At 46.0% G+C, this 52535-nt stretch carries 52 protein-coding genes (1 of these 52 cut by a window edge); 27 read left to right on the plus strand and 25 right to left on the minus strand.

Annotation, left to right across the window (positions count from 1 at the left end; translation table 11 throughout):
- Positions 1-531, plus strand: partial view of a type II secretion system protein N gene (locus R2S67_RS16805; RefSeq protein WP_182019143.1) — the 3' portion only. It extends 231 nt beyond the left edge of the window; the window shows 531 of its 762 coding nt (coding positions 232-762); the start codon falls outside the window, past its left edge; it ends in the stop codon at positions 529-531.
- Positions 532-832: 301 nt separating this feature from the next.
- Here the strand turns inward: R2S67_RS16805 and cysQ are convergent, their stop codons facing one another.
- The 4 genes from cysQ to R2S67_RS16825 all read right to left on the minus strand — a co-directional run bounded on the left by cysQ (position 833) and on the right by R2S67_RS16825 (position 3858).
- The gene (cysQ, locus tag R2S67_RS16810; protein WP_054867792.1) at positions 833-1660 is read right to left on the minus strand and encodes a 3'(2'),5'-bisphosphate nucleotidase CysQ; all 828 of its coding nucleotides are present in this window, start codon (positions 1658-1660) and stop codon (positions 833-835) included.
- Positions 1661-1704: 44 nt separating this feature from the next.
- Complete coding sequence (gene nudE / locus R2S67_RS16815; RefSeq protein ID WP_005394971.1) at positions 1705-2274, minus strand: ADP compounds hydrolase NudE; 570 nt, start codon at positions 2272-2274, stop codon at positions 1705-1707.
- 176 nt (positions 2275-2450) lie between these two features.
- A complete protein-coding gene (gene nfuA, locus R2S67_RS16820) occupies positions 2451-3035 on the minus strand; it encodes a Fe-S biogenesis protein NfuA (RefSeq protein ID WP_005394968.1) in 585 nt (194 codons plus the stop codon).
- A gap of 97 nt (positions 3036-3132) precedes the next feature.
- Positions 3133-3858 (minus strand): ComF family protein, encoded by a 726-nt coding sequence (locus R2S67_RS16825; RefSeq protein WP_317345848.1) that lies wholly within the window; start codon positions 3856-3858, stop codon positions 3133-3135.
- An 84-nt stretch (positions 3859-3942) separates the two neighbouring features.
- On the opposite strand from R2S67_RS16825, the gene bioH reads away from it, so the two are divergent.
- Entirely contained in the window at positions 3943-4710 is a 768-nt protein-coding gene (bioH, locus tag R2S67_RS16830) for a pimeloyl-ACP methyl ester esterase BioH (RefSeq protein WP_006741796.1), read from the plus strand.
- 124 nt (positions 4711-4834) lie between these two features.
- Positions 4835-5299, plus strand: a complete 465-nt coding sequence (locus R2S67_RS16835) for a hypothetical protein (protein WP_005379316.1) — start codon at positions 4835-4837, stop codon at positions 5297-5299.
- 88 nt (positions 5300-5387) lie between these two features.
- On the opposite strand, the gene R2S67_RS16840 is transcribed toward R2S67_RS16835, so the two are convergent.
- Positions 5388-7709, minus strand: coding sequence for a Tex family protein (locus R2S67_RS16840; RefSeq protein ID WP_317345851.1), 2322 nt, complete (start codon positions 7707-7709; stop codon positions 5388-5390).
- 229 nt (positions 7710-7938) lie between these two features.
- On the opposite strand from R2S67_RS16840, the gene R2S67_RS16845 reads away from it, so the two are divergent.
- The 5 genes from R2S67_RS16845 to envZ all read left to right on the plus strand — a co-directional run bounded on the left by R2S67_RS16845 (position 7939) and on the right by envZ (position 13172).
- The gene (locus R2S67_RS16845; RefSeq protein WP_317345853.1) at positions 7939-9819 is read left to right on the plus strand and encodes an ATP-dependent zinc protease; all 1881 of its coding nucleotides are present in this window, start codon (positions 7939-7941) and stop codon (positions 9817-9819) included.
- A gap of 116 nt (positions 9820-9935) precedes the next feature.
- On the plus strand, positions 9936-10427 hold the full coding sequence (greB, locus tag R2S67_RS16850) for a transcription elongation factor GreB (RefSeq protein WP_005394962.1): 492 nt from the start codon (positions 9936-9938) through the stop codon (positions 10425-10427).
- A gap of 105 nt (positions 10428-10532) precedes the next feature.
- Positions 10533-10928 (plus strand): DUF1090 domain-containing protein, encoded by a 396-nt coding sequence (locus R2S67_RS16855; RefSeq protein ID WP_005394961.1) that lies wholly within the window; start codon positions 10533-10535, stop codon positions 10926-10928.
- Between the two features lie 129 nt (positions 10929-11057).
- Positions 11058-11777 (plus strand): two-component system response regulator OmpR, encoded by a 720-nt coding sequence (gene ompR / locus R2S67_RS16860; protein WP_005394960.1) that lies wholly within the window; start codon positions 11058-11060, stop codon positions 11775-11777.
- A 102-nt stretch (positions 11778-11879) separates the two neighbouring features.
- Positions 11880-13172, plus strand: coding sequence for a two-component system sensor histidine kinase EnvZ (envZ, locus tag R2S67_RS16865; protein WP_047009400.1), 1293 nt, complete (start codon positions 11880-11882; stop codon positions 13170-13172).
- A 73-nt stretch (positions 13173-13245) separates the two neighbouring features.
- On the opposite strand, the gene R2S67_RS16870 is transcribed toward envZ, so the two are convergent.
- The 13 genes from R2S67_RS16870 to R2S67_RS16930 form a co-directional block, all read right to left on the minus strand.
- The gene (locus R2S67_RS16870; RefSeq protein ID WP_317345859.1) at positions 13246-14634 is read right to left on the minus strand and encodes a uracil-xanthine permease family protein; all 1389 of its coding nucleotides are present in this window, start codon (positions 14632-14634) and stop codon (positions 13246-13248) included.
- A 233-nt stretch (positions 14635-14867) separates the two neighbouring features.
- Positions 14868-16949: an ATP-dependent DNA helicase RecG gene (recG, locus tag R2S67_RS16875; RefSeq protein ID WP_317345861.1), complete on the minus strand. Its 2082-nt coding sequence runs from the start codon at positions 16947-16949 to the stop codon at positions 14868-14870.
- A gap of 252 nt (positions 16950-17201) precedes the next feature.
- A complete protein-coding gene (gene trmH, locus R2S67_RS16880; protein WP_104971144.1) occupies positions 17202-17885 on the minus strand; it encodes a tRNA (guanosine(18)-2'-O)-methyltransferase TrmH in 684 nt (227 codons plus the stop codon).
- A 52-nt stretch (positions 17886-17937) separates the two neighbouring features.
- The gene (spoT, locus tag R2S67_RS16885) at positions 17938-20058 is read right to left on the minus strand and encodes a bifunctional GTP diphosphokinase/guanosine-3',5'-bis pyrophosphate 3'-pyrophosphohydrolase (protein ID WP_005394948.1); all 2121 of its coding nucleotides are present in this window, start codon (positions 20056-20058) and stop codon (positions 17938-17940) included.
- 39 nt (positions 20059-20097) lie between these two features.
- The gene (gene rpoZ / locus R2S67_RS16890; protein ID WP_005379346.1) at positions 20098-20370 is read right to left on the minus strand and encodes a DNA-directed RNA polymerase subunit omega; all 273 of its coding nucleotides are present in this window, start codon (positions 20368-20370) and stop codon (positions 20098-20100) included.
- 181 nt (positions 20371-20551) lie between these two features.
- A complete protein-coding gene (gene gmk / locus R2S67_RS16895) occupies positions 20552-21175 on the minus strand; it encodes a guanylate kinase (RefSeq protein WP_005394946.1) in 624 nt (207 codons plus the stop codon).
- A gap of 286 nt (positions 21176-21461) precedes the next feature.
- Positions 21462-22685 carry a tetratricopeptide repeat protein gene (locus R2S67_RS16900; protein WP_170892257.1) on the minus strand — a complete coding sequence of 408 codons (1224 nt, stop codon included), beginning with the start codon at positions 22683-22685 and terminating at the stop codon, positions 21462-21464.
- Between the two features lie 9 nt (positions 22686-22694).
- Positions 22695-23327: an energy transducer TonB gene (locus R2S67_RS16905; protein ID WP_006741809.1), complete on the minus strand. Its 633-nt coding sequence runs from the start codon at positions 23325-23327 to the stop codon at positions 22695-22697.
- A 4-nt stretch (positions 23328-23331) separates the two neighbouring features.
- On the minus strand, positions 23332-23739 hold the full coding sequence (locus R2S67_RS16910) for an ExbD/TolR family protein (RefSeq protein WP_005379359.1): 408 nt from the start codon (positions 23737-23739) through the stop codon (positions 23332-23334).
- 25 nt (positions 23740-23764) lie between these two features.
- Entirely contained in the window at positions 23765-24292 is a 528-nt protein-coding gene (locus R2S67_RS16915) for a MotA/TolQ/ExbB proton channel family protein (protein ID WP_005379363.1), read from the minus strand.
- A gap of 9 nt (positions 24293-24301) precedes the next feature.
- Positions 24302-25663 (minus strand): MotA/TolQ/ExbB proton channel family protein, encoded by a 1362-nt coding sequence (locus R2S67_RS16920; RefSeq protein WP_005394940.1) that lies wholly within the window; start codon positions 25661-25663, stop codon positions 24302-24304.
- A 3-nt stretch (positions 25664-25666) separates the two neighbouring features.
- On the minus strand, positions 25667-26431 hold the full coding sequence (locus R2S67_RS16925) for a DUF3450 domain-containing protein (RefSeq protein WP_104971145.1): 765 nt from the start codon (positions 26429-26431) through the stop codon (positions 25667-25669).
- Between the two features lie 65 nt (positions 26432-26496).
- Positions 26497-29097 (minus strand): TonB-dependent receptor plug domain-containing protein, encoded by a 2601-nt coding sequence (locus R2S67_RS16930; RefSeq protein WP_048624621.1) that lies wholly within the window; start codon positions 29095-29097, stop codon positions 26497-26499.
- An 820-nt stretch (positions 29098-29917) separates the two neighbouring features.
- On the opposite strand from R2S67_RS16930, the gene R2S67_RS16935 reads away from it, so the two are divergent.
- The 6 genes from R2S67_RS16935 to R2S67_RS16960 all read left to right on the plus strand — a co-directional run bounded on the left by R2S67_RS16935 (position 29918) and on the right by R2S67_RS16960 (position 36187).
- Positions 29918-30943: an ABC transporter permease subunit gene (locus R2S67_RS16935; RefSeq protein WP_005394935.1), complete on the plus strand. Its 1026-nt coding sequence runs from the start codon at positions 29918-29920 to the stop codon at positions 30941-30943.
- 1 nt (position 30944) lies between these two features.
- Positions 30945-31988 carry an ABC transporter permease gene (locus tag R2S67_RS16940; protein ID WP_006741815.1) on the plus strand — a complete coding sequence of 348 codons (1044 nt, stop codon included), beginning with the start codon at positions 30945-30947 and terminating at the stop codon, positions 31986-31988.
- A 38-nt stretch (positions 31989-32026) separates the two neighbouring features.
- The gene (locus tag R2S67_RS16945) at positions 32027-33853 is read left to right on the plus strand and encodes an extracellular solute-binding protein (RefSeq protein ID WP_317345879.1); all 1827 of its coding nucleotides are present in this window, start codon (positions 32027-32029) and stop codon (positions 33851-33853) included.
- A 9-nt stretch (positions 33854-33862) separates the two neighbouring features.
- The gene (locus tag R2S67_RS16950) at positions 33863-34720 is read left to right on the plus strand and encodes an ABC transporter ATP-binding protein (protein WP_005394932.1); all 858 of its coding nucleotides are present in this window, start codon (positions 33863-33865) and stop codon (positions 34718-34720) included.
- Positions 34721-34755: 35 nt separating this feature from the next.
- Positions 34756-35595, plus strand: a complete 840-nt coding sequence (locus R2S67_RS16955; RefSeq protein ID WP_005394930.1) for an ABC transporter ATP-binding protein — start codon at positions 34756-34758, stop codon at positions 35593-35595.
- A 166-nt stretch (positions 35596-35761) separates the two neighbouring features.
- Positions 35762-36187, plus strand: coding sequence for a phosphate-starvation-inducible protein PsiE (locus R2S67_RS16960; RefSeq protein ID WP_012841209.1), 426 nt, complete (start codon positions 35762-35764; stop codon positions 36185-36187).
- Positions 36188-36243: 56 nt separating this feature from the next.
- Here the strand turns inward: R2S67_RS16960 and R2S67_RS16965 are convergent, their stop codons facing one another.
- Complete coding sequence (locus R2S67_RS16965) at positions 36244-37110, minus strand: YicC/YloC family endoribonuclease (protein WP_005395766.1); 867 nt, start codon at positions 37108-37110, stop codon at positions 36244-36246.
- A 185-nt stretch (positions 37111-37295) separates the two neighbouring features.
- Between R2S67_RS16965 and rph the strand changes: the two genes are divergently transcribed.
- Together rph and pyrE are read left to right on the plus strand one after the other, a co-directional pair.
- On the plus strand, positions 37296-38012 hold the full coding sequence (gene rph / locus R2S67_RS16970; protein ID WP_005395768.1) for a ribonuclease PH: 717 nt from the start codon (positions 37296-37298) through the stop codon (positions 38010-38012).
- Positions 38013-38112: 100 nt separating this feature from the next.
- Complete coding sequence (pyrE, locus tag R2S67_RS16975; protein ID WP_124007343.1) at positions 38113-38754, plus strand: orotate phosphoribosyltransferase; 642 nt, start codon at positions 38113-38115, stop codon at positions 38752-38754.
- A gap of 85 nt (positions 38755-38839) precedes the next feature.
- On the opposite strand, the gene R2S67_RS16980 is transcribed toward pyrE, so the two are convergent.
- The 3 genes from R2S67_RS16980 to coaBC form a co-directional block, all read right to left on the minus strand.
- A complete protein-coding gene (locus tag R2S67_RS16980; protein ID WP_317345883.1) occupies positions 38840-39790 on the minus strand; it encodes a Kdo(2)-lipid IV(A) acyltransferase in 951 nt (316 codons plus the stop codon).
- A gap of 6 nt (positions 39791-39796) precedes the next feature.
- Positions 39797-40387 carry a nucleoid occlusion factor SlmA gene (slmA, locus tag R2S67_RS16985; protein ID WP_005395778.1) on the minus strand — a complete coding sequence of 197 codons (591 nt, stop codon included), beginning with the start codon at positions 40385-40387 and terminating at the stop codon, positions 39797-39799.
- A gap of 171 nt (positions 40388-40558) precedes the next feature.
- Positions 40559-41758 (minus strand): bifunctional phosphopantothenoylcysteine decarboxylase/phosphopantothenate--cysteine ligase CoaBC, encoded by a 1200-nt coding sequence (gene coaBC, locus R2S67_RS16990; protein WP_317345886.1) that lies wholly within the window; start codon positions 41756-41758, stop codon positions 40559-40561.
- A 193-nt stretch (positions 41759-41951) separates the two neighbouring features.
- Between coaBC and R2S67_RS16995 the strand changes: the two genes are divergently transcribed.
- From R2S67_RS16995 to R2S67_RS17030, 8 genes are all read left to right on the plus strand, one after another.
- Entirely contained in the window at positions 41952-43625 is a 1674-nt protein-coding gene (locus R2S67_RS16995; RefSeq protein ID WP_317345888.1) for a methyl-accepting chemotaxis protein, read from the plus strand.
- Between the two features lie 114 nt (positions 43626-43739).
- Complete coding sequence (radC, locus tag R2S67_RS17000) at positions 43740-44414, plus strand: RadC family protein (RefSeq protein ID WP_047009421.1); 675 nt, start codon at positions 43740-43742, stop codon at positions 44412-44414.
- A 303-nt stretch (positions 44415-44717) separates the two neighbouring features.
- The gene (rpmB, locus tag R2S67_RS17005; protein WP_005384783.1) at positions 44718-44954 is read left to right on the plus strand and encodes a 50S ribosomal protein L28; all 237 of its coding nucleotides are present in this window, start codon (positions 44718-44720) and stop codon (positions 44952-44954) included.
- 13 nt (positions 44955-44967) lie between these two features.
- On the plus strand, positions 44968-45138 hold the full coding sequence (gene rpmG, locus R2S67_RS17010; RefSeq protein WP_004410866.1) for a 50S ribosomal protein L33: 171 nt from the start codon (positions 44968-44970) through the stop codon (positions 45136-45138).
- A gap of 278 nt (positions 45139-45416) precedes the next feature.
- Positions 45417-45893, plus strand: coding sequence for a hypothetical protein (locus tag R2S67_RS17015; protein WP_031780495.1), 477 nt, complete (start codon positions 45417-45419; stop codon positions 45891-45893).
- Between the two features lie 102 nt (positions 45894-45995).
- A complete protein-coding gene (mutM, locus tag R2S67_RS17020; protein ID WP_047009422.1) occupies positions 45996-46805 on the plus strand; it encodes a bifunctional DNA-formamidopyrimidine glycosylase/DNA-(apurinic or apyrimidinic site) lyase in 810 nt (269 codons plus the stop codon).
- Between the two features lie 86 nt (positions 46806-46891).
- A complete protein-coding gene (gene coaD, locus R2S67_RS17025; protein ID WP_005395788.1) occupies positions 46892-47374 on the plus strand; it encodes a pantetheine-phosphate adenylyltransferase in 483 nt (160 codons plus the stop codon).
- The gene (locus R2S67_RS17030) at positions 47361-48296 is read left to right on the plus strand and encodes a glycosyl transferase family 90 (protein ID WP_317345895.1); all 936 of its coding nucleotides are present in this window, start codon (positions 47361-47363) and stop codon (positions 48294-48296) included. The genes coaD and R2S67_RS17030 overlap by 14 nt, the downstream gene beginning before the upstream one ends.
- A 31-nt stretch (positions 48297-48327) precedes the next feature.
- Here the strand turns inward: R2S67_RS17030 and R2S67_RS17035 are convergent, their stop codons facing one another.
- The 3 genes from R2S67_RS17035 to R2S67_RS17045 are packed head-to-tail and all read right to left on the minus strand — an operon-like array spanning position 48328 to position 50971.
- Positions 48328-49116, minus strand: a complete 789-nt coding sequence (locus tag R2S67_RS17035; protein WP_150916117.1) for a glycosyltransferase family 2 protein — start codon at positions 49114-49116, stop codon at positions 48328-48330.
- Complete coding sequence (locus tag R2S67_RS17040) at positions 49113-49880, minus strand: glycosyltransferase family 2 protein (RefSeq protein ID WP_054867810.1); 768 nt, start codon at positions 49878-49880, stop codon at positions 49113-49115. Before R2S67_RS17040 ends, R2S67_RS17035 begins: the two co-directional genes overlap by 4 nt.
- Before the next feature lie 35 nt (positions 49881-49915).
- A complete protein-coding gene (locus R2S67_RS17045; protein WP_170892263.1) occupies positions 49916-50971 on the minus strand; it encodes a glycosyltransferase family 9 protein in 1056 nt (351 codons plus the stop codon).
- Positions 50972-51078: 107 nt separating this feature from the next.
- Here R2S67_RS17045 and R2S67_RS17050 point away from each other — a divergent pair, with 107 nt between their 5' ends.
- From R2S67_RS17050 to R2S67_RS17060, 3 genes are all read left to right on the plus strand, one after another.
- Entirely contained in the window at positions 51079-51486 is a 408-nt protein-coding gene (locus R2S67_RS17050) for a diacylglycerol kinase (RefSeq protein ID WP_086046446.1), read from the plus strand.
- Between the two features lie 11 nt (positions 51487-51497).
- Positions 51498-52208, plus strand: coding sequence for a 3-deoxy-D-manno-octulosonic acid kinase (locus R2S67_RS17055; protein WP_317345896.1), 711 nt, complete (start codon positions 51498-51500; stop codon positions 52206-52208).
- A 144-nt stretch (positions 52209-52352) separates the two neighbouring features.
- Positions 52353-52535: NAD-dependent epimerase/dehydratase family protein (locus R2S67_RS17060; protein WP_317345898.1), on the plus strand; the 183-nt coding region annotated here is incomplete at its 3' end.

A 52535-nucleotide genomic window follows, 5' to 3' on the forward strand; every position in this document is an offset into this window, starting at 1 on the left:
AAAGCTGAGTTTGCCGTACGCTTTGGTCGTGGTAGTGAAATGGACGTTCGTGGTCGCGGTTTTGTTGGCTATAGCTTGAGTAATGGCCCTTATGCCAAAAACTTAGTTGCCTCGATCCCAGCAGTAAAAGTTGTTGAGCAAGCACGTCTCCCTGTGCCCGTCGGCGTTGATGGGCAACTTGAGTTAAATATTCGTCATGCGACTTATGCCGCGCCTTGGTGTAAGAATGGTGAAGGCACTTTGGTATGGAATGCCAGTGGTATTCAAAGCCCTGTTGGTAGCCTTGAACTCGGTCCTGTGATTGCCGATCTAAACTGTCAGGACAGTGTGTTGACAGCGACTGGTGAGCAAAGCAGCAAACAAGTCTCAGCGGCGTTTTCGGCAGAGCTGATGCCTAATCAGCGATACTCAACCAAAGCTTGGTTTAAGCCAGGAGCTGAGTTCCCATCCAGCATGAGTGAGCAACTGAAATGGTTGGGCAAGCCGAACCCTCAAGGTCAATACGAGTTTAATTACCAAGGTCGCTTCTAACCTATCATGACAAAAACCAAAACTCTCAAAGAGCTGCGATTGTGCAGCTCTTTTTGCTTTTGGATCATAGTAGGCGAAACCCTCTATTCGCTGTACAAAGATCGTGGTGATAATGAGATTTAATTATAAGGTTATGATTCTAAGGGGTTTGTTTTCTTGTGTTCAGCACTTTAAGCGATTGGAACATAGTAGGCCAAATGCTCCTAACGCTGTACAAACAGGTAAAAAAAGAAAAGGCCACGAACATATCCGTGGCCTTTCAATTGCTAGTACTTAGGCGCTAACTTTACGGATAGAGCGCTTAATCTTTGCGTTGTAAAATCTCATTCCAAGGTAAATCCGCGTCACCAAGCACAATAAAGTTTGGGTTCTCTAGCGTTTCCCGCTCGTTATATGACAGCGGCTCCAATTGCGTGCTGAGAATGCGACCGCCCGCTTCTTCAACAATGCACTGTGTCGCGGCGGTGTCCCACTCACCTGTTGGGCCTAGTCTGAGATAGCAATCCACAGCGCCTTCTGCAACAAGACACGCTTTTAATGCCGCAGAGCCGAGCGGAATTAAATCGTAATTCCAAGCACTGCTCATGCGGCTAGTGATGCGATTGATGTCTTGACGGCGGCTAATAGCAATCGCGATGCTTTGCCCTGGCTGCTCGTGTTTGTGCGTATGGATTTTTACGCTGTCCGACATGTCGGGAATTTTCCAAGCACCTTTGCCACTATAAGCGTAATAAGTCACGCCAGAGACAGGGCCATAAACGACCCCCATGGTTGGTTTGTTGTTGTCGACCAGTGCAATAATAGTCGCAAAGTCGCCGCTGCGAGCGATGAATTCTTGAGTACCATCGAGAGGGTCGACTAACCAATACCGTTCCCACTGAGCTCGTTGCTGGAGGCTGATGTCTGCGTCTTCTTCTGACAATACAGGAATGTCGGGTGTGAGTTCACTCAAGCGTTCTGTGATGAGCTTGTGAGCCGCGATATCTGCGCTCGTTACCGGAGTCTCGTCACTTTTTGTGTAGGCCTCGTACTGTTTTTTTTCATATATTTCGAGGATCATTTGCCCGGCACTACGGGCAATTTCGATGACTTGAGGAAGCAGGTGAGATAGATCTTTTGTCATTGGCATAAGTGATAGTCCTTACTCACAGTATTATTCGGTTCTCATGACCGTTATTGGTTATGTTTGTGAGTGGTGTTTGGTAAGTGTTTCAGTGCCAACATTAGCGCGGTGATGCTTCGTGCTTCACAGAAATCCATGTGAGTTAATAACTCTTCGGCTTGCGCAAGTGGCCAACGCACAATTTCCAGTGGCTCAGGCTCATCGCCTTCTTGCTTCTCTGGATAAAGCGCCTGTCCTAAAAATAGAGTCATTTTGCTCGAAAAGTAAGACGGCGCGAGGATAACTTGTTTCAACGGAGTCAGCTGATTGCAGCCAAAGCCGATTTCTTCTTTTAATTCTCGATCCGCAGCTTGGTGTGGGGTTTCACCTGGATCAATCAACCCCTTCGGGAAGCCCAACTCGTAGCGTTCAGTCCCAGCGGCGTATTCACGTACCAGTAATAAATCGCCTTGCTCAGTCACAGGAACCACCATCACCGCATCGCGCCCACTTGGCTTCATGCGTTCATAAGTACGGTGTTCACCATTGGAAAAACGAAGGTCGAGCGCTTCCACGGCAAACAGTTTGGATTTTGCGACCGTTTGGCATGAGAGTATCTCTGGTGGGGTCCGTTTCGACATGGCGCTGGCTCCTTGGTGTCGTTGGCGTTTACGAGATGCGTAAGATTCTTAATATATGAGAACTCCGCCTGAGTTTCTAGCGGATTTTACGGGCAGAACTAAGCATCTCAAGGTTACCTCAGTATCGATACAAAAATGGGAGACCGAAGCCTCCCATTTTCTGACCGTATTTACTCTTAGTAGTAAGAGTGATCACCACGGTCATGTTCTGTTGCATCACGAACAGCGGTGAGTTCACCAACGAATTGGTTTAGCAGTTCTTTCTCGATGCCTTCTTTTAGTGTTACGTCAACCATAGAACAGCCATTACAGCCGCCACCAAATGCAACAATAGCAATGCCGTCTTCAGTGATCTCAACCAAGTTTACGTGACCACCGTGGCCAGCAAGCTGTGGGTTGACTTGAGTTTGGATAACGTATTCAACGCGCTCAACCAGTGGCGCGTCGTCCGCAACTTTACGCATTTTAGCGTTCGGAGCTTTTAGCGTTAGCTGAGAGCCCATTTTATCGGTAACAAAATCGATTTCAGCGTCTTCAAGGAATGGCAGACTTAGCTCATCCACGTAAGCTGAAAAACCGCTGTAAGGGATTTCAGTGTCGGTCGCTTCTACTGCTTCTGGTGGGCAGTAAGACACGCCACACTCAGCGTTTTGTGTACCTGGGTTCACAACGAAAATACGAATGTTAGTCCCTTCAGGCTGTTGACCTAAAAGGTTAGCGAAATGCGTTTGCGCAGTTTCTGTAATAGTAATATTTGACACGACGAATACCCGAGTAAATTTGTAGGTTACTGCTGCTATTCTACTCTTGTTGACGTATGGGTCTAGTCTTTTTGATGCTAAGGCATGGCGAAGCGATCTAGAGAGAACGAGGAGCAGGTGTTCTGCAGATGCAGTAAATATCGATGCTTTCTACGCCAACTTCAAGTAGTAAATGACATAATTGTCGGACGGTACTGCCTGTGGTGACCACATCATCGACGATGGCAACGTGGGAAGATGGCGGTCGCTTATTGAGAACAAACGCGCCTTTTAAGTTTTGCTCACGGCTTGCTTTGGTATTACCACGCTGTGATTGGGCGAGTCTGACCCGGCGAAAGACCTTCGCATCAAAATTGGTCTGCAATTGCTGGGCTAAATGTCGGGCTAAAACATCACTTTGATTAAACCCCCGGCGTAGGTAGCGCTGCCAGTGCAGTGGCACACTGGTAATGATTGGGGCTGATGTTGTAATGCGCTGCGCCAGTTGCTGGGTTAGTGCTTTTACATGCCAAGACTCTCCATGATCTTTTAAGCGTTGTACTTCCCGTGAAAGGGGAAAGTCGTAATCGCCTAACGTATATAGTCTTTGCCATGGCGGTGGTTCTGAAAGGCATTCACCACAAATACTATCCGTACTCATCTCCTCTTTCTGTAACGTTAAACCGCAACGTTGGCATCGCTTGATTGGAGTTAGGTGCTGTAAACAGTGCTCACACCAACGCAGAGCATGCGTTTGGTTTGGTGTTTGAATAGGGAACCGACACAGACCGCATTGACTGCTCAACACGCGATGCATGATGTTTTGCCAGTGATGAGATAACATAGCGCTTATTCATGGTGATATTTTACTCAGCCTAACGCTTGGCTGATGGCGTAGGGAATAAAATAAGTGGGAGAGATTGAGAGCATGAGCACGAAATTACATTGGCAGTCGTTTGGTGAAGGACCTGATCTGGTGTTGTTACATGGTTGGGGTATGAATGGCGCGGTTTGGCAGCAAACCGTCGAATCACTTCAAACCGATTTCCGTGTTCATGTTGTTGACCTTCCGGGCTATGGACACAGTGCCGAGCATCATGGTGAAGATTTAGACCATATTGCTAACTTGGTCGCGCAAAGTGCGCCAAAGAAAGCGATTTGGCTTGGCTGGTCCCTCGGAGGCTTAGTGGCGACGCATGTCGCATTAAACATGCCCGAGCGTGTGACTAAGTTGATCACCGTAGCCAGTTCACCAAAATTTGCCGCAGAGAAGCCTTGGCGCGGTATTCAACCGAATGTACTGAGCGCGTTCACCTCTCAGTTGTTAGAAGATTTTTCACTGACCATTGAGCGCTTTATGGCGTTGCAAGCGATGGGCAGTCCATCTGCACGCAAAGATGTGAAACAACTCAAGCAAGCGGTACTGTCGCGCCCTCAGCCAAACCCTGAGTCGCTGTTGGTTGGGCTAAACATCCTTGCTGATGTGGATCTGCGCGATGCATTGACGTCTCTTTCTGTACCAATGCTGCGTCTTTATGGTCGTTTGGATGGATTGGTGCCGATTAAAGTGGCGAATGATTTAAGTGAACAGTTACCTCATACTCAGCAGTTTGTTTTCAATCAGTCCTCTCATGCGCCCTTTATGACCGAACATGACGAGTTTTGTGCCCAAATTCGAGAGTTTGCTCACGATTAGTCAAATACAAGCGGAAAAAGCTCAAGCTGTTTAAAAAGTGGTCGATATAAAGGTTGGTGAGGTTTTATTAGCCAATAAAGCTAAGCCATATTGACGAGTTGGGCGACTCTGAGGAGGGTTCGCAATGATTGTGTCACCGACCAACGTAAGTGTGCCACTGATCGCCCCATCCGTGAATGTGCAGACGGAACAAGCAGCTCGCGACAATAAAGTCCGAGAGCCTGTGACGCCAACGGTCGCATTGGCCAAAACCAATGCAGAGCGAAAAGTAAAAGGCGATGACAAGCGCCGACGTCAGTCTTCTTGGGATCCTTCAGAGCATCCTGATTATGACATGGAAACAGAAGTCGACACGCGTTATCAAGAAGAGCCGGAAGATACACTAGAACGGCTTTTTAGTTTGCTTGCGCTCAAGTCGTACAGTGAAGACCAAGGTAAGGGCTACGCAATTCGTTTTCGCTTACCAAAGCGCATTTTGGATGCTGCGATCAATGAAGGATTAATGGAAAAGCGCAGGAAGGTGATCAAGTTTCATTATGGTCATGCAGTCGCTCCCCATACCCCGTCAGAAGTGATAGCAGTATTATGACGACTCAATATCCTACTCAAACAAAAACGCTCCAAGCAGATTGAACTGATTGGAGCGTTTTCTTTTTAGCAGTGAAACCTAGGTAAGGTTACTTTTTCGCTTTAGCAAACGCTGCCGCAAAAGCACCGCCCATTGCACTGTTCGATGAAGACTCATCGCGGCGAGGCTGACGACGTTGCGCTTGGTCATTACGACGTGGCGCTGCTGATGAGCGTTGGCTACGGTTATCTTGACCCGGCTCGTCGTTCAAACGCATCGATAGACCAATACGCTTACGCTGTACGTCCACTTCCATCACTTTTACCTTGACGATGTCACCTGCTTTCACGACTTCACGTGGATCAGAAACATAGCGGTCAGTCAGCGCAGAAATGTGGACCAGACCATCTTGGTGAACACCGATATCGACGAAGGCACCAAAGTTGGCTACGTTAGACACCACGCCTTCTAGGATCATGCCCGGTTCTAGATCAGAAACTGAGTTTACGCCTTCTGCAAACGTAGCGGTCTTGAATTCAGGACGTGGGTCACGACCCGGTTTATCCAGTTCTTTGATGATATCGGTAACCGTTGGGACACCAAAGTGTTCATCGGTATAGTCCACAGCGTGTAAGCCTTTGAGGAATGCTGAGTCACCAATCAGTGCCTTGATGTCTTTGCTGTTTTTCTCTGCAATTGCTTTGACTACTGGGTACGCTTCCGGGTGGACTGCTGAAGCATCAAGTGGGTTCTTGCCGTCCATAATACGTAGGAAGCCCGCACACTGTTCGAACGCTTTAGGACCCAAGCGAGGTACTTTCTTTAACGTCGTACGTGCTTCGAAGCGGCCATTTTCGTCGCGGAAGTCGACAATGTTCTGCGCGATGGTGCTTGATAAGCCTGCTACGCGCGTTAATAGTGCGGCAGAAGCCGTGTTCACATCAACGCCAACCGCGTTTACACAGTCTTCCACAATCGCATCTAGGCGTTTTGCCAACATAGATTGGCTTACATCGTGCTGGTATTGACCCACACCGATCGATTTCGGATCGATTTTCACGAGCTCAGCCAATGGATCTTGCAAACGACGCGCAATCGACACTGCACCACGCAGTGATACATCCATATTCGGGAACTCTTTCGCTGCGAGTTCAGAGGCCGAGTACACCGATGCGCCTGCTTCGCTGACGATGATTTTCTGAACTTTTAGGTTACCGCGTTTGATTACGTCTGCGACAAAGCTATCGGTTTCACGAGAAGCCGTGCCGTTACCAATCGCAATTAAATCCACGTTGTACTTACGCACTAACTGGTCAACGATTTGCGCTGATTTGTCGTATTGTTTTTGCGGAGGGTGAGGGTAGATGGTTTCTGTAGCCAGAACTTTACCCGTTGAATCGACAACCGCGATTTTTGAACCGGTACGCAGACCAGGATCGAGACCAAGTGTTGCACGAGGGCCTGCCGGCGCCGCCATCAACAAATCTTTTAGGTTGGTCGCAAATACTTCAATCGCTTCAATTTCAGCACGCTCTTTCATTGCGCCCATTAGCTCGGTTTCCATGTGCATCGATACTTTGATGCGCCATGCCCAGCTGATCACTTGTTTACGCCATGCATCTGCTGGTGCGCTACTTAACGTCACGCCATAATGGTCGGCAATGATGGTTTCACAGTAAGATTGGCGAACACCTTCTTCCTGCTCTGGGTCAGCGTTCATGGCTAAAGTCAGGAAGCCTTCATTGCGGCCGCGCAACATCGCAAGTGCACGGTGAGAAGGGACTTTGCTCAGCGGTTCGTTGTGATTGAAGTAATCTTTGAACTTCTCACCTTCTTGCTCTTTTCCTTCAACGACGCGTGAGACAAGTTCCGCATTACGATTTAAGTGGTTACGGATTTTTTCCAGTAAGTTTGCGTCTTCAGCAATGCGCTCCATGATGATTGCGCGAGCGCCATCCAGTGCCGCTTTGGTATCCGCGATGCCTTTGTCCGCATCAAGATATTTCGTCGCTTCGCTTTCTGGTTCTGTTTGTGGCTGGTTCCAAAGTGTATCCGCGAGAGGCTCTAAGCCAGCTTCAATGGCGATTTGGCCTTTAGTGCGGCGTTTAGGTTTGTAAGGTAAGTAAAGGTCTTCAAGACGAGTCTTGCTATCGGCTTGAATAATTTCTTGCTCAAGCTCAGGCGTCAGTTTGCCTTGCTCTTGGATCGATTTGAGAATGGTTTGACGGCGGTCATCCATTTCACGAAGGTAAGACAGACGGCTGTCCAGAGTACGCAGTTGGGTATCATCAAGGCCACCCGTCACCTCTTTGCGGTAACGTGCAATAAAAGGGACGGTGTTACCGTCATCAATTAGGGTGACAGCGGCGTTGACTTGCTCTGGGCGAACATTCAGTTCTTGAGCAATCATACGACAGATAGCTTGGCTCATCCGTGTTTTCTCTTTCAATTCGGTTTGGGTTGTATAGAACATTGGGGTCGTTCGAAGAATTTGCAATGTTTTAAATTAACGAGACAAAAATTTACCGGGCGCTGGTGGACATCAGTCAGATTTGTGTCAAAACTGTAATTAAATTGAGAACTTATATCCGCAACTATCGACTAACCTATATCCACGGTTATTGATATAACTAAATGTACCTCGGCTTATACGGATAATCATGATGAAAAAAATGTCTTTGGCGTTAGCGCTTACGAGTGCCTTACTTGTCGTCCCGCTTAGTTGGGCACAATCCATATCAGCAACCACACAAGACCCTGTATATCAGCTTGATGACAAGTTGGTGCTTGGACGAGTGGAGAGCGTTTACTACAGTGATATTCCAGAGCTAAAAGCGGTACCATTTATTGGCAAGATTGATACTGGTGCTGACACCACGTCTATGCATGCAGAGAACATCCATGTCAGTAGCTCTCATCCTGACTACCAGAACTTGAAAGACAACGAGTTGTTGTGGGCGATTGTCGATGATTTAGGTGGGACGAAGGCGAAGTGGGATGCCGATACTTTTAAACCATATCAAGTGAAGGTGAGCTTTACGGTTCCTCATCCTTACACAGGAAAAGAAATACAGATTACCGATGATCTGGAACGAGTGAGCGCTATTCGTAGTCGAACAAGCAAAAAGCCTATTTTACGCCCGACGATAAAAATGCCGATGACGATTGCAGGCCACACCGTTGATACAGAAGTGAACCTGACCAAGCGCACGCAATTCTCTTCTCCTATCTTGATTGGTAAAACCTATCTCGATAACAATGCGTGGGTATTCGCTGGCTACGACTATCTTCAAGAGCAACCAAGCGCAAAAATGATCGGCAAAAAAGAGACGGTTGAAGTCGAGGGTGTGCCATACAAGATCAGCATCTCAACCACCAGCCGCTACACCAACGTTCACGCACTGGATATCAAGGTTGATAAAAAGAACAATGAAGTTTCTTTCACGCTAGAAGGTGAAAACGGCAAGCGCCACCCAATGACGTTACCTTTGGTACGCATGCTGAAAACCACCAAGAGCGAGCGTCCGTTGGTCTACTTACCAGTGAAAATCGACGAAAACGAAACTCAACGTTGGTTAGTCTATTTGCGTGACCGCAGTAAGTTCAGTTCACAAATTCGCTTGGGTCAGGATGTCGCGAGCCAACACTTTGTGATTGATACCGACAGAGAAAACCTATTGGGCGGTGTTGAAAAAACGTTCAAGAGCGCACTCAAGTCAAAGCCCCTCGTGATTTCACCGGAAGAACAAGTCACCATTGATGGTTATACCGTTCCTGCTTACCCCACGTTTACGGTGAAAACGCCATTACTGCGTGTAAATGGCTTTGAAGTAACAGAAAAAGGTAAGGATGAATCCGTCACGTTTTATTTAATGAACGATGAGGGTAAAGAAGAAAAAATTACCAAGCCCGTGGTGAAAAAGCTCAAAGTGGGTAGCACTGTGCGTCCCGTTGTTGATGGCGATTTCCTTTTCGGTAGTAAAGAGACATCAATGGAATTTGCACTCGATGTGCTAGATGAAGACGAGACGCAACCATTTTTCGTCTTTGGTCATGATATCGCCAAAGGCGGTGTGCTGCTGAATACTCGCGCCGACCATTTACTAGATGCAAGGCCACTTTTCAAAGCCGGTCATATCGAAGTGGCTGAAGTGGAAGGGATGTCTTTCCCTGTCAAATTGGACACTGGTGCTGACGTGAGCTCGATTAATGCCAAGGACATCAAGCGCTTTCAAAAAGACGGTAAAGATATGGTGAGTTTTACTTATGAAAACGATCTAGGCATGACCAAGGCGTTTACCCGTGAGGTGGTGGATGTCATGCGTATAACGGCCAAAAAAGGAGAAAAGGCCAATGAACGGCCTGTAGTAGAAATGCACGTTAAGCTTGGCGAGTTAGAGAAGAAGATCCGAGTCAATTTGCAAGACCGAGGTCGCTTCCATTACAGCATGATTTTAGGTAAAAACTTCCTAAAACATGGCGCGGTTGTTTCGAGTGATACGAATTACATCGTGACGCAAAAACCAGATTACGAAAAGTAGCACTCTGGCCGCCTTATTATCTTGATACCCAAAGCCCGAACGAAGCCAGTGCTTTGAGTATATCATCTCCTTAATGCTGCTCAAGAGCGGCATTTTTAGTTGAGATAGGAGTTAACTTGAAAACTAAGCTGATTACCCGTGAAGGTTATAACAAACTCAAACAAGAGCATGATTACCTTTGGAATGAAAAGCGTCCTGAAATCACCAAAATTGTCACTTGGGCGGCGAGCCTGGGCGATCGCTCAGAAAATGCGGATTACACCTTCAATAAACGTCTGCTTCGTCAGATCGACCGTCGTGTTCGATTTCTTCGCAAGTTTCTGCCTGAAGTCACGATCGTTGACTATTCTCCGCAGCAAGAAGGCAAAGTCTTTTTTGGTGCTTGGGTTGAAATAGAAAATGAGGCAGGAGAGGTGAAGAAGTTCCGCATAGTTGGGCCTGAAGAGATTTATGGAGATGCGAAAGACTACATCTCTATCGATTCACCTATGGCGCGAGCGATGTTGAAAAAGCAAGTGGATGAAGAATTCACGGTGCGAACCCCAGAAGGTGAAAAAGAGTGGTTCATTAACTCGATTGAATACAACAAACCAGCCTTGGAAGACTGAGGCTTTATCACCGATTCAAGTCTCTTGAAGTTCACTGGAAGTGACTTGAGTCTCAACGTCAGCTTATTGAATACAAAGGCATGGTGCCTTTCTCGGAGAAGTAAAATGAACAAAGCAGTCATGTGTAGCGCTGCACTAACAATAGGATTCTCACTCTCAGTTTTTGCTCAAGATGAAGTGAAAGGCTGTGACGCCAAAGAGTTAGCGGTAGAACAGCAGCTTGAGTATGCGAAAGCACAAGGTAATGAACATCGAATTAAAGGCTTAGAACAGGCACTTACCGCTATCCAGAATGAATGTTCGGAAGGTGAACTGCGTCAAGAACTGCAAGCGGAAGTGGACGAAAAGGCGCGAGACGTTGAGGAGCGTGAGCAAGAATTAGCGGAAGCGCAGCGTTCAGGGAAAGCAGACAAAATCGAGAAAAAACGTCACAAATTGGCAGAAGCACAACAAGAGTTACTTGAGGCCAAACGTGAACTGGAATGGAATTATGGCCAATAGTAGGTGCTGAAAATACCTGCTAGAGAGAAAATAAAGCGCTTAAGATAAAAAGAGTAACAATTTGCTTGAGCACGTTAGGAAAAACAGTGATACATTTTCGACAATAGATGCTTCTGAAAGGATGTTTCAATGCAAGAAAATCATAAAATTTTAGTGGTTGATGACGATGCTCGTTTACGTGCTCTATTGGAGCGTTACCTTTCTGAGCAAGGTTTTCAGGTCCGAAGTGTCGCCAATGGCGAACAGATGGATCGCCTACTAACGCGCGAAAACTTTCACTTAATGGTGCTGGACCTAATGTTACCAGGTGAAGACGGTTTGTCGATTTGTCGTCGTCTACGCCACGCGAACAACATGCTGCCAATCTTAATGCTCACCGCGAAAGGTGATGAAGTGGACCGCATTGTGGGTCTGGAAGTGGGGGCGGATGATTATTTGCCAAAACCATTTAACCCACGTGAATTACTCGCTCGCATTAAAGCCGTACTACGCCGTCAAACCGTAGAGTTGCCGGGCGCGCCAAGCACCGAAGAAAAAGTAGTGGAGTTTGGTGAGTTCCGACTCAATCTAGGCACTCGCGAGATGTTCCGCGGTGACGAGGCAATGCCACTGACCTCAGGAGAGTTTGCTGTCCTGAAAGCGCTCGTGACGAATGCGCGAGAGCCGATGTCACGAGACAAATTGATGAACATGGCACGTGGCCGAGAATATTCTGCGATGGAACGTTCTATTGATGTGCAAATCTCACGTTTGCGTCGCATGTTAGAAGACGATCCAAGCAAGCCACGCTACATTCAAACCGTGTGGGGCTTAGGTTACGTTTTCGTCCCAGACGGCAAAGAGGTGTAATCTCCTCACTCCATAGCCAGCACTTGGCTATAGCAACTTCAGCCTTCAAACCCTTTCCTTCGAAGGCTGAAATTTCGCGATTAGGACCACTAGGAACGTTCCATGCGCATCCGAAGTTCACTGACACAATCTATTCTGCTGTTCATCTCTTTGCTCCTCGCTAGCCAAGTTTTCTCTTACTACGCCGTTTTTAACTACGCGTTGATGCCGAGTTTGCAGCAGTTCAATAAAATTCTCGCCCATGAGCTCAATTTGGTGCTTGATGATGAAGGACCATTAAAATCTGATGCACCGCTGAGACGTCAGTTATTAGAAAGGCTGGGGGTGACGGTTCACAGCCTCGACAGCGATAAAGCGGTTGAATTTCATCACGCGATGTCGATTGATTTGATGTCTGAAGAAATGAGCCAAGAGTTAGGTTCGCCCACCGAAGTGCGCTTATTGCTTGGCGATGAAAGCTACATCTTGTGGATGCACATCGAAAAGTTGCCGAACTCCATTATTCGTATTCCTTTATCTGAGCTGCAAGAAGAAGATTTTGCACCGCTATTTCGTAACAGCTTGATTATGGCGTTGCTGATCATTGCTGGTGGTTGGTTGTTTATTCGTTTACAAAATCGCCCACTTTTGGCTTTAGAGAGAGCCGCGAAAGACGTCGGTCGAGGTGAAATCCCGCCACCGTTGGCAGAAAAAGGCGCATCGGAGATTCGCTCTGTAACCCGAGCGTTTAATCAAATGTCCAAAGGCATTCAGGAGCTCGAAGAAGATCGCGCCCTATTAATGGCGGGGATTAGCCATGACTTACGAACACCGCTGACGCGCATTCGCTTAGCTACAGAAATGATGTCTCCCGAGGACAGCTACCTTGCTGAAGGGATCATTAGCGATACGGAAGAGTGTAATGAGATCATTAGTCAGTTTATGGACTACCTCAAACCGGTGAACAAAGAATCGTTTGAACCTGTGGATATCAGTACGATTGCCAGTGATGTCGCCAGTTCAGAAGGTGGCTATGAGGCTGAAATTGAAACGGATCTTAATCCTAACCTGCCACCAGCTAAAGGAAGCGCCATTGCGATTAAACGGGCGATCAGTAATTTAGTTGTCAATGCACTGCGTTACGGCAATGGCTGGGTCAAAATCAGTACCGGTGTGACAGCAGATAAGCAGCTAGTGTGGATATCGGTAGAAGACAACGGACCGGGTATCGAGCATTCTCAAATCGCAAAATTATTTGAACCCTTTACGCGTGGTGATACAGCTCGTGGCAGTGAAGGTACAGGGCTTGGGCTGGCGATAGTGAAGCGTATAATCAGCCAGCACTCAGGCTCTGTGGTGATGCGTAATCGCAGTGAAGGCGGTTTAATCGCTCAAATCAGCTTTCCTACCAAGTAAGTCGGTGACTGTACCATTTAAAACAAAGAGCCCAACCTAAACAGGTTGGGCTTTGCTTTTCTCTACAATCTTATTAAGACTCTTTCACTTCTTGAGGAAGTTCATCTTCGTCTTCCAGTTTCTCTGGCAGAAGTAGGTTTAAAATGATCGCTGTGATACCACCTGCAGCAACGCCAGTGGAGAAAATACTCTTAATAAATTCTGGCATGAATTGCAGAATCTCTGGTTTTTGCGCGATACCAAGCCCCATTGAAAAGGATAAGGCCATGATCAGAATTGCGCGGCGATCGAGCTCAACACGAGAGATAATACGCACACCAGCGGCAGCAATCGTACCAAACATGACAATCGTTGCGCCGCCAAGTACTGGCTCAGGAATCAGCTGAACAAAGCTAGCAACACCAGGAAACAAGCCAAGAATCACTAACATGGCAGAAATAAAGTAACCCACGTAACGGCTCGCGACCCCTGTTAGCATGATGATGCCGTTATTCTGGCTAAAGGTGGAGTTCGGGAAACTGTTAAACACGGCTGCGATTGCAGAGTTTAAGCCGTCTGCTAACACACCACCCTTAATGCGTTTCATGTACACAGGGCCTTTGACTGGCTCGCCAGACACTTCGGATGTGGCGGTAATATCGCCGATGGCTTCTAGTGCGGTAATAAAGAAAATCAGCACCAGCGGAATGAACAGAGACCAGTCAAACGATAAGCCATATTGCATTGGTACCGGTAGTGCTACAAGCTCGGTTGTGCCTAGCTGAGAAGTATCTACCATCCCCATAAAATACGCCATGATGTAGCCTACTAGCATCGCAATCACAATCGAAGCCACACGGATATATGGGTTTTTCGAGCGGTTTAATATCACAATCAAGCCAAGTACCGTTCCAGCGAGCGCCAGTTTGTCTAAGCTGCCGAATGTTCCTTCATTTAATGCCGCGTAGCCACCGCCCATTGATACTAAGCCGGCTTGAATCAGTGTGAGACCGATAAGAGTGACGACAATGCCTGAAACGAGCGGAGTGATAATGCGACGAGCATGCTCTAATACGCGAGATAGGAAAATCTCTGCAAATGATGCGACTAAAATCGTACCAAAAATGGCTGCCATCATGGTGCTGATGTCTGCACCACCAGCTTTTAGCGATAGGCCTGCACCAATAATAGGACCTAAAAAGTTAAAGCTGGTGCCTTGAACAGAGAGTAAACCAGAGCCAATTGGGCCAAAGGTGCGAATTTGAATAAACGAAGACACGCCTGACGCAAATAAAGACATGCTGATGATGGTATTCGTTTGGTCTGCTGGTACCCCCAAAGACTGACAGATGATCAGTGACGGAGTGATAACCGCGACAAACATCGCCAATAAGTGCTGAAGTGCGGCAAAAATGGTTTGAGGCAAAGGTGGTCGATCATTGAGTTGATAGACCAGTTCCGAAGATCGGTTTGAAGTTGTCATTGTTTGTCTCGCTAGTCGCAATATATTCCCAGATCTCGCTGAATGGGAGAGCAGGGTGGAGTTGACGTCGTTACCTGTGATTGCTGTTAATCAGAGTCAACTCAGGTTGGTGGAGTGTGATGCAACACACTTAAAAATTTGTGCGGGATTATAGAGAGATTTACCTAAAAAGCAAACGATTGCTTTGGTTTTTAGTGTATTAAAAAACGAGCCATTTGGCTCGCTTTTAATCACTATGCTTTGGAGTAAATATCCCGCTCACCCAACCAGCGATCAATAATTGCTGTTGCGTTATTCGGGTAATTGTCATGAATATGACGCGCAATGCGCTGAACTTCGGGAATCAGACGTTGATCTCGAACTAAGTCTGCGATTTTGAAATCAGCAAGACCAGTCTGTTTTGTACCCAATAGTTCGCCCGGGCCACGAATTTCTAGGTCTTTCTGTGCAATGACGAAGCCATCGTTACTTTCACGTAGTACTCCGAGACGTTTTTGCGCGGTTTTCGACAGTGGAGAGTGGTACAGCAGCACACAATGGCTAGCAACGGAACCTCGGCCCACGCGACCTCTTAGCTGGTGTAATTGTGCTAAACCGAGACGTTCGGGGTTTTCGATGATCATCAAGCTAGAGTTTGGCACGTCTACGCCCACTTCTATCACGGTCGTTGCGACCAGCAAATGTAGTTTATTGTCTTTGAAATCTTGCATCACCGCTTGTTTCTCTGCTGGCTTCATTCGGCCGTGTACTAGACCAATTTTTACGTCCGGTAGCTTACGTTGAAGCTCTTCAGCGGTATCAGCCGCGGCTTGTGCTTCTAATACTTCCGACTCATCAATCAGAGTACACACCCAATATGCCTGCTTACCTTCGTTTAAGCAGGCATTTTGGACACGCTCGACGATGTCGTCACGTTTTGTGTCAGGAATGGCGACGGTTTGAATCGGCGTTCGACCCGGAGGCAGTTCGTCAATCACGGAAGTTTCCAGATCGGCGTATGCGGTCATCGCTAACGTGCGAGGAATGGGCGTTGCCGTCATGATCAACTGATGAGGATAAGCGCCTTGCTTTGCACCTTTTTCACGCAATTCTAATCGCTGATGGACACCGAAGCGGTGCTGTTCATCAATGATGACCAAAGCAAGGTGATGAAATTCAACGTGCTCTTGGAATAGCGCGTGAGTACCCACTACCATTTGTGCTTCACCACTGGCAATACGAGCCAGCTCGGCTTCCTTTGCCTTACCTTTGAGTTTGCCCGCTAACCAACCGACTTGAATGCCCATTGTTTCAAACCAGTTGGCGAAGTTGATCGCGTGTTGCTCAGCCAATAGTTCGGTTGGTGCCATGAGTGCCACCTGATAGCCGTGCTCAATGGCACGAACGGCGGCCAAAGCGGCAACCAACGTTTTCCCCGATCCCACATCGCCTTGCACTAGGCGCATCATTGGGTGCGGTTTTTCTAGATCGGCTTCAATCTCTTGTACTACTCGGGTTTGAGCGTTTGTAGGAGAGAAAGGCAGTTGGGCTAAAAGCTGCGTTTTTAGTTTATTACAAGGACCGAGAGGTAGCGCTGAATCCTTCTGGCCTTTGCTACGCACCGCCAGCATGGATAAGTTTTGTGCGAGCAACTCTTCCATGATCAAGCGGATTTGAGCAGGATGTTTGCCTTCATCAAACTCATCTAAATTAATGGTTGGTGGTGGGCGATGAATGGTGTGCAGCGCTTGCGACATCGTGATTTGATGGTTATACAGCCCGGCTGGAAGTAATTCCTGCACTGCGGTTTTATCAAGCAGGGCTAAAGCTTGTTCGGTAAGGTTGCGCAATGTGATTTGGCGTAAACCATCTGTAGTGGGATAAACAGGGGTTAAGTTCTGTTCTACATCGGGCTTTTGATCGCTGACGTAAAACTTGTAGTCAGGATGAACAATTTCCAAGCCCATGCCACCGCGCTTAATTTCACCGTAAGCATGTACTAACTTACCTTGTGTGAAATTGTTCTTCATGGCCGCGGTAAAGTTGAAAAAGCGCAGCGTGATAGTGCCATTACCGTCGCTGATTTTTACCGTTAACATTTTGCGCTTACCGAAGATGGTATCGACTGCCATGACCTTGCCTTGCACGGCCGCCCAAAGGCCGGCATGCAGTTTAGCAATAGGATAAACACGGGTACGATCTTCGTAGCGCAGTGGAAGATGAAACAGCAAATCTTGAACGCTATGTAAGCCAACTTTGGCGAGTTTTTCTGCGACTTTCGCGCCAACCCCAGAAAGGGAGGTTAATGGGACGGCAGATAACATTTGGGCGGACATAGAGGGCTCAAGAAAATGGTTAACATAGCAGTATGTTAACCATGGAGCTGTGTTTTTGTACAGGAAAAAATAGTCATGCTTTAGTTAGTGTCATGATTTGACTGATAACCTGTCATTCCGAGGAGCCTAGCGACATCAGGAATCTATTTCCAACAAGTATGTCGTTGAAGTTAACACTATCAGCATCAGCACACTCGGGAATTAGATCCTGAATCACGCTCCTTCGTCGCTGTTCAGGATGACGAAAGCCTGTTACTTGCTTTGCATCTCTTGCCACCACGCATCATCGGCGATGATTTGGCCTTCGTCATCGAGTGGCGGGTAAGCGAGTCCTTTTCGTTTCGCGACTTTTGCCAGCACTGGGTGACCACGTTCAAATAGAATACGGTTGATTGCCTCTTTAGGTAGAGCGCTTTCTTCTCGGTTGTACATGCCTGCGGCTTCACGTTGACGTTGCGCTTCATACAAAATTACGGCACTAGCAACCGATACGTTTAGTGACTGCACCATGCCCACCATCGGGATAATAATGTCTTGATCGGCAAGTTGTTTGGCTTGCTCTGAAGCGCCAACTTTTTCACTGCCTAAAATGATTGCCGTTGGTTTGGTGTAGTCGATCTCGCGAAAATCGACGGCGGTGTCCGAAAGGTTGGTCACCAAAACCTGCATACCTTGCGCTTTAAGTTCGGTAATCGCAGTTTCAATCGAATCGTGAGTATCAACTTCCACCCAGTTACGCGCGCCAGCTGAGGTATGGCTCAGCGTACGCATTTTGTCAGGCCAAATGGCATGAACTTTGTGTAAGCCTGTCGCGTCAGCGGTGCGGATCACGGCAGAGACGTTGTTTGGCTTATGTACTTCTTCGAGACAAAGTGTCAGATCAGTTTGGCGAGTTTTTAGGACTTGGTGAATACGGTTGTAACGTTCTAGGTTCATATTTATTGAGGTATAAAAAATCGCCACCTAACAGAGTAGGTGGCGATAGAGGTTAGTTCTTTCTGCGTCTGACTCGGGTTGCTTGAGGCATTGCCTTAATCTTACGCATGATACCAGCAAGGTGGACACGATCTTTCGTCGTCAACAGCACAGTCACAGTGTATAAACGACCATCACGTTCTTCCGTCGAAAGACCATGAATGTTTGATCCTGTTTTCGAGATCACGTTGGTCAGTTCTGCAAGAGCACCTTGGTTGTTCAGCATGTCGACTTTAAGTTCAGCAATAAACTCTTTGTCGTAGTCGTCAGACCAAGCGACAGCCATATAACGGTCTGGCTCTTTCTGATAACCACGAACGTTCGGACATGTTTCTCGGTGAACAACCAAACCACGACCAGGCGATACGTGAGCAATAATGTGATCATCTGGGATAGGATGACAACAATTTGCAAACGTCAGCAATAAGCCTTCTGCGCCACGAATCGGAAGCTTCTTCTTCGAGTCCGTTGGGATTGAGCTTGTTGTCGTGAGTTCTTCGGTGTCACCAAGGAGACGACGTGCGATCACAATGCTCATCAACTCACCCAATCCAATAGCAGCCAATAAATCATCGATGCTTTCTAGGCGAAGATCATTCAAGACTTCTTGGATATTTTCTGGATAGATTGAATCAATCGAGTGGCGGCCAAGTGCGTGATTAAGTAGGCGACGACCTAAAGTAATCGACTCTTCACGACGCATCGTTTTCAGTACTTGACGAATCTTAGTGCGGGCACGAGAAGTCACGACATAGTTTAGCCATGCCGCATTCGGACGCGCACCAGGGGCACTGATAATTTCCACCGTCTGACCGTTTTTCAATGCCTTACTCAATGGGTAAGGGTTACGATCAACACGAGCACCAACACAAGAGTTGCCTACATCGGTATGTACGGCATAGGCAAAGTCGACAGCCGTTGCGCCTAAAGGCAATTCAACGATACGACCTTTTGGTGTGAAGACGTAAATCTCATCTGGGAAAAGATCGGATTTTACGTTTTCAATGAATTCGAATGAGTTACCCGCGCTTTGTTGTAGCTCTAACAGGCTTTGCATCCAACGCTGAGCTTTCACTTGCGCAGTGGTGCCAGACTTGTCGCCTTTGTCTTTGTAAGACCAGTGTGCCGCGACACCTTTGTCCGCCATTTGATCCATATCTTCAGTACGGATCTGAACTTCAACAGGTACGCCATGTGGGCCAACCATGGAAGTGTGTAGCGATTGGTAGCCGTTCGCCTTTGGTACCGCGATGTAATCTTTCATGCGACCAGGACGTGGCTTATACAAGCTGTGTACTTGGCCTAAAACGCGATAACAAGTATCAGCGGTATCAACAACGACTCGGAACGCATAGATATCCATGATGGTGTGAAAGCGCTGTTCTTTGGTTTTCATCTTGTTATAGATAGAGAACAGGTTTTTCTCACGACCAACGACGCGAGCATTCAAGCCGAAGTCTTGCAGACGGCCTTCTATTTCGCTGTGAATGCGTTGGATCATCTCTTTACGATTGCCGCGTGCCGCTTTTACCACTTCTTTTAGTACGCGGTAGCGGTTGGGATATAGCGCTTCAAAGCCCAGCTCTTCGAGTTCGGTTTTGATATTGTGAATACCAAGACGATGAGCGAGTGGCGCGTAAATCTCTAACGTTTCACGAGCAATACGACGTTTTTTATCTGGTCGAAGCGCGCCAAGCGTACGCATGTTGTGCGTGCGGTCAGCCAGTTTGATCAGAATGACGCGGATATCTTGCACCATGGCCAGAACCATCTTACGAAAGTTCTCAGCCTGAGCCTCTTTCCTATCGCGGAATTTGAGTTTGTCCAGTTTAGATACACCATCAACCAATTCTGCGACAGTGTTGCCGAATTTCTCTTCGAGATCTTCTTTAGTTACATCACAGTCTTCAATGACGTCATGCAGCAAAGCAGCTTGGAGGGTTTCGATATCAAGGCGCATTTCGGCCAAGATACGAGCCACAGCGACAGGGTGGATGATGTATGGTTCACCGCTAGAGCGGGTTTGCCCTTCATGGGCATCTCTCGCTACCACATAAGATTGACGCAGAGCCTCAATCTGAGGCTCTGTTAGGTATTCTTGGGCAACGTCTTTGAGGCTATCGAATAGATACAAATTATAGGCCCGGGAGGTTGTTGAATTCTAAAGTCAGAATTAACGGTTGTGAGCGATGCTGCTTACTGCCGCTAGCTCTGCCGCTTCTTGCTCTTGCTGTTCTTGACGTTCACGAGCGTCTAGAACTTCTTTAGTAATTAAACCTTCTTCGATTTCGCGTAGAGCGATAACCGTTGGCTTATCGTTCTCTTCTGGCACTAGTGCATCTTTACCGCCAGTTTGCATTTGACGAGCGCGGCGAGCCGCAATCAGTACTAGGTCGAAACGGTTGCCAACTTTTTCAACAGCGTCTTGAACAGTTACGCGTGCCATGAGGACTCCAAATAGTTAACTAAAATTTTAGAATGACGAGAAAGTATACAACCTAACTACTTTATTTACTAGCAATTAGACAAGCCACCGTTTGTGGACTTTCTCAGGTAGTTTATTGTGTTTTTCGCACTGAGCAAAAAACGAGAAATTCTTTATGTTTTACAGCGTGACTTTTTTGAAGTTACTCTGCTAACAACGCGTCAAGCATACCTTTATATTTAGCAGCTTGCTTTTCTTCCTTCAATCTCTCTGCACGCAAGATGGCTTTAAAGTCCATCAAAGCGGTATCAAAATCGTCGTTTACGATCACGTAGTCGTATTCGCTGTAATGAGAGATTTCTGACTTGGCTTCAGCCATACGTTTTGCGATCACTTCATCGCTATCTTGACCACGAGTGTTCAAGCGACGCTCTAGCTCACCGTTTGATGGTGGCAGGATGAAGATGCTTTTGGCTTCAGGCATTTGCTCACGGATTTGGCGTGCGCCTTGCCAGTCGATATCTAGAAAAACGTCGATACCTTTATTTAACGTTTCTTCAATCCACACACGAGAGGTGCCGTAATAATTACCAAACACTTCAGCGTATTCTAGGAAATCACCTTTAGCGATCAGGGCTTCAAACTCATCTTTCGCTACAAAATGGTAGTGGACACCATTTTCTTCACCAGGTCGCATGTTACGCGTGGTATGAGACACAGACACTTTCATTGCGTAGGTTGGATTGCGTTCCAACATCGCTGAGATCAAGCTAGATTTACCTGCGCCGCTAGGTGCAGATACGATATAGAGAGTACCTTTGCCCATTGTACTGTTCCACTTTTGATTGGATTGATTGAGTGCCGAAGGAAAGTCCGACATTCTTATAACGATAGCACTGGCAATGATAAATCAACCACCAAAGGGATGGATATTGGTGATAATCCCGCCAGAAAAAATGGAGGCGAAGAGTATCATGATCTCTATTTTGTTACCAGTTGATCTTTTCGTCTTACTTAAATGTTGAAAAGAGCTTGCGTGCGCACAAACAAACGAAAAAAGGGGAAGCTTTCACTTCCCCAGGCGTGCGACTGACTCACACTTAATCTTCAAATTATCCTTGGGATTCTAGGAAATTTATCCAAGGGCTAACGGTAGACCTAAATTTTGGCGATTGAGCCGCGCCTTTCATTGCCTGTAAGGCCTTTTGTGGCTGTTTAAGCTCGAAATAGGCCATTCCGCGAATGTATTCAAGTTCTGCCTTTTGCTCTTTAGAGGCATTCGATGCCGCGTTTTCTACAAAGCGAGTCGCTTCAGAATACTGCTTGTCTTGTACCATTAAGCGAGCAATCTGAATTTGCGTTTTAGCAGAAGGAGCGATGTTATATGACTTTTTATAAGCGAGAATCGATTTATCTAGCTCTTTAGCTTGCTGCCAGAAGCTGGCCAAGCGGTCATAGTTTTCCTTCGTCTTTTCAATGTTTCCAGATGCCATCTCCTTCTCAAGAGTTTTGGCCGCTTTATATGGAATACCTTGGTAAGCTAAGAAGTTTACAAAACGTAAGTACTCTTTCTCTCCTTCCAGTTTCCCCATTTTGTAAACCATTTCTAAGGTTGCTAAAGAGTTTTGCTCTTGACCCAACTCCATATAAACGCCAGAAAGTTGCATCCAGTAACGCTTTTTCTGAGGGTACTTTGAAGTAAGGGTTTTAAGCACACTGGCAACGCTTTTCAGCTGGCCTAACTCGTAGTGAGAGGCAACGAGAATTAAGTACCAAGACTCACTTGGGTTCTTGCTCATCGCAATTGCTTTTTTGGTTGGTGGGATTGCATTTCTGTAATCTTCCAACTGGACATAAGCGCTTGCTAACGTGATATAAGCATGAGCTTGAGGCTTCTCTTTGGTTGTTTCTGCAACTTTGAACCATTCCTTCATCGTTTTCACAGACAACGTGTACTTCTCTTCAGCTAGGTAAAGCTGAGCCAAGCTGTAGCGAACTTGTTGAGCGACTGGAACGGGAAGCGCATCGAGCTTTAATGCCTCGGCAAAGTATTTCGCGGCTTGCACATAATTGTCTTGTAGCGAATACAAAAAGCCCGTTTGCTGAAGTAAAACTGCTCGGTCGTATTTTTTCGAACTTGTGCTTTCTAAAGCGCTTGCTAGTTTTTCTTTCGCTGCTGAATATTTTTCAGTTGCGATCAACTCTTGCACTTTGTTGACGGTTCGAAATGTCCGATCTGATAACTGAGGAGCTTCTTTTGCCATCGTAGGAGCGGCCATTGCCACTCCTGCGAAGAGAATTAAAGAAGCCACTTTGCTTTTCCATAAACTTTTCATCGTGACTCCTTAATTGGTTGAGAACTCTATTTCTTGCGATAGGCGCGAGCTAACAGGTTTGCCGTCAACCAATTTTGGTTTAAATGTCCATTTAGAGACTGTTTTTCTTGCCGCTCGACCGAGGCCTAAGCGTCGTGGTTGCTCTTTAAGAACTTTGATGTCCTCTACGGCACCACGTGCATTTACAGTAAACTCTAGTAAGACAACCCCTTTTTCAATTCCTGCTTTCGCAGCCTTTCTAGGCATTTGAGGCTGGAATGTTGCAAGAGGGGTCGGACCTCCGCTACCCGCTAATTGTGCACCTCCACCCTGGCTATAATGTCCAAGCACCGAGCCACCTGTAACATTTACGGGTAGGTCAAGTTTTGGCATGTCCATTGGGGTCTGCTCCATCACCGGTTTTACTGTCGCTGTCACTTTCATTTCTGGTGGCGGCGGCGGACGCTTAGGTGGTGGTGGTTTTGGAAGTTCGCGTTTTTTCTCCTGTATTTTTTCTTCTGGTTTAATGCGAATAAACTCGACCATACGTAGGTCATCATTCGACACTAACTCGTGGCGCTCTTTGTTTACTAGCTTGTCCATCCCCCAGAACAACCCGAGGGAGACAATGAGCGCCAGTGCAATTGAGGCCAGATACCGCATAAGCTTAATCCTTATTGGTTGCGGCAATGGAGATGCTTTCTACACCTGCCATTTTGATCTGGTCCATAACCTTCACGACTACGCCAGCATTTGCTTCAGTGTCGGCTTGGATAACAACTGCGCCATCAGGACTTTCTGCACGAAGACGTTCAATATTCGCGCGAACCGCGTCCACTTCGATGCGGCGTTTATCAACCCAAACATCACCCGCCGCACCAACTGCGACCATGATGTTACCTTTCTTAACGGTTTGCGCTGAGCTTGCCGTCGGACGGTTTACTTCCAGACCTGCTTCTTTTACGAACGATGTTGTTACGATAAAGAAGATCAACATGATAAATACGATGTCGAGCATCGGTGTCATATCGATAGCGGTTTCATCACTGCTATCACTGCTATAGCGTCTTTTCATGACCTATACCTCTAATTCCATTTACTCAGGCAATATGCTTTAGCTTATCTTCCAGCTTTTGCGTTGTGACTTTGGCTAAATGATCAAGACGTGAACTAAAGAACAGTCCTGATAGAGAAGCCACCATCCCGGCTAAAGTTGGGATTGTTGCCTTTGAGATCCCCGAGGCCATTGCTCGAGGGCTTCCTGTTCCTGTTACCGCTAAGATGTCGAATACTTGGATCATGCCGACAACGGTGCCGAGTAGACCCAGTAGGGGACAAAGTGCAATCAATACTTTCACGATTGGTAGTCCCTTTTTATTCTCAATATCCTGACGAGAAACGATTTCTTGTCGGATCATCTTAGCGTTCCAACTTTGATGCTCTGAGCGCCCTTGCCATGAGCCAACGGCTTTTTTCATGGCTTTTGGAGCGACGGCAGCAAAATAGAACCAACGTTCTAACAATACTGCCCACAGCATAAAGCTGAGGATGAAGATGGCGACGAGTACATCGCCACCCATTCCCAAGAAGCGCCTAATTGATTCAAGTTCTCCAACTAACCACCACATAACGCCTCCTTAGCTTTCGGCTTTATGCAGTTTTTCCTGATAGCGAGCGATGAAGCCTGCACTCTGTTCTTCAAGAGTTTGAACCAAACGACGACCTTTGCTGTGTACGATGGTGTAAAGGAACAGCAATGGAATTGCGACAACCAGACCTAGCATAGTGGTAACAAGAGCTTCAGAAATACCGCCAGCCATCAGTTTAGGGTCGCCGGTACCGAACAGAGTAATGGCTTGGAATGTGCCGATCATACCCATTACCGTACCCAGTAGGCCAAGTAGAGGTGCTACAGAAGCAAATAGCTTGATTGAGCTGATGAAGCGTTCAATGCTTGGAGCATTACGTAGAATGATTTCGTCCAGCTTCGCTTCCAGATCTTCAAGGTTGTCACCTTTGTGCTCTTGGTAAGCTTGGATAACTTCACCCAATGGGTTGCCAGGAATCACGGTTTCTGATTTTGCTTGCTTACGCATTTTGCCGCCAATCACTTGAAGGCGTAGGAAGCAAATTAGAGCAATGATAGCGCCAACTGCACCCATACCAAGGATGACGTAACCTACAATGCCACCTTGATCAATACGTTCTTGAACGGTAGGGCTTTGTACAAGTAGAGACAGAATGACCCCACGGGATGGGTCAATAAACAGTGGCTCATAGCTGTTTGATGCTGACTCAAATCCTGCAACATGACGTGTAATATTGGTGCGAGGCTGTCGAGAGAGTTCTTCGAACTTACCTGTTTGAGGTACATAAGTAACGTACTTACCATCGGCAATCGCGTTAAATTCACCGACAAGAGTGACATCGCGAACCGCTTCTTTACCTTCGCCATAAACAACCGTTGCTTGGGTTGTTGCAGTTTCGCCAGAAGCAACCACTTGTTGAAGAATGGTATGCCAGAAAGCTTCTAGCTCTTGTGTTGACGGCAGTTCTTTACTTTCAGCCAGTTTCGTTAGTAGAGCGTCACGCTCTGGGAACTGAACAGCGTTTTGAGAGGCTGCAAATAAGCCCTTAAACTCTCCCGCATACTGGCGGACCACACCAAACATTTCGCCCAAAGTACCAGAGCGAACACGTAGGGTTTCTGTTAGTTCAGTTAGCTGCTTATCGTTTTCATCAAATGTTGCTTTAAGTTGATCGCCCAGTGCTTGCTGCGCAGCTAACTCTTCGCGAGCTTGTTGCAATAATGCCGCTTGCTTATCGCGATTGTTCTTGAACTCAGCTTCACGGGCTTTGTTCTCTTTCGACTCAACGATGCTTTCTGATTTTACGTTTTTAAGTAGTTCAGATAAGTTTTTAGGCGCTTCTGCTTGTACGCCAGAAACCATAAATAAGCTCGCTAGTAGGCCAGCGGCTAGAGTTTTGAATCCTTTCATCTCTTATTCCTCCCCAGCAAATACAGGCAGTTTGATTAGCGCTGGTGGCGCTTGCTTCTTCGCGATACGAAGGCCTTGCTGTACCGCGATGCGGTAGCTTTCTGGTAATGTTTCCCATTGACGTGTTTGTTGGTTCCACATACCTGTCTCACCACCGTCTGGAGATTGGAATAGAAGTGCTGTGCGACCAATACGTAGGAAATCGTAAGTCACGGTTTCACCATTTCGGTCTAGGCTAGCTTTGTAAGATTCGATTGAGCGAGAGAAGCCTTCTTCAATTTGGTACGCTTCCATCACTTTACGGAATTTCTCTGAAGTTGTTACGTCGGCGCGATCCATGAGACGACGCAGTTCTTGAACTCGCTTATTACGCTCTTTTTTCTGGAAAGGCAGATCGAGAGTCACAAATTCGTCGAGTGCATCGATCATTTTTAATGTAAGTGGCACCACTTCTGTTGCCGTTTGATCGATTTGAGCAATTTGGTTATTTAATGAGTCCAACTCGCCTTGCTGCGATTGAACCATACGGTTAATTTGCTCGTTGTAGACTTTCATACTGTCGATTTGACGAAGTAAGCCTTTGTATTCTGCCAACATGCCTTCAGTGCTTTCGGCATAGTTGTCGATTTTTTGTTGCGAAGCTTCTGAAGATTGATTTGCTTTTGCTTGTGTGGAAACGACAGCACCAGAGTTGGCCGCTACAGAGCTACTACTGATAGTAAGCAATGCTGCAGCTATGGCACTGAGACCAAATTCCTTGAATTTCATGGTTGCATCCTTGTCAGTGTTTTAGTCAGTCGAAAAGGGCGCGGAAAACCCGCGCCAAATATTTTTTAGAAGTCGTATGATGCCTCGATGTAAAGCTGACGGCCGATTGGATCGTCATATCCAGTTGCATAGAATGGAGAGGTATCATTTAGAGGATCGGCAGGCGGTACCTTGTCAAACATGTTGATAGCACCAAGAGTTACACGACCACTCTCGTTGAATTGGTAAGAAGCCGTTAGGTTCCATGTTGTCATGCTCGCGATTTCTGCTTTGTAACCAGCTTTCTTAGCAGAGTCACAGTCATCAAAGTAGTAACGGTTCGCATAGCTTGAACACATACGGTCACGGTATTTACCAAATAGGTTGATAGCGACATCTTCGTATGCCCAGCCAAGGTTTAACGTTGCGGTGTATTCAGGCATGAAATCTCTTTCATCCGTTACTGGCTCACTGTCGTTTTCTTGATATTCAGCAATCAAGATCTTAGTTACAGCTACGCGCGTATTGAATGAACCGAACTCATTAGTGTCGTAAGCATATTTCACAGCAAGGTCAACACCAGAACGCTCTTCATATGACTGGTTGACTGGGCCGTAAGATACGGACTTGATTGTACCATCTGTATTACGAACTACTTCTGTGCCTGGGTATTTACCTGGATCGTTAATTACGTCTTGGTAAGTTGGTGCTGTTACGACGTCTTCCATCTTGATGTGGTACCAGTCAACGGTTACGCCAAGGTCATCCACAGGTTCCCAAGCTAGACCCAAGTTAATGTTTGTACTTGTTTCTTCTTTCAGCTCAGAGTTAGGGCCGTTAAGCGTATCGAAGTATTGAGTATCACACTCTGGGTACTTATCTTTATCTTGTGGGCCGCTACCACCAGCGTTGGCACAAAGCACAGGGTCAAAACCAGAACCAAAGCCTCGAGTTTGATCGCCAAATAGTCGTTTCAAGTCAGGAGCTCGGAAACCTAGACCGTAGCTACCACGAAGCAATAGAGTGTCAGTAGGACGGTATGCTAGTGCGACTTTAGGAGTGAAGGCTCCGCCTGTTGCCGAGTCGTCGAAGTAGTGGTCATAACGACCAGCGACAGTCATTTCCAAATCTTCAATGATAGGAATTAGGGCTTCGACACCAAGACCAATCTGATCACGGTCACCGCCACCTGATGTTCCGCCTAGACCAGAGAAACCACCAGCCGCTGTTGTCGCATCAATCGTTTCATTGTAGTCAGTACGGTTCCATTCACCATAAACAGCAAAGCCAGACATACCAGCAGGCAGTTCAACCAAATCACCAGCCAGTGAGCCGTTAACAGAGTAAAGCTTTGAGTAGGCTTCTTTGCTTGATGTGCCGCTGTATTTGTTTACAACGTCTTGAGAGATAGGCCCTAGAAGATCGACATCGCCATTTTGTACGGCTTGATCAAGAGTTAGGAAGATTGCTGGGTTGCTTGTTTCAACGCTTTGCTCAGAGTAACCAGCTGATAGGTCCCAATCATACGCATCAGCAAGCAGGCCGTTCAAGCCTAAGGTTAAGCCAAAAGAATCGGCTTCAGTGTTACTTTCGCGTGGGCCAAATTCGACCATACGGCGAGTGTATTCACCTTCGCCGCGGAAGTGAGTGGCATCAACTTCTACGCTGTAAGGGTTAGGTTCGAATTCAGATTCTGTAGACTTGTAGCCAAAACGGGCTTCTGCCATGGCAGTGACATTGTCGTTAATGTCCATTTCACCACGTAAAAGCAGGTCTACTTGTTTATTTTCTGGTTTCAACGTTCGGTATGCAGAGCGGTTAACACCACACTTGCCATCCGCTCGTTCAATAGCGGCATCACCAACGACTTCTTTACATGAAGAACCAGCATCAGCTGGTGTTAGAAGTGTTCCGTTTGCGCCTTCAAAGTTTGCACCGTAGCTAGAGTAACCACTTAGCTGAGAACGGCTAGAACCGTCATCGCCAGCCCAATCATCTCGGTCAGATTGCTTAAGCATTTCGTTGCCCGCAAATTGGCCAACGAAGAGAATACGTTTATCGTCAAAATCTTTACCGGCAACAACGTCTAAACGGCCATTTTGGTAGCCACCATCTGTTGCGTCACCCGCACGTACTTTTACAGAAACGCCATCAAAGTCTTTCTTTAAAATGAAGTTTACGACACCGCCGATCGCGTCGGAGCCGTAGATAGCGGAACCTGAATCAGTCATTACTTCAACACGCTCGATAGCGGCAACAGGGATTTGACCAATGTCTTGGAAGTTAGATGTGCCATCTTGAGCCAGTGGGTATTGAGGAAGGCGACGACCATCGATAAGAATCAATGTGCGTGAAGCGCCAAGACCACGTAAGTTGACTGACTGTGCTGCAGGTGTGAATGAGAAAGAGTTCGTTTGAGCCATTACACCACCGGTGTTTTGAGTCAAACTGTTCAACACGTCTTGCGCGCTGTTAAAACCTTTAGATTCAATATCTTTACTATTAATAACAGTAACTGGTGAAGGGCCTTCCATATCCGTCGTGGAGATACGCGAACCAGTAACTTTCATCTTTTGAAGTTTTTCAACTTGTTGCTCTTCTGCCAGTGCTGTTGCTGGGGCTACGACTGCTGCTGTCCCTAACGCAAGGCTTATCGCAACAGATAAAGCGGTTGTGTTTTTATACATCCTTGTTGCTCCGATTATTATTATTTCCTATGTCTGGCCGCATAGCGGCCAATTGTGACGTTAATATTTCGTTAACGTTCGGCCAATGTATAACCGAGATGAAAAAAGGAAGTCAAACCAGTGGTAAACGGGGATGCTTAAATGTAAAAAAGATGTAAATAACCAGGGTTGGTTTAAAACGCGGAATAAAAAACTAAATAGCCTTACCAAGGCGACATCAAATTTCAATAAAACACCGTATTTTGTGTTTCTTATAAACTTTAATGACTTATCTTGCCTATGGTTTTTTAGTGGGTAATTGAATCTGAAAAAAGATATTTTTCCAGTGAATTGTTCTGAGATGAGTTTTATATCGAATCCATACTTTGGTGACTCGAACTTATAGGGTGGTATCAAAATATGATACCCATTGCTGTAAAAGGGCTCACTCGTATTTTTAGGTCAAATATACATGTGGTGGATATGTCTATTTATTCCATGTATTTGCATTTTTATGTAGGGTTTTGGCTCTAAACAGCCTAGATTGATATTCTGTGTGAATTATTTTTGTGGTTTTTTATAATTTTTTACAAAAACATTTCTGTTTTTCGACTTCGGAGGAAGTTTGTCATGTTTTGGTTTCAAACACTTGAAGCTGATGTGGATTCAAGATAAATATGACGCTGAAATTATTGCAGTAGTAGAAAAGTCTGGTTCTTGAAACGCAGGGAGTGTGTTTCAACAGTTTTAGTTACTACGAGATAAATATGCACCACTTTGGGCGGGGAACTTCCTCTTTCACTCCGCCTGAACTGGACAGTAGACAAGGAGCAAGTTGTATATGCTGTCGTACTTTTTACGCCGTTTGGCGTTGGTGATACCAACGTTTCTCGGGATAACTATTCTTATCTTTGCTATCACTCGTTTCGTGCCGGGCGGACCTGTTGAACGCATGTTGTCACAAATGCAGTCTCAAGGGGATGGTGCCGCATCAATGACGTCTGCTGGTGGCAATACCGCCCTTTCTGATGATCAAATCGCTGAGCTAAATGCGTTTTACGGTCTGGATAAGCCAGTGACAGAAGCGTATGTGGAGTGGCTAAGTCGCTTGGTCGTGCTAGACCTTGGTGAGTCAACACGTTACTACGAGCCTGTCTCTGACATGATTGCAGAGCGTTTACCTGTGTCGTTATTTTATGGCGGCATGACCTTTTTTATCAGTTATTTTATCTCGATCCCTCTTGGTTATTACAAGGCGCTCAAGCACGGCTCTGTGTTTGATTCCGCTTCTTCAATACTCATCTTTGTGGGCTATGCCTTGCCTGGCTATGTGGTGGGTGTATTGCTCATCACGCTATTTAGTTATCACTTGGAATGGTTTCCGATGGGAGGCTTTGTCGGCGATGACTTCGACGATTACGAAACTTTCTTTGAACGCGCCAAGGACATCATGTGGCACGCGGTGTTGCCTTTAATCTGTTACCTCATTGGCGACTTTGCAACACTGACAATGACGATGAAAAACAACCTGATGGAAAACCTTTCTTCAGACTATATCCGTACAGCTATCGCGAAGGGCTTACCTTTCAAAAAGGCGGTTCGTAAGCACGCGTTGCGTAACAGCTTAATCCCAATCGCGAGTCACTTTGGTAACTCTTTGTTGTTCTTCATGACTGGTGCCTTCCTGATTGAAGTTATCTTCAATATTGATGGCATTGGTTTATTGGGTTACGAATCAATCATGGAGCGTGATTACCCTGTTGTTATGGGTATTGTCGCCATTAATGCGCTGTTGCTGCTCATTGGTAACATTATTTCAGATATTTGTGTTGCTTTAGTCGACCCACGTGTGAAGTTTGGAGCGTAACATGATTAAAGTTAGTCCATTAACTCAAAAGAAAATTCGCCACTTTAAAGAGATCAAACGAGGCTATTGGTCGTTTGTCATTCTCTCAATCATGTTGATCCTGTCGCTCTTTGCTGAACTTCTGATTAATAGTAAAGCGCTAGTCGTCAAGTACGATGGTAGCTACTATTTTCCTGTTGTCAGTGATGTCCGTTTAGGCAGTGAATTTGGCCAAGAGTCATCCAGCGAAGCGGATTATCGCGTACTGCAAAAAGCGTTTGAGGCTGAAGGGGGCGACAACTTTGTTATTTTGCCGCTTGTGCCATGGAACCCATATGAACAGGATTTTAGTGGTGATTTCCCGCCAACAGCGCCTAGTGCCGAAAACAAGCATTATTTAGGTACAGATGTGATAGGTCGCGATATTTTGGCGCGGCTTGTCTACGGATTCAGAACGGCAATGGGATTTGCGTTGCTCACCATGGCAATTTCCTACGCGATCGGCACCGCAGTTGGTTGTGCTATGGGTTTTTGGGGCGGTAAATTTGACTTGTTTGTACAGCGACTTATCGAAATCTGGTCAATGGTGCCGTTTTTGTACGTCATTATGATTCTCGTCTCAATCGTTCAACCGACGTTCGCTCTCTTTGTCGCTATTAACGTGCTTTTCACCTGGATGGGTATGACATGGTACATGCGGACCATGACTTATAAAGAAGCGGCACGAGAATACGTAATGGCGGCACGTGCTTTAGGGGCATCGACGGGACGTATTTTGTTTAATCACATCCTACCGAATACGATGGTGATGATCGTGACATTGGCGCCGTTCACTATTGCAGCAAACATCACTGCGCTGACCGCTTTGGATTATCTAGGTTTAGGTCTGATGCCACCAACGCCAAGTTGGGGGGAACTGCTACAACAAGGTAAATCTAACCTAGACTCGCCATGGATTGTTGCCTCAGTGGTGACGTCAATTGTACTCGTGTTGGTAATGGTGACCTTTATTGGTGAAGCCATTCGAGCGGCCTTCGACCCGAAAAAATTCACACGCTATGTTTAAGCGAGCATTGTGAGCAAAACATAAAAAAGGGAAGTTTTATGAAGAAATTATTTTTAGCGTCCACGCTGAGTGCCCTGAGTTTTGGTGCAATGTCAGCAACGCTTCCGACTGACTTAAACTGGCAAACAAACTGGGATGAGCCTCAATATGGTTCGCCTGAAGCGAAACGTGGAGGGACCTATCGCACCTTCATGTCAAGTTTTCCACAGACGTTACGTAGTGTTGGCCCTGACGCCAATGCTGGGTTGCGTTCCTTTATCTTGGATGAAACCCCTGGATTGGTGGTTCGCCACCCAGACACTTTAGAGTTCATCCCTGAACTTGCTAATGAGTGGGCATTAGCTGGCGACAATAAAACCGTCTATTTCAAACTCAATCCAGAAGCCAAATGGTCGGACGGCAAGCCTGTGACTGCCGACGATTTTGTATTCATGCTTAAGTTTTATCGTTCTAAGGATATCCTAGAACCTTGGTACAACGATTATTACAACAAAACCATTGCGGACGTTATTAAGTATGACGCCCATACGTTTGCTGTTAAGGCCGCGAAAGAGTTCAATCCGGAAGAATTATTGCTAAGAATGGGGGCTTTACGCCCGCGTCCCGCACACTTTTATGCCAACCCTTCAAAGGATGAAAATGGTGATGGTATTCACGACAACTTTGTCCGTTACTACAACTTTAAAAGTGAACCAACGACCAGTGCGTACTACCTAGATGATATCAAAAAAGGTAGAAGTGTGACTTTCAAACATGTTGGTGAAGATTGGTGGGGTTACAGCAATAAGTACTACCAAAATCGCTACAATGTCGACAAGATTCGCATCACGGTGATCCGCGATAGCGATATTGCGATGAAGCATTTTGAAAAGGGTAAGTTGGATGCATTTGGTCTGGTTCTGCCAAGTCTATGGCACGATAAATCGAACACAGAACCGTACCAAAAAGGCTACATTCAAAAGTTCTGGGGTTACAACCAATTTCCAGTCGGTGCGGGCGGCGTATGGATGAACACCGCGATGCCTTTACTGGATGATTTAAACGTTCGCAAGGGCATTACTTACGCAATTGATTTTGATGGCATGATTGAGAATATCATGCGTGGTGACTACTCCCGTAAGCCAAACCCGACGGGTTATGGCCATGGTAAATACACCCTACCAGACGTGAAAGCACCGAAATTTGACCCCGCAAAAGCGGCCGAGGCATTCGAAGCCGCAGGCTTTAACAAAATTGGTTCCGATGGTATTCGTGTCAATGATAAAGGTGAGCGTTTAAGCTTCGAGCTGACCTACGGAACACCTGTTCATACTCCTCGTATTGCTTTTTTGCGTGAGCAAGCCAAGCTAGCAGGGTTGGATATTGAGCTCAAGTTGGTTGATGGCTCATCCATGTTCAAATACGTCCGTGAGAAAAAGCACGATTTGGCTTTCTTAGATATGGGGACGTCCGAGATCCCAACGTATTGGGAGTACTTCCATTCAGTCAATGCGAACAAGCCGCAAACTAACTCTTTCACAAACTACAGCACGCCAGAGCTGGATGAAAAGATCATCGAGTATCGTTTTAGCATGGATATGGATAAAAAGATCCAGCTAGGTCATGAGATTCAGCGTGACATCATTGATGCGCACGTTATCGTAACAGGCTACATGATTCCTTATGTCCGCTACGGTCACTGGCGCTGGCTAAAGTTTCCTGATAAGCCAATGAATCGCATGACAGAGGCGTTGTTCAGTGGTGGCATCATAGGGGATGGCACTTACTGGATTGATAGCGATATCAAGAAAGAAACCAAACAAGCGATGAAATCAGGCAAAGCTTTTGAACCTGTCGTCGTCGTAGATGACACTTATAAGCTGTAAGGATTGGTTATGGAAAACGATGTAATCCTAAGTGTTAAAGATCTCGAAGTTGAATTCACCACCGATGATGGACCAGTGAAGGTGCTGCATGGTGTGAACTTTGATGTGAGAGCTGGACGTACACTCGGTCTGGTGGGAGAGTCAGGCAGTGGTAAGAGCGTAACCTCAATGTCGATCATGGGTCTTTTACCTAAGCCATATGGCAACATCATCAAAGGTGAAGTGAATTATCGCGGCACCAACCTAGTTGATTTGCCTGCGGAAGAGATGTACGCCATGCGTGGCGATCGCATTTCGATCATCTTCCAAGATCCGATGACGGCGCTAAATCCAGTACACACCATTGGTCGCCAAATATGTGAAGTGCTTGAACTTCATCGACCTGAGCTCGACAAAAAGGAGCGGGAGGCTTTCTCGATCGAGATGCTGGCAAAAGTCAAAATCCCAATGCCAGAGAAACGATTGAATGAGTATCCCCATAACCTATCTGGCGGTATGCGCCAGCGTGTAATGATCGCGATGGCGTTGGCCTGTAAGCCGGATATTCTGATTTGTGATGAACCGACTACGGCGTTGGATGTTACGGTTCAGGCGTCTATCCTTGAACTGATGAACGAGCTTCAGGAAGAAACGGGCATGGCGATGATCTTCATTACTCACGACCTCGGGGTTGTGGCAGAAGTGTGTGATGATGTTGCCGTGATGTATGGTGGGCGTATTGTCGAAAAAGCAGAAATTTTTGAGTTGTTTGATAACCCGCAGCACCCATATACAGAGCGTTTGATGGGGTTGATGCCGAGCTTAGATAATGAGCCGAAGCAGATGATCGATATCAAGCCTATTGATGCCAGTATGTTTGCCAGTTAACTGGGCAAAGTGAACGAGTCATAAAAGAGGATGTTATGGCAAAAGAAGTATTAAGAATTGAAAATCTTAAGCAGCACTTTGTTTCTGGTAAAGGGCTGTTCAAGAAAGGCTACACCATCAAAGCGGTAGACGGGGTTTCACTGTCTGTTTCTGAAGGTGAAACACTGGGACTAGTTGGTGAGTCCGGTTGTGGTAAAAGCACCCTTGGGCGCACGATCTTAAAGTTATACGAGCCAACGGAAGGTAAGATTTTCTTTGAAGGTAAAGACATCACTAAACTGTCTGTCAAAGAGATGCGATCGCTGCGTAAAGACATGCAAATCGTCTTTCAAGACCCAATGGAATCACTCAATCAGCGTCATACCATCGGTATGATTCTAGAAGAACCGTTTGTTATTCATAAAATCGGTACGCCAGCCGAGCGCAAACAGTGGGTAAAAGAGCTTTTAATCAAAGTGGGCTTGCCAGAAACGGCAGTCAACCGCTATCCACATGAGTTTTCAGGCGGCCAACGTCAGCGTATCGGTATTGCTCGCGCGATAGCATTGAAGCCTAAATTACTGATTTGTGATGAATCGGTATCTGCGTTAGATGTGTCGGTACAGGCACAAATCTTGAACCTATTACTACAACTGCAACAAGAGATGAACTTGGCGATCATCTTTATCTCTCACGATCTCTCTGTGGTGAAACACGTCTCTGACAAAGTTGCCGTGATGTATTTTGGTAAAGTGGTAGAAGCAGGCAGCGCGAAAGAAATTTATGCAAACCCGCAAAACGAGTACACTAAGAAACTCCTATCTGCGATTCCGATCACCCACCCTAAATATCGGAAGAAAAAGCGCCTGGCTGAAAAAAAGCAGCAAGTGGCGTAAGTGATGCCACAGGTCCTATAACACAAAAACGCTCCGCCAAATAAGCGGAGCATTTTTATAGGTCTATGTTAGGTCTTGGTGTTGATTGACGCCTGAGTATTATGATTGATTGAAGATCGTTGCATGCTAAACTCAAGGCCTATCTTCTTTGTCTGGATAATGGACCATGCCGTCGAATTTACCGAAATCCTTTAGTCGACCGTTCCTGAAAATCTTCCATATTTTGGAGGCGGTATTATTAGTCTCTATTACCTTGGCGACGCTGTACGCCATGATGCAAGAGTTTGTACACGTATTTGTCGAGAAGCGTGTCTTACTCACGGATATTCTTTTGATGTTTATCTATCTGGAAGTGCTCGCCATGGTGCAGCAGTTCGTGATGAACGGAAAAATTCCGGTACGCTATCCTATCTATATCGCGATGATGGCGATCGCCCGCTATATCACACTCGGAATGAAAGAACTGGATGCGGTTTTGGTTGTGTGGTTATCTCTGGCAGCGTTTATCTTAGCTGCGGCAACGTTGCTCATCAGAGTCGGGCATCATTATTGGCCCTACGTTGATAACAGAACCTTGGAAAAAGATGAATAAAAAAAAAGCCCCGCACTAGCGGGGCTTTTTTGTTTCAATACTCGATGACTTTTAGATCATTCAATATTTTGGATCTGCTCACGCATCTGTTCAATCAGAACTTTCAGTTCAACGCCCGATGCGGTGATGTCTGTGCTGATAGATTTCGACGCTAGCGTGTTCGATTCACGGTTGAACTCTTGCATCATGAAGTCCAGACGACGACCCACTGCGCCACCTTTTTTCAGAATGTTTGTGGTTTCTTTTACGTGAGAGTCCAAGCGATCGAGCTCTTCAGCAACATCCGATTTTTGCGCTAGCAAAATCAACTCTTGCTCGATACGAGACGGATCCAGTTCCACTTTAGCGTCTTCGAACTTCGAGAATAGTCGTTCACGTTGCCATTCTAAAATTTCTGGCATGCGCGCACGCACTTTTACGACTTCTGCAGAGATGGCGTCTAAACGCTGTTCAATCAGCGCCTTCATGTTCTCGCCTTCACGAGCGCGCGCTTCAATAAATTCATCCATTGCGCCATCAAACGCTTCTAGTAGCACTTTATTTACCGCATCCATGTCTTGCTCTGGCGTTTCCATTACCCCCGGCCATTGCATGACTTGAAATGGATTGATTCGGCTCAGTTCACCAGTCATGTGCATGACTTGTTCTGCGGCCTTAATTACCTGGCTAGCAAGCGCTTCGTTGATGCTAAGCTCACCTTTTGCGGCAGGGTTTGCTTCAAAACGCAGATTACATTCCACTTTGCCTCGCGCTAAGCGCTTACGAAAACGCTCGCGTAAAACGGGCTCTAATCCACGAAATTGTTCTGGCATGCGGAAGTATGTTTCTAAATAACGCTGGTTCACGCTGCGGATTTCCCATACCGCAGAACCCCAGTCGCCTTTTACTTCTTTGCGTGCATACGCTGTCATACTGTAAATCATCGAATTTTCCTGTCTTCATTTTTTTGAAAATTACTTCAAGAGTGTATCACGCTGCGTCGATAGGTGCGCGGGATGTATGGATTGTTTATGTTGTGCCCGCGGCGTAACCTATGAATCCGGAATCGATTCCGTTATAATCTTCGCCCAACCAAATCGTCTTCTCCTCATATTTAAGGTAGATGCCCATGCGTCCAAACGATCGCAAGGCGGATCAAGTTCGCCCTATCAAAATTACTCGTAACTACACAGCTTACGCTGAAGGGTCAGTGCTAGTTGAGTTCGGTAACACCAAAGTGTTGTGTAATGCGACCGTCGAAGAATCTGTGCCACGTTGGCTAAAAGGTCAAGGTAAAGGCTGGGTTACAGCTGAATACGGCATGCTACCTCGAGCAACACATTCTCGTACTCGTCGTGAAGCGGCAAGTGGCAAACAAGGCGGCCGTACGATGGAAATTCAGCGTCTTATCGCGCGAAGCCTACGTGCCGTTGTCGATCTAAAAGCCATGGGTGAGTTCATGATCACCGTTGACTGTGACGTTATCCAAGCTGACGGTGGTACGCGTACTGCATCGATCAGCGGCGCAAGTGTTGCAATGGCCGATGCATTCCAACACCTAGTGGATAGCGGTAAGCTAAAAGCGAATCCAATGAAAGGCCACGTAGCGGCAGTTTCTGTCGGCTTGCTAGGCGATGAAGTATTGTGTGATCTTGAATACGTTGAAGATTCAGCGGCAGACACAGACATGAACGTGGTAATGACCGAAGAAGGTAAGATGATTGAAATTCAGGGCACCGCAGAAGGTGAACCGTTCAGTCACGAACAGTTGATGGCATTGCTCGAGTCGGCGAAAATCGGCATTACGGAAATTGTCGCAGCGCAGAAGGCAGCGTTAGAAAATTAATGATTTATTTAAATAGCTTCCCCGAAAGGAAGCTATTTTTTTGCATATTACTAGGTCCTAGGACCTGATCCCCACACGAAAAGAAAATTGAGAGAAATCCATGAAAGCATACCAGCGTGAGTTTATTGAGTTTGCACTTGAGAAAGAAGTTCTTAAGTTTGGTGAGTTTACTTTGAAATCTGGCCGTAAAAGCCCGTACTTCTTTAACGCTGGTCTTTTCAATACTGGTCGTGATCTCGCACGTCTAGGCCGTTTTTACGCAGCCGCGCTCGCTGATTCTGGCATTGAATTCGATGTACTGTTTGGCCCTGCGTACAAAGGTATTCCTATTGCAACGACAACGGCGGTCGCACTGGCAGATCATCATGACGTCGACACGCCTTACTGTTTCAACCGTAAAGAAGCAAAAGATCATGGCGAAGGTGGCAACCTTGTTGGTTCTGCGTTAGAAGGTCGCATCATGCTGGTGGATGATGTGATTACGGCGGGTACGGCAATCCGTGAATCGATGGAAATTATTAAAGCAAATGGCGCTGACCTTGCGGGTGTGTTGGTTGCTATCGACCGCCAAGAGAAGGGCAAGGGCGAGCTTTCTGCGATTCAAGAAGTTGAACGTGACTTTGGTTGTGCCGTGATTTCAATTGTAAGTTTGGGTGATCTTGTGACTTACTTAGAAGAGAAAGGTGACGCTGCTGAGCACTTGGAAGCAGTTAAAGCCTATCGCTCGGAATACGGCATTTAATTTGTTACTTTTTCTGAAAAAGTAAAAAGGGCAGATGGATATCCATCTGCCCTTTTTTTGTTTTTGGATTTATCGCCTTGAGCACTTACTTATAGCGAATGCCTTTCTCGACATGCTCATCTTGCATGGTTTTGTAGCGTTTATGGAGCCACATCCATTGCTCTGGAGCGCGTAGAATGACCTCTTCCACATACTTGTTCATATAAGCAGCAGCGGCGACTTCGTCTTTTTGTGGATAGTCGGCTTCAATGCACTTATCGGCGATGATGTCGTATTTCCCTTCACCATTGCGAAACCCTGAGCCTGGGATGATCGCACATTTTGAGGTATACGCCAGAATGCTTGTACCAGTTGTCGTACACGCATCGTCTACGGCAAAGAAGGGCACAAATACAGATTTTTTTCGACCGTAATCGTGATCCGGCAGATAGAACAGACGCTCACCACTGCGTAATACACGAATCATCTTTTTCACATCTTTACGATCAATCAATTTATTGCCGTTATGTGTCCGTCCCCAATACTGGATAAAGTTATAAGCAGGATTATTATGCGGACGAAACGCGCCGTACCCGGCCACGCCGAGCACGGCGAAAGCACGTGCAGTGATCTCTAGATTAAGAGCATGGACACAACAAAGTAGGACGCCTTTACCTTCTTTGGCTTTTTCACGCAGTGCGCCGAGATCTTTCTCGACGATCAGGTTTTTAAAGCGCCAAGTCGGCCAGAACCAAGTGATCCCGGTTTCTATGAGTGCCATACCGGTATTTTTGAAGTTCTCTTCAACAATATGTTGAATCTCTTCAGGTGTTTTCTCTGGAAAGGCCAATTCTAAGTTACGTTGAGCAACGTGGACACGCTTTTTACCGTAGCGCATGCCAAGTTTGCCGAGTGAACGACCTAATGAAAGCAGCAGCCGATAAGGAAGAATATTGACCAGGATGGCCAACAGACCAAACCCAAGCCATACGCCCCAGTTACGAGGGTGAAGAAGTGAAAGAGAAAACTCGGGCTGCGTGTATTTGTCTTTACTCATAATCTTTTACTTTATTTGTGCACTCAAAAGCGCCCAGTACTCGTCAAAGTTTGCAGTCGGCTGGTATTTAAAGTCGCTACGCACAAAGCGGTTTAGGCTACCCTCAACTTGTCCCAGAATTTGCGCGGCTAGGATGCGCTCTTCGACAGGGAAAGACTTCCCTTCACGAATCTTACGTTCACGCAGGATCTGGCGCAATTGTGTTTCTATGCGCTCAAAGAGTTGATTGATGCGTTCACGTAGGCGTTCATTTTCAAACATTAGAGCATGGCCCGACAAAATGCGTGTCAGACCAGGGTTACGTTCAGAGAACGCCAAAATAAGGTGCATCACCATACGAATACGCTCTAGTGTATCTTTTTCGTCGTCTAGAATACGGTTGATACGTGTCATCAAGGCTTCTTCAATGAACTCAATCAACCCTTCGAACATGCGCGCTTTACTTGGGAAATGACGATACAGCGCGGCTTCTGAAACGCCGACTTGCTTGGCCAGTTTTGCCGTAGTAATGCGTGAAGCGCCTTCTGTTGATTCAAGCATTTCTGCCAATGCTTGTAAGATCTCTTCACGACGGTTGGATTTTTTACTGCCGGCCATTAGTTACTTCCTTTCAAAATACAAAGTTGAGCGGAGGGGATTATAAGACGCTATTTCGCCTCAAACTAGACCACTAAGGGTGGAATGGGAGATTTAACACCCTTAGTTGTCATGTTTGTACCAAATTTATGCCAGCTTTTGTGAAAAGTTGGCAGGGTTTTCAAACGTTAGTTACATCAAGTGATGCATTTTTTCGAGAATTTTAAAGCTCAATGCTTCTTTTGATTCTAAAGCGAGCGCAAGTTCACCCTCAGGCCAGTACAGGGTAATCGCGTTGTCGTTGCTGTTAAATCCTTGCCCTGCAACCGAAACGTCATTCGCACAGATCATATCGAGGTTTTTCTTTGTCAACTTGCCTCGAGCGTAGGTCTCTACATCATTAGTTTCAGCCGCAAAACCGACGGTAAACGGACGCATCTCCGTCATTTCTGCTACAGAAGCAACAATATCAGGATTTTTGACCATATTAATGACCATTTCGTCATTGTCTTCAGTCTTTTTCAACTTTTGAGACGCGATCGTTTGTGGGCGGTAGTCCGCAACGGCAGCGCAGCTAATAAACGCATCATGTTTGTTTGCGTGTGTCATAACGGCTTCGTGCATCTCTTGTGCACTGGAAACATTAATGCGCTCAACACCTACAGGCGTATTTAAACTGACAGGACCGCTCACGAGGGTGACTTTTGCTCCCATCTGCGCTGCGGCACTCGCCAATGCATAGCCCATTTTCCCGGAGCTATGATTCGTAATGTAACGCACTGGGTCAATCGCTTCGCGAGTTGGACCTGCGGTGATGAGTATCGACTTACCTTCTAGCAATTTTGGCTGAAAGAACTGTTCACATAGATGCACTAGCTGCATTGGTTCCAGCATTCGACCTGGGCCCACATCGCCACAGGCTTGCTCTCCTGCAGCGGGGCCCCAGATGTGCATACCGCGACGCGCTAACGTTGAGATGTTCTCTTGGGTTGCGATATTGCGATACATCTGTTGATTCATCGCAGGAGAAACAGCAACAGGGGAATCCGTCGCGAGCACGAGCGTGGTAAGCAAATCGTTCCCCATACCTGCAGACATGCGCGCGATTAAGTCCGCGGTCGCTGGCGCTAGTAGTACTAAATCTGCCCATTTGGCCAATTCAATATGGCCCATAGAGGCTTCCGCTGCTGGGTCTAATAAACTGTCTGAGACAGGACGGCCCGAAACGGCTTGCATGGTTAAAGGGGTAATGAACTCTTTTGCTGCTTTCGTCATTACCACTTGAACTTGCGCTCCTCTCTCTATGAGGCGACGGGTTAGCTCCGCACATTTATACGCGGCAATACCGCCACTGATGCCGAGTAGAATTTTCTTTCCTGCTAGTGTTTGCATGTGAGATCTCCAATTTGATGACCGGATTTTAACACAATTCAAAGTCTGACCGCCCGAGCATATATAACGAGAAGATAATTCACATCAAACTCCAGAGTATTAATCTGACCGAGGAAGGGAAAATTCTCGCCTACCTCACAGACAAGTTGCGCGGAGTTTGCAAGTCTGAAAAGAAAAAGAGGTACTGGAAACCATGGTGTTGAAAAGTCGAAACAAATTGCTGCTGATAACCCTAATTCCGTTGTTGTTGATCACTACGTTGATCTCAGTGGTGTATTACATCAACAGCAGTAAAAGTTTGGAAGCGGAGCTGGCAAGAGACAGGCAAGAGCTCATCGAAACGAAAAAGAAAGAGTTACAAGCCTACATGATGATGGGTGTGACGGCGATAAAACCGTTATACGACACGGATGTAAATGGAAGTAATAAAGAGGCAGCAAAAGAAATTCTGAAAGCCATGCGCTTTGAAAGCGATGGTTACTTTTTTGCCTACGACTCTCAAGGTGTGAATACGTTACATGCCATCAAACCTTCTTTAGAGGGTAAAAACCTTTACGACTTAAAAGATGAAAATGGGGTCGCAGTTATCGCGGGCTTGATTGATGCTTCTCAAAAAGGGGATGGGTTCCTCTATTTCTCGTGGCACAAACCGACCATTGACGCACAAGCGCCTAAGCTAGGCTATGCAGAATATTTATCGAAATGGGACTGGGTTTTAGGCACTGGTGTTTATATTGATGACATCGACCAGCAAGTTGCGATGCACAGAGAGTTAAAGACTCAAGAGCTAAAAGAGCATACGTTATCTGCCGTGTTGATTTCCGTTGTTGGGTTGATCATTACCAGTGTTCTCACCAGTATCGTGGTGTCGAAAGGCATTCAGCCATTACAACATGTCGCGGCGTCATTGAAAGATGTAGCCGCAGGCGGCGGTGACTTAACGGCTCGTTTAAAAGTCGAAAGTCAGGATGAAGTCGGTGAAGTGGCGGCCGCGTTTAATGAGTTTATGGATAAGCTGCACCCACTGATGCAGGATATCCACCGCTCTGCGACGACAGTACAGACCGTTTCTCAAAGCCTGAACACTCAGACCAGCCAAGCGAGCGGTCAAATGCAGGATCACTGTTTAGAGACGGATAAAGTCGTGACGGCAGTGACACAAATGAGCATGACAGCCAAAGAAGTAGCCAGCAATACCAATGCGACCGCGCAGGCGATTGAGGATGCCAACAGTCAAGTTACCGAAGCTCAGCGTGAAGTGGAACAAGCAATAGAAGGTATTACCGAGCTAGTAATGGAGATAGACAGTACGTCAGATGCAATCTCTGAGTTGAGTTTACAAACCGAGAAAATAACCAAAGTACTGGATGTGATTGGTGAGATAGCCGAGCAAACGAATTTGTTGGCCCTAAATGCGGCGATTGAAGCGGCTAGAGCCGGTGAGCAAGGTCGAGGGTTTGCCGTCGTTGCGGATGAAGTTCGCTCGTTAGCCAGTCGTACACAAAATAGTACTCATGAAATTGGTGACATGCTTAAGCAGCTACAAAATGGTGTATCAAGAGCGGTCAGTACTATGTCGGTGAGCCAAAAACGAGGTGTAAAAACGGCGGAAGAATCGGCGCTCATTCAGCAATCTCTTTCTGGTGTTCATAATTCTATCGGTACGATTCGAGATATGGGTATTCAAACCGCGTCTGCCGCCGAAGAGCAAAGTGCGGTTGCAGAAGACATCAACCAAAACTTAGTGGCTATTCAACAGATCGTGAACAACATTAATGAGACGTTGCAGCATGCCGAGTCAATCAGCACGCAGCTATCACAGTCTGGAACGGAAATTCACGGCTTGGTTGGCAACTTTAAACTCTGATGAACTGTTAAGTTGCATGGAAAGCACTGATGGTACGAAGAAAGCGAAAGTCATACTCGACTTTCGCTTTTTGTTTTGTGGAATAGGGGCACTTTCCATATAAAGAGACATCAGATGATACTGAAAGCTATGCCAACTGAGTCCATGCCCAGGGAGAAGCTGCTGCAACGAGGACCGCAAGCATTAACTGATGCTGAGCTACTGGCTATTTTCTTGCGCACGGGCACCCACGGAATGAACGTAATTGAACTTGCAGACTTCCTTATTCAAGACTTTGGTTCGCTAAGACAACTATTTTCAGCATCAGAGCAAGAGTTTTGTCGTCATAAAGGGTTGGGACAAGCCAAGTATGTTCAGTTGCAAGCGGTACTAGAAATGACACAACGCTATTTGGCGGAGACGCTAAAGCGTGGTGATGCCTTAACCAGCCCCGACCAAACTAAGTTATATCTGTCTTCTATTTTAAGGGATCGGCAAAGAGAGGCTTTTTATATTCTTTTTCTCGATAACCAGCACCGAGTGATAAAAGATGAAATTTTATTTGAAGGAACGTTGGATGCCGCGTCGGTGTATCCGAGAGAAGTCGTCAAACGTGCTCTGCATCATAACGCGGCGGCTTTGATTCTAGCGCACAATCATCCTTCAGGCGTCGCTGAGCCGAGCCAAGCTGACAGAAGGATTACAAGGCGTCTCACCGACGCATTAGCATTGGTGGATATTCGTATTTTGGACCATTTCGTCATCGGAGATGGGGAAAGTGTCTCTTTTGCTGAAAGAGGCTGGATATAACTGTGCGTTTTTTAGGTTGTTAGTTGCTAAAAATCTGCTATCATCCACGCCACTAAATTTTTAACTGAATTCAGCTTGGACTGCTAAAAAAAATCTGCTGTCTAAAAAAAGATCACGAAAACCTGTAAAAAGGATCTGTTCGGGTCTTGAGCAATGCATATCAAGTTAGTATAATGCGCGACCTTTGATAGCCTTGTATGGATTTTCCATAGCGGTTCTTAACCTCTAACTTCTTTTCGAGAGATAGAGAGGTTCGGCCACCAAGGTTGATATCGAGCTGAAACGATTTTGGAGAAGACATTCATGTCACGAGTATGCCAAGTAACTGGTAAGCGTCCAGTAACGGGTAACAACCGTTCACACGCACGAAATGCTACTAAGCGTCGTTTTCTGCCGAACCTACAAACTCATCGTTTCTGGGTAGAGAGCGAAAAACGTTTTGTTAAACTACGTCTATCTGCTAAAGGTATGCGCATCATCGACAAGAAAGGTATTGATACTGTTCTTGCAGACATGCGTGCACGTGGCGAAAACGTTTAAGAGGAAATAAGCAATGGCAAAGAAAGGCGTTCGTGAGAAAATCCGTCTAGTATCTTCTGCAGGTACAGGCCACTTCTACACAACTGATAAGAACAAGCGTAACATGCCAGGCAAATTTGAGATCAAAAAGTTTGATCCAGTAGTTCGCCAGCACGTTATGTACAAAGAAGCAAAAATCAAATAATTGGTTTCAGTCTCTTTGATGAATTGAAAAACCCAACTTTCGAGTTGGGTTTTTTATTACTTAAAGAAAAGTGCTGAAGAAAAGTGTTTAGTACGTTATCGGATAATAAAGCACTGCTGAAGTCATTTTATCGGTCCGACGCTACACTAGAATTTTTGATTTATCGCTCTCTGCTGCTGCCTAGTCACCACTTCTCTACATACTTGCACACCATTGTTCTAGTCAAGCTCAATACTCTTTGGTAGTTTACTCATAACTATAAGAGAGTAGAGATGGTTATGCGTGTGAGTCCGGCTCGTCGCCGCCGATGGAACAATATTCTTATTCTGGGCATTATCGCGTTTATAGTGATCTTAAATGCGCCGATGTGGATCAAAACTTACCTATTAACAGACCAAGCAGACCCTTACCCAAATGTACTTCGCTCCGACTATACGGTTGAGTCTTTGTACTATAGTGGCTGGGAGTTCGAACTGCATGATGGACGATGGCAATCTAACATCAAAGTCGATGCACCGATCAGTGAACTTGTATCACGCTGGCAGTCATTGGAAGGTACCGAGCTTACCTCGGAACAGTTCGATCATTTAAAACCTAACCTGACGGCACCTGAAACGGTAGAAGTCTGGTATCAAGATCTCGAAGAGCCGCAGCGGGTGACTTTCTTTCGTTTACCTGAGTTTTGGCTATTTAAAACCTGGCAAGACAAATGGGTAGCTATCTCCGTCGATGAAAACTACCTTATGCCAGAGTAGAGCCTTTTTGCGCCTATACCCCTAACAAGCTTCCCTATTTATCGTTTTTCTTTTCGATTATGCTAGCAGCGAGAACTATTAGCCGGTGAATTGGAGAATCTAATGCCTGAGTTGCCAGAAGTTGAAGTCAGTCGTATGGGGATTAGCCCCCACATGGTTGGACAAACGATCCAGTCGTTTACTTTTCGAACGCCTAAATTGCGCTGGGATATTCCTATAGAGCTTAAAAAATTGGAAGGGCAGGTGATCCGTGCGATTAGCCGTCGCGCAAAATACTTACTGATCGAGACAAACACAGGTACAGCCATTGTTCACTTGGGCATGTCGGGGTCTTTACGTGTCCTAGATGCCGACTTTCCGCCAGCAAAGCACGATCATGTGGATCTCAAACTAAGCAGTGGAAAAATACTGCGTTATAACGATCCGCGTCGTTTTGGGGCATGGCTGTGGTGTGCTCCTGGCGAGTCACATGCTGTACTAGCAAACATGGGGCCTGAGCCTTTAACTGAAGAGTTCAATGCGGAATATGTAGCGGAGAAAGCTAAAAATAAGCGTGTCGCCGTCAAGCAGTTCATCATGGACAACAAAGTCGTGGTTGGTGTCGGGAACATCTACGCGAATGAGTCGTTGTTTAAATCTCGAATTCACCCTTCAAGGCCTGCAGGTAAGCTGACTTCTCAAGAGTGGGGGTTACTTGTTGAAAATATCAAAATGACACTTGAGATTGCCATTACGCAAGGTGGGACTACGCTGAAAGATTTTGCGCAAGCCGATGGAAAGCCGGGTTACTTTGCACAAGAGTTACTAGTTTACGGAAAAGCCGGAGAGCCATGCCCAGAATGCGGCGAACGACTTCAAGAGCTAAAAATTGGCCAACGTAATACCTTCTTCTGTAATGATTGTCAGAAGTAAGACGAACTAATATAGAGCTTAAGTTGTTGTAATCTTGCGCTTGAGCCTCAATAATTCAATCAGTTTCGAATAACTTAGTAAATTATATGAAAGTCATTTATCCGGGCACTTTTGATCCAGTGACTAATGGTCACCTCAATCTAATAGAACGTACTCACGAAATGTTTGATGAGGTTGTGATTGGCGTAGCCGCAAGCCCATCGAAGAACACCATGTTTTCATTGGAAGAGCGCGTTGCACTGATGCAGGACGTTGTAGCACATTTACCGGGGGTGACGGTAAAGGGGTTCTCTGGGTTATTAGTGGATTTCGCGAGAGATGAGCAAGCTAAGGTTCTTATTCGTGGTTTGCGAACAACGGTAGACTTTGAATACGAGTTTGGACTGACCAACATGTACCGAAAGCTATTACCAGGTATCGAAAGTGTATTTTTGACACCTGAAGAAGAGTTTGCATTTCTATCGTCGACTATCGTGAGAGAAGTGGCCATTCATGGCGGAAGTATCGATCAGTTCGTTCCCAAGCCAGTAGCCATCGCGATTGGGGAAAAACTGAATGAAAGACAGTAAATTCCCTTATTATTTCTCAAACGCTCTCTCGATACTTATCCCTCGTTTTGTATATCGAGCACAAGCAAAGCGTTTACTTTCGAATTTAACTGAAGCCGAGAAGCAACTCTGCCTTGAGCGGGTGAACTATTACAACAAGTGTGAAACGCCGTTTTCAGTCGATAGCCGAGAACAAAGTTACGCGACTGTCGATACATTTAAAAAAACGAAAGGTTGGACGTATTTTTTCGATCTTAGCCAAGTTGTACGCTATTTCCCTTCCAGTTTTGCGTTTAACTACATCAACGGTGATGTTACACACATTCCCAATGTACCGAGCTTTATAAAAAGCCGCCCTATTTTTGGTAACAACCAAAATTCAGTGGTATTGAAACTCAACCAAGTTCGTCATTTTAAATTTGTTGATGATCCTATTCGCTATCAAGATAAAAAGGACATGGTCGCTTGGCGTGGTGTGGGTTTTCAGCCTCATCGTCAAAAGGTGATTCATGCGTTCTACAACCATCCGCAATGCAACATTGGCCAGACCCGCCCGGTAGAAGGGCAGCCTTGGGAAAAAGGCTTTATGAGCATTGAGGAGCAACTTCAATACAAGTTCTTGTTGTGTATAGAAGGCAATGATGTGGCCACCAACCTTAAGTGGGCTATGTCGTCTAACTCCTTGGTTATTATGTCAAAGCCAAAATATGAGACTTGGTTTATGGAAGGTAAGTTAGAGGCTGGTGTCCACTATGTTGAAGTGAAGGATGACTATTCGGATTTGCCCGAAAAGATGGACTATTATCTAGCGAATGAGCAAGAAGCATTAGCGATCATTGAAAATGCGCACCAGTGGGTTGAGCAGTTCAAAGATAAACCTAAAGAGCGTTTGATCTCATTGATGGTTGCCGATAAGTACTTCGCTTTATCTCAGCAACAATAAAAAAGGGGCGTTTCGCCCCTTTTTTATAATCTTAAGCTTCTAGAAATTGTTCAACACCATTCTCACAGCGTTTAAGCTTGTTTTTAATGGTGTTCTCTAAAATCTCGTCATTTTGTCCGAGTGACGCACGAGAGTTTTCTACGTGGTACAAGTGGTAGCCTACACCTGCGAATTTTAGGTAAAGACGTGACTTACCCGCATTCAACATGCGATGAACAAACTCGCTGTCTTCGCGTCCCCATCCAACAAAATCTTGGTTGAAGCCATTCACCTCGATGACATCTTGTCGCCAAAACGCCATGTTGCAACCGCGAGTGGCTTTATCGTTATTGCGCTCGTAAGAGAACCATTTCGATAGCAAAGCGTTGGTGATGCAGTTTTTACGATTGCGAATGCCTTTGCTGAAGATAGAAGGTACTAAGCCGTTTTCCATGATGGCCTTGCTGCAGTTTTCATCCGTTAACACACGTCCACCCTGTACAAACCAATTTGGCTTTGCGACTTGCTTATGTGATTCAATAAACGTTTGAGACAATACCATGTCGCCATCAATCATGATGAGGTAGTCACCTGATGCTTTTGCGATAGCACGGTTGCGGCTCATCGAAAGTTGAAAGCCATTATCTTCGTGCCAGCTATGGATAAGTGGCACGGGAAAGCCGTCACGAAGTTGGTCGATCATTGCTTTGGTATCGTCTCGAGAACCGTCATCTGCAACAATGACTTCATCAGGCAAAACGGTTTGACGTTTCACGCTTTCTAACACCGCTTTTAATGCTTCTTTCCAGTTGTAAGTGGTGATAATTAAAGTCGTTTTCATGATTTTTTTGCCTGTTCACGTAAGTAGAGATCGATATATTTTACAAAAGTAGAGTGCATGCTTAGCCAAGCTAGAATGAAACCATGTTTGCCATCAAGGAAGCCTCGTTTGAGAACATACATCTTCAAAAAGCTAGCAAGAGCGTGAACAATTGCAGTGGTTAAGCCGGATTTCTTTTTACCTTCACGTTCATCCGTCCAGGCCTTGAGGTAGCCAGTGGTTTTATTGATGTAATGATGAAGGTGCTCGTAAGTGTAGTGATGCAGTCGACCATCCAGTTTTTCAGTTTGATAGTTTTTCTCATCAACTTTTTCATGAACGAGCGAATCATTATATTGCGTATATTCGGTGCGATATAAGCGCACAATCCAGTCTGGAGACCAACCAGAATGGTAGATGAACTTACCAAACGCTGAGCTTAGTCGGTTAAGCTTGTATAAAACGTTCGGCTTATTGGCTGATACCGCGTGTAAGATACTTTCTTTTAGCTCTGGAGTGACTTGTTCGTCTGCATCAAGCCATAAAACGTAGTCTGCCGTAACGTATTGCTGCGCAAGTTGGCGCTGTTTACCGAATCCTGGCCAATCTAGGTTGGTGTAAAACTTATCTGTGTATTGTCGGGCGATTTCTTCGGTACGATCAGTGCTGCCCGAATCTAGAAGGACAATCTCATCGACCCAATCTTTTACTGTGTCTAGACAAGCTTGTAAGTGCTTCTCTTCATTTTTTACAATTAAGGCAACGGCTAAGGTTGGTTTGGACAAGGTCATTTCCTTCTTAACAAATCAAGACAGTAAGTTTACTGGTATTGAGGATACAAATCTTCTAAGACTTGATCGAACATGCTCATTACTTGAGTGTTAGTAATGCGGTTCATTGCCGTTTCATCTTTAGCGCGAGTTCGCCAGCTTAACTCGTGACTGTTTTTGCCTGTTTCCGCAAAGATCGTTTCTTCATAAACCGAGACAACGTATTTTAGGTAGCGGTAAGGTCCCACTCGCAGCGGATTATGGTGTGCATAGAGCCCGATGATTGGCGTTTTCATGGCATTTGCCATGTGTGCTGGTCCGGTATCGGGGGCGATGACCATTTCAACCTTATCTATTAACGCAAGCATTTGCAGAATTGAGCTTTGTCCAACTAAATTTAGACACGGTTCTTCCAAGCGAGATTGAATGGCTTCAGCCAAATCCAGTTCAACTTGAGCTGGGCTACCTGCCAGAATCACGTTCCAGCCTTTAGCTCTGGCGTGATGAATCACATCCACATAACCTTCCGCGTTCCAGTTTTTATAAGCTTTGCTCGCACCAGGCACAATCAGCAGGTTAGGTTTATTACGAGAAATATGAGACTCTGCCCAAGCTTGGTCGTGATCTGAATAAGAAAGTACCCAGTCCAGTTCTGCCTTTGGTACTCCAATTTGATGGGCAAAGGCCATTAAGCCATCTGCGACATGCAGAGATTGCGGGGAAGGCACTTTGACATTGGTAAATAGCGTCTGAAAATCTTGGCTTCTATCAGAAGAGAAACCAAGTTTGTATTTTGCTTTAATGCCCAACGTCGCGACACTCGCTCGAATCGCGTACTGCATATGCAATAGCGCATCAAACTCTCTGCCTTTCAGCTGTCGCCAAAGCGATTTGTAGCCATCGAGTCCTGCTTTTTTATCAAAAACAATCACTTCTACGCCATCAATGGCGGCTAATAACTGGGCTTCAAGTTTACCCGTTATCCAAGTAATCTGGGTCGAAGGCCAGTGTTTCTGAATAGCTTGAACGGTGGCGATGGTATTGCAAACGTCTCCAATAGCGGACAAACGCAAGATGCATAATGACGATGGGGCAGAAGTGAACATAATTATTGTCTGATTCGATGAATAGAAGCAGGTAAATTATGCAGACATCCCCAATAAATGTAAAATACACGGCTCGAATATAGCTAAGTACTGATAAGTGTTCTGCAATGTCAAAGATAACACCGCATCAATCGCAAGAATCTGGCAAGCCGGGTAATACCGGGCTAAAGCGCATCGTTAAAGCGACGGGTTATTCGATCCAAGGATTAAAAGCGGCTTTTAAGCATGAAGCCGCCATTCGACAAGAGTTGGCTCTGTTGAGTTTCGCTGTGATTTTGGCTTGGCTAGTGGATGTCGGCATGGTTGAGCGTATCTTAATGATCGGGGTCGTGGTGTTAGTCTTGATTGTAGAGCTTGTGAATTCAGCTATTGAGGCTGTGGTTGATCGTATCGGTATTGAGCGGCATGAACTCAGTGGTCGAGCTAAAGACATAGGCTCTGCTGCCGTTATGGTTGCATTGGCGTTCGCCGGATTTACTTGGTTGTATATATTAGCCAGCCGATATTTAGGCTAGAGGGTGAGCGTATGACTCAACAGTATAAAAACAACAACCAAGTGATCTGGTTTGATGACGAGATCGTTACAGACCCTAGCCAACCGATATTTGATGCGGAATACTGGCAGTCCTTAGACAAGGTGGTTGGCAGTGCGACGGGGCGAGGCACAACTTGGTTTATCCAACTAGAGAACATGCAAGCAGCACTGCGTCATTACCGTCGTGGCGGTTTGTTTGGGAAGTTGGTTAACGATCATTATTGGTTCTCTGGCTGGGATAACACCCGTTGTGCGCAAGAGTTTCAGCTTTTATTGGCGCTAATCGAGGCTGGAGTGCACGTTCCTCGTCCAATTGCAGCAAGAGCCGTAAAGTCAGGGTTCTTCTATCAAGCTGATTTATTAAGTGAGCGAATCCCGAACGCCAGAGATCTGGTCAGTATCTTGCAAGAACAATCCTTATCGGCAGAAATGTATCAGAAAATAGGGCAAGAAATTGCCAAGATGCATCAGGTTGGCGTTAACCATACCGACTTGAATATCCATAATATCTTGATCGACGACAAAGATAAGGTATGGATTATCGATTTTGATAAGTGTCGTTTTGAAACTTCTGGTGACTGGAAGCATCAAAATCTAAATAGACTTCTGCGTTCATTTAATAAAGAGCGTTTAAAGCGACAGATTATTTGGCAAGAATCCGATTTTGAACACTTTCAGGACGGTTATTCTTCTCAATCTTGATTGAGTTTTTTATCATTTTTTATTGATTAATCTAAGTAAGCCTTCTTGAGTCTAACGATGCTCGAGTGAGTCTATAAACTACAATAATCATAAAGTATTCATGTGTATCTGATGGCACAAAAATTAACGTAGGTAACATTTGTAATGAAAATTTTAGTAACCGGTGGAGCAGGCTTCATTGGGTCAGCTGTTGTCCGACATATCATTCGTGACACCCAAGATACCGTTATCAATTTAGATAAACTGACCTACGCAGGGAATCTAGAATCATTGGTTGGTGTCTCAGAGAGTGAACGTTACCACTTCGAGCAAGTGGATATCTGTGAC

This window comes from Vibrio sp. T13N (genome assembly GCF_032970445.1).
Lineage (GTDB): Bacteria > Pseudomonadota > Gammaproteobacteria > Enterobacterales > Vibrionaceae > Vibrio > Vibrio diabolicus.

What these genes read in the sequence shown, in the direction of transcription:
- cysQ (WP_054867792.1), bottom strand. Translation starts at nt 1,660, where the DNA reads ATGCCAATGACAAAAGATCTATCTCACCTGCTTCCTCAAGTCATCGAA.
- nudE (WP_005394971.1), bottom strand. Translation starts at nt 2,274, where the DNA reads ATGTCGAAACGGACCCCACCAGAGATACTCTCATGCCAAACGGTCGCA.
- R2S67_RS16825 (WP_317345848.1), bottom strand. Translation starts at nt 3,858, where the DNA reads ATGTTATCTCATCACTGGCAAAACATCATGCATCGCGTGTTGAGCAGT.
- bioH (WP_006741796.1), top strand. Translation starts at nt 3,943, where the DNA reads ATGAGCACGAAATTACATTGGCAGTCGTTTGGTGAAGGACCTGATCTG.
- R2S67_RS16835 (WP_005379316.1), top strand. Translation starts at nt 4,835, where the DNA reads ATGATTGTGTCACCGACCAACGTAAGTGTGCCACTGATCGCCCCATCC.
- R2S67_RS16840 (WP_317345851.1), bottom strand. Translation starts at nt 7,709, where the DNA reads ATGAGCCAAGCTATCTGTCGTATGATTGCTCAAGAACTGAATGTTCGC.
- R2S67_RS16845 (WP_317345853.1), top strand. Translation starts at nt 7,939, where the DNA reads ATGATGAAAAAAATGTCTTTGGCGTTAGCGCTTACGAGTGCCTTACTT.
- R2S67_RS16855 (WP_005394961.1), top strand. Translation starts at nt 10,533, where the DNA reads ATGAACAAAGCAGTCATGTGTAGCGCTGCACTAACAATAGGATTCTCA.
- ompR (WP_005394960.1), top strand. Translation starts at nt 11,058, where the DNA reads ATGCAAGAAAATCATAAAATTTTAGTGGTTGATGACGATGCTCGTTTA.
- envZ (WP_047009400.1), top strand. Translation starts at nt 11,880, where the DNA reads ATGCGCATCCGAAGTTCACTGACACAATCTATTCTGCTGTTCATCTCT.
- R2S67_RS16870 (WP_317345859.1), bottom strand. Translation starts at nt 14,634, where the DNA reads ATGACAACTTCAAACCGATCTTCGGAACTGGTCTATCAACTCAATGAT.
- recG (WP_317345861.1), bottom strand. Translation starts at nt 16,949, where the DNA reads ATGTCCGCCCAAATGTTATCTGCCGTCCCATTAACCTCCCTTTCTGGG.
- trmH (WP_104971144.1), bottom strand. Translation starts at nt 17,885, where the DNA reads ATGAACCTAGAACGTTACAACCGTATTCACCAAGTCCTAAAAACTCGC.
- rpoZ (WP_005379346.1), bottom strand. Translation starts at nt 20,370, where the DNA reads ATGGCACGCGTAACTGTTCAAGACGCTGTTGAAAAAGTTGGCAACCGT.
- gmk (WP_005394946.1), bottom strand. Translation starts at nt 21,175, where the DNA reads ATGGGCAAAGGTACTCTCTATATCGTATCTGCACCTAGCGGCGCAGGT.
- R2S67_RS16900 (WP_170892257.1), bottom strand. Translation starts at nt 22,685, where the DNA reads ATGAAAAGTTTATGGAAAAGCAAAGTGGCTTCTTTAATTCTCTTCGCA.
- R2S67_RS16905 (WP_006741809.1), bottom strand. Translation starts at nt 23,327, where the DNA reads ATGCGGTATCTGGCCTCAATTGCACTGGCGCTCATTGTCTCCCTCGGG.
- R2S67_RS16910 (WP_005379359.1), bottom strand. Translation starts at nt 23,739, where the DNA reads ATGAAAAGACGCTATAGCAGTGATAGCAGTGATGAAACCGCTATCGAT.
- R2S67_RS16915 (WP_005379363.1), bottom strand. Translation starts at nt 24,292, where the DNA reads ATGTGGTGGTTAGTTGGAGAACTTGAATCAATTAGGCGCTTCTTGGGA.
- R2S67_RS16920 (WP_005394940.1), bottom strand. Translation starts at nt 25,663, where the DNA reads ATGAAAGGATTCAAAACTCTAGCCGCTGGCCTACTAGCGAGCTTATTT.
- R2S67_RS16925 (WP_104971145.1), bottom strand. Translation starts at nt 26,431, where the DNA reads ATGAAATTCAAGGAATTTGGTCTCAGTGCCATAGCTGCAGCATTGCTT.
- R2S67_RS16930 (WP_048624621.1), bottom strand. Translation starts at nt 29,097, where the DNA reads ATGTATAAAAACACAACCGCTTTATCTGTTGCGATAAGCCTTGCGTTA.
- R2S67_RS16935 (WP_005394935.1), top strand. Translation starts at nt 29,918, where the DNA reads ATGCTGTCGTACTTTTTACGCCGTTTGGCGTTGGTGATACCAACGTTT.
- R2S67_RS16940 (WP_006741815.1), top strand. Translation starts at nt 30,945, where the DNA reads ATGATTAAAGTTAGTCCATTAACTCAAAAGAAAATTCGCCACTTTAAA.
- R2S67_RS16945 (WP_317345879.1), top strand. Translation starts at nt 32,027, where the DNA reads ATGAAGAAATTATTTTTAGCGTCCACGCTGAGTGCCCTGAGTTTTGGT.
- R2S67_RS16950 (WP_005394932.1), top strand. Translation starts at nt 33,863, where the DNA reads ATGGAAAACGATGTAATCCTAAGTGTTAAAGATCTCGAAGTTGAATTC.
- R2S67_RS16955 (WP_005394930.1), top strand. Translation starts at nt 34,756, where the DNA reads ATGGCAAAAGAAGTATTAAGAATTGAAAATCTTAAGCAGCACTTTGTT.
- R2S67_RS16960 (WP_012841209.1), top strand. Translation starts at nt 35,762, where the DNA reads ATGCCGTCGAATTTACCGAAATCCTTTAGTCGACCGTTCCTGAAAATC.
- R2S67_RS16965 (WP_005395766.1), bottom strand. Translation starts at nt 37,110, where the DNA reads ATGATTTACAGTATGACAGCGTATGCACGCAAAGAAGTAAAAGGCGAC.
- rph (WP_005395768.1), top strand. Translation starts at nt 37,296, where the DNA reads ATGCGTCCAAACGATCGCAAGGCGGATCAAGTTCGCCCTATCAAAATT.
- pyrE (WP_124007343.1), top strand. Translation starts at nt 38,113, where the DNA reads ATGAAAGCATACCAGCGTGAGTTTATTGAGTTTGCACTTGAGAAAGAA.
- R2S67_RS16980 (WP_317345883.1), bottom strand. Translation starts at nt 39,790, where the DNA reads ATGAGTAAAGACAAATACACGCAGCCCGAGTTTTCTCTTTCACTTCTT.
- slmA (WP_005395778.1), bottom strand. Translation starts at nt 40,387, where the DNA reads ATGGCCGGCAGTAAAAAATCCAACCGTCGTGAAGAGATCTTACAAGCA.
- coaBC (WP_317345886.1), bottom strand. Translation starts at nt 41,758, where the DNA reads ATGCAAACACTAGCAGGAAAGAAAATTCTACTCGGCATCAGTGGCGGT.
- R2S67_RS16995 (WP_317345888.1), top strand. Translation starts at nt 41,952, where the DNA reads ATGGTGTTGAAAAGTCGAAACAAATTGCTGCTGATAACCCTAATTCCG.
- radC (WP_047009421.1), top strand. Translation starts at nt 43,740, where the DNA reads ATGATACTGAAAGCTATGCCAACTGAGTCCATGCCCAGGGAGAAGCTG.
- rpmB (WP_005384783.1), top strand. Translation starts at nt 44,718, where the DNA reads ATGTCACGAGTATGCCAAGTAACTGGTAAGCGTCCAGTAACGGGTAAC.
- rpmG (WP_004410866.1), top strand. Translation starts at nt 44,968, where the DNA reads ATGGCAAAGAAAGGCGTTCGTGAGAAAATCCGTCTAGTATCTTCTGCA.
- R2S67_RS17015 (WP_031780495.1), top strand. Translation starts at nt 45,417, where the DNA reads ATGCGTGTGAGTCCGGCTCGTCGCCGCCGATGGAACAATATTCTTATT.
- mutM (WP_047009422.1), top strand. Translation starts at nt 45,996, where the DNA reads ATGCCTGAGTTGCCAGAAGTTGAAGTCAGTCGTATGGGGATTAGCCCC.
- coaD (WP_005395788.1), top strand. Translation starts at nt 46,892, where the DNA reads ATGAAAGTCATTTATCCGGGCACTTTTGATCCAGTGACTAATGGTCAC.
- R2S67_RS17030 (WP_317345895.1), top strand. Translation starts at nt 47,361, where the DNA reads ATGAAAGACAGTAAATTCCCTTATTATTTCTCAAACGCTCTCTCGATA.
- R2S67_RS17035 (WP_150916117.1), bottom strand. Translation starts at nt 49,116, where the DNA reads ATGAAAACGACTTTAATTATCACCACTTACAACTGGAAAGAAGCATTA.
- R2S67_RS17045 (WP_170892263.1), bottom strand. Translation starts at nt 50,971, where the DNA reads ATGTTCACTTCTGCCCCATCGTCATTATGCATCTTGCGTTTGTCCGCT.
- R2S67_RS17050 (WP_086046446.1), top strand. Translation starts at nt 51,079, where the DNA reads ATGTCAAAGATAACACCGCATCAATCGCAAGAATCTGGCAAGCCGGGT.
- R2S67_RS17055 (WP_317345896.1), top strand. Translation starts at nt 51,498, where the DNA reads ATGACTCAACAGTATAAAAACAACAACCAAGTGATCTGGTTTGATGAC.